This is a genomic window from Mycobacterium asiaticum, assembly GCF_001673635.1.
GTDB classification, from domain to species: Bacteria; Actinomycetota; Actinomycetes; order Mycobacteriales; family Mycobacteriaceae; genus Mycobacterium; species Mycobacterium asiaticum_C.
Genome location: NZ_LZMH01000044.1, coordinates 115343 through 173013, shown reverse-complemented (window position 1 = coordinate 173013; position 57671 = coordinate 115343). Strand labels below are relative to the sequence as shown.

At 66.2% G+C, this 57671-nt stretch carries 48 protein-coding genes, 2 tRNA genes and 1 pseudogene (2 of these 51 running past the window's edge); 24 read left to right on the top strand and 27 right to left on the bottom strand.

Annotation, left to right across the window (positions count from 1 at the left end):
* The 7 genes from A5645_RS13620 to A5645_RS13590 form a co-directional block, all read left to right on the top strand.
* Nucleotides 1-1058, top strand: the 3' end of a protein-coding gene (locus A5645_RS13620) for a CaiB/BaiF CoA-transferase family protein (protein ID WP_081288337.1). The gene continues 1321 nt to the left of window position 1, outside the view; the window shows 1058 of its 2379 coding nt (coding positions 1322-2379); the start codon falls outside the window, past its left edge; the stop codon is at nt 1056-1058.
* Nucleotides 1059-1073: 15 nt separating this feature from the next.
* The gene (locus A5645_RS13615) at nt 1074-1265 is read left to right on the top strand and encodes a ferredoxin (protein WP_036358226.1); all 192 of its coding nucleotides are present in this window, start codon (nt 1074-1076) and stop codon (nt 1263-1265) included.
* 178 nt (nt 1266-1443) lie between these two features.
* Nucleotides 1444-2559, top strand: a complete 1116-nt coding sequence (locus A5645_RS13610; RefSeq protein WP_172830532.1) for an aromatic ring-hydroxylating oxygenase subunit alpha — start codon at nt 1444-1446, stop codon at nt 2557-2559.
* Complete coding sequence (locus A5645_RS13605) at nt 2559-4136, top strand: AMP-binding protein (protein WP_065129867.1); 1578 nt, start codon at nt 2559-2561, stop codon at nt 4134-4136. The genes A5645_RS13610 and A5645_RS13605 overlap by 1 nt, the downstream gene beginning before the upstream one ends.
* A 20-nt stretch (nt 4137-4156) precedes the next feature.
* The gene (locus A5645_RS13600) at nt 4157-4579 is read left to right on the top strand and encodes a nuclear transport factor 2 family protein (RefSeq protein ID WP_065129866.1); all 423 of its coding nucleotides are present in this window, start codon (nt 4157-4159) and stop codon (nt 4577-4579) included.
* Nucleotides 4580-4638: 59 nt separating this feature from the next.
* A complete protein-coding gene (locus A5645_RS13595; RefSeq protein ID WP_155767999.1) occupies nt 4639-5112 on the top strand; it encodes a MaoC family dehydratase in 474 nt (157 codons plus the stop codon).
* Nucleotides 5109-5549, top strand: a complete 441-nt coding sequence (locus A5645_RS13590; RefSeq protein ID WP_065129865.1) for a MaoC/PaaZ C-terminal domain-containing protein — start codon at nt 5109-5111, stop codon at nt 5547-5549. Before A5645_RS13595 ends, A5645_RS13590 begins: the two co-directional genes overlap by 4 nt.
* On the opposite strand, the gene A5645_RS13585 is transcribed toward A5645_RS13590, so the two are convergent.
* Nucleotides 5521-7005 carry an aldehyde dehydrogenase gene (locus A5645_RS13585; protein ID WP_065129891.1) on the bottom strand — a complete coding sequence of 495 codons (1485 nt, stop codon included), beginning with the start codon at nt 7003-7005 and terminating at the stop codon, nt 5521-5523. The two genes, A5645_RS13590 and A5645_RS13585, sit on opposite strands and share 29 nt — an antisense overlap.
* 111 nt (nt 7006-7116) lie before the next feature.
* Here A5645_RS13585 and A5645_RS13580 point away from each other — a divergent pair, with 111 nt between their 5' ends.
* Nucleotides 7117-8451: a lipocalin-like domain-containing protein gene (locus A5645_RS13580; protein WP_065129864.1), complete on the top strand. Its 1335-nt coding sequence runs from the start codon at nt 7117-7119 to the stop codon at nt 8449-8451.
* Here A5645_RS13580 and A5645_RS13575 read toward each other — a convergent pair.
* Nucleotides 8440-9582, bottom strand: a complete 1143-nt coding sequence (locus A5645_RS13575) for an aromatic ring-hydroxylating oxygenase subunit alpha (RefSeq protein ID WP_065129863.1) — start codon at nt 9580-9582, stop codon at nt 8440-8442. The two genes, A5645_RS13580 and A5645_RS13575, sit on opposite strands and share 12 nt — an antisense overlap.
* 167 nt (nt 9583-9749) lie before the next feature.
* Here A5645_RS13575 and A5645_RS13570 point away from each other — a divergent pair, with 167 nt between their 5' ends.
* From A5645_RS13570 to acpS, 3 genes are all read left to right on the top strand, one after another.
* Nucleotides 9750-10463: a DUF1906 domain-containing protein gene (locus A5645_RS13570; RefSeq protein ID WP_065129862.1), complete on the top strand. Its 714-nt coding sequence runs from the start codon at nt 9750-9752 to the stop codon at nt 10461-10463.
* A gap of 527 nt (nt 10464-10990) precedes the next feature.
* The gene (locus A5645_RS13565) at nt 10991-20221 is read left to right on the top strand and encodes a type I polyketide synthase (RefSeq protein ID WP_065129861.1); all 9231 of its coding nucleotides are present in this window, start codon (nt 10991-10993) and stop codon (nt 20219-20221) included.
* A gap of 28 nt (nt 20222-20249) precedes the next feature.
* Nucleotides 20250-20642: a holo-ACP synthase AcpS gene (gene acpS, locus A5645_RS13560; RefSeq protein ID WP_065035497.1), complete on the top strand. Its 393-nt coding sequence runs from the start codon at nt 20250-20252 to the stop codon at nt 20640-20642.
* A gap of 119 nt (nt 20643-20761) precedes the next feature.
* Here the strand turns inward: acpS and A5645_RS13555 are convergent, their stop codons facing one another.
* The 3 genes from A5645_RS13555 to macS are packed head-to-tail and all read right to left on the bottom strand — an operon-like array spanning nt 20762 to nt 24523.
* A complete protein-coding gene (locus tag A5645_RS13555; protein WP_065129860.1) occupies nt 20762-22642 on the bottom strand; it encodes a DUF2339 domain-containing protein in 1881 nt (626 codons plus the stop codon).
* Nucleotides 22643-22701: 59 nt separating this feature from the next.
* Nucleotides 22702-23358 (bottom strand): response regulator, encoded by a 657-nt coding sequence (locus A5645_RS13550; RefSeq protein ID WP_065129859.1) that lies wholly within the window; start codon nt 23356-23358, stop codon nt 22702-22704.
* Nucleotides 23351-24523 (bottom strand): MacS family sensor histidine kinase, encoded by a 1173-nt coding sequence (gene macS, locus A5645_RS13545; protein ID WP_065129858.1) that lies wholly within the window; start codon nt 24521-24523, stop codon nt 23351-23353. The genes A5645_RS13550 and macS overlap by 8 nt, the downstream gene beginning before the upstream one ends.
* Here macS and A5645_RS13540 point away from each other — a divergent pair.
* On the top strand, nt 24510-25880 hold the full coding sequence (locus tag A5645_RS13540) for a dipeptidase (protein WP_436405497.1): 1371 nt from the start codon (nt 24510-24512) through the stop codon (nt 25878-25880). The two genes, macS and A5645_RS13540, sit on opposite strands and share 14 nt — an antisense overlap.
* Here A5645_RS13540 and A5645_RS13535 read toward each other — a convergent pair.
* Both A5645_RS13535 and bcp read right to left on the bottom strand, forming a co-directional pair.
* Nucleotides 25861-26232 (bottom strand): nuclear transport factor 2 family protein, encoded by a 372-nt coding sequence (locus A5645_RS13535; RefSeq protein ID WP_065035501.1) that lies wholly within the window; start codon nt 26230-26232, stop codon nt 25861-25863. The two genes, A5645_RS13540 and A5645_RS13535, sit on opposite strands and share 20 nt — an antisense overlap.
* Nucleotides 26233-26284: 52 nt before the next feature.
* Nucleotides 26285-26770 (bottom strand): thioredoxin-dependent thiol peroxidase, encoded by a 486-nt coding sequence (gene bcp / locus A5645_RS13530; protein ID WP_065129856.1) that lies wholly within the window; start codon nt 26768-26770, stop codon nt 26285-26287.
* 97 nt (nt 26771-26867) lie between these two features.
* On the opposite strand from bcp, the gene A5645_RS13525 reads away from it, so the two are divergent.
* Nucleotides 26868-27095 (top strand): DUF3618 domain-containing protein, encoded by a 228-nt coding sequence (locus tag A5645_RS13525; RefSeq protein WP_036358274.1) that lies wholly within the window; start codon nt 26868-26870, stop codon nt 27093-27095.
* A gap of 52 nt (nt 27096-27147) precedes the next feature.
* Here A5645_RS13525 and A5645_RS13520 read toward each other — a convergent pair whose 3' ends face one another.
* Nucleotides 27148-27936 carry an SDR family NAD(P)-dependent oxidoreductase gene (locus tag A5645_RS13520; RefSeq protein ID WP_065129855.1) on the bottom strand — a complete coding sequence of 263 codons (789 nt, stop codon included), beginning with the start codon at nt 27934-27936 and terminating at the stop codon, nt 27148-27150.
* A complete protein-coding gene (locus A5645_RS13515; protein ID WP_065129854.1) occupies nt 27933-29696 on the bottom strand; it encodes a DUF3556 domain-containing protein in 1764 nt (587 codons plus the stop codon). The genes A5645_RS13520 and A5645_RS13515 overlap by 4 nt, the downstream gene beginning before the upstream one ends.
* 403 nt (nt 29697-30099) lie before the next feature.
* Here A5645_RS13515 and A5645_RS13510 point away from each other — a divergent pair, with 403 nt between their 5' ends.
* Genes A5645_RS13510 through A5645_RS13500 form a run of 3 tightly spaced genes read left to right on the top strand, consistent with a single transcriptional unit; the run spans nt 30100 to nt 32785 of the window.
* Nucleotides 30100-30810 carry an ABC transporter ATP-binding protein gene (locus A5645_RS13510; RefSeq protein ID WP_065129853.1) on the top strand — a complete coding sequence of 237 codons (711 nt, stop codon included), beginning with the start codon at nt 30100-30102 and terminating at the stop codon, nt 30808-30810.
* Nucleotides 30807-31979, top strand: a complete 1173-nt coding sequence (locus A5645_RS13505) for an ABC transporter substrate-binding protein (RefSeq protein ID WP_065129852.1) — start codon at nt 30807-30809, stop codon at nt 31977-31979. Before A5645_RS13510 ends, A5645_RS13505 begins: the two co-directional genes overlap by 4 nt.
* Entirely contained in the window at nt 31976-32785 is an 810-nt protein-coding gene (locus A5645_RS13500; RefSeq protein WP_065129851.1) for an ABC transporter permease, read from the top strand. Before A5645_RS13505 ends, A5645_RS13500 begins: the two co-directional genes overlap by 4 nt.
* 176 nt (nt 32786-32961) lie before the next feature.
* On the opposite strand, the gene A5645_RS13495 is transcribed toward A5645_RS13500, so the two are convergent.
* Nucleotides 32962-33855 carry a lysophospholipid acyltransferase family protein gene (locus A5645_RS13495; RefSeq protein WP_065129890.1) on the bottom strand — a complete coding sequence of 298 codons (894 nt, stop codon included), beginning with the start codon at nt 33853-33855 and terminating at the stop codon, nt 32962-32964.
* Nucleotides 33856-33903: 48 nt separating this feature from the next.
* On the opposite strand from A5645_RS13495, the gene A5645_RS13490 reads away from it, so the two are divergent.
* A complete protein-coding gene (locus tag A5645_RS13490; protein WP_065035508.1) occupies nt 33904-34485 on the top strand; it encodes a TetR/AcrR family transcriptional regulator in 582 nt (193 codons plus the stop codon).
* A 25-nt stretch (nt 34486-34510) separates the two neighbouring features.
* On the opposite strand, the gene A5645_RS13485 is transcribed toward A5645_RS13490, so the two are convergent.
* Nucleotides 34511-34583 (bottom strand) — tRNA-Lys (locus A5645_RS13485).
* Between the two features lie 208 nt (nt 34584-34791).
* On the opposite strand from A5645_RS13485, the gene A5645_RS13480 reads away from it, so the two are divergent.
* Nucleotides 34792-35994 carry a L,D-transpeptidase gene (locus A5645_RS13480; protein ID WP_065038412.1) on the top strand — a complete coding sequence of 401 codons (1203 nt, stop codon included), beginning with the start codon at nt 34792-34794 and terminating at the stop codon, nt 35992-35994.
* Here the strand turns inward: A5645_RS13480 and A5645_RS13475 are convergent.
* The 10 genes and pseudogenes from A5645_RS13475 to A5645_RS13430 form a co-directional block, all read right to left on the bottom strand.
* On the bottom strand, nt 35991-36767 hold the full coding sequence (locus tag A5645_RS13475; protein WP_065129850.1) for a mannan-binding family protein: 777 nt from the start codon (nt 36765-36767) through the stop codon (nt 35991-35993). The genes A5645_RS13480 and A5645_RS13475 overlap by 4 nt on opposite strands.
* A gap of 10 nt (nt 36768-36777) precedes the next feature.
* Nucleotides 36778-37479: an Rv1363c family protein gene (locus tag A5645_RS13470; protein WP_065129849.1), complete on the bottom strand. Its 702-nt coding sequence runs from the start codon at nt 37477-37479 to the stop codon at nt 36778-36780.
* Between the two features lie 18 nt (nt 37480-37497).
* The gene (locus A5645_RS13465) at nt 37498-38748 is read right to left on the bottom strand and encodes an MlaD family protein (protein ID WP_065129848.1); all 1251 of its coding nucleotides are present in this window, start codon (nt 38746-38748) and stop codon (nt 37498-37500) included.
* Nucleotides 38745-39944 (bottom strand): MCE family protein, encoded by a 1200-nt coding sequence (locus tag A5645_RS13460; protein ID WP_065129847.1) that lies wholly within the window; start codon nt 39942-39944, stop codon nt 38745-38747. Before A5645_RS13460 ends, A5645_RS13465 begins: the two co-directional genes overlap by 4 nt.
* Nucleotides 39945-39955: 11 nt before the next feature.
* Entirely contained in the window at nt 39956-41062 is a 1107-nt protein-coding gene (locus tag A5645_RS13455; protein WP_065129846.1) for an MCE family protein, read from the bottom strand.
* On the bottom strand, nt 41059-42105 hold the full coding sequence (locus A5645_RS13450; RefSeq protein ID WP_065038418.1) for an MlaD family protein: 1047 nt from the start codon (nt 42103-42105) through the stop codon (nt 41059-41061). The genes A5645_RS13455 and A5645_RS13450 overlap by 4 nt, the downstream gene beginning before the upstream one ends.
* Before the next feature lie 4 nt (nt 42106-42109).
* Nucleotides 42110-43165 carry an MCE family protein gene (locus A5645_RS13445; RefSeq protein WP_065129845.1) on the bottom strand — a complete coding sequence of 352 codons (1056 nt, stop codon included), beginning with the start codon at nt 43163-43165 and terminating at the stop codon, nt 42110-42112.
* Nucleotides 43162-44500, bottom strand: a pseudogene (locus A5645_RS13440) (MlaD family protein). Before A5645_RS13440 ends, A5645_RS13445 begins: the two are co-directional and overlap by 4 nt.
* A gap of 112 nt (nt 44501-44612) precedes the next feature.
* Nucleotides 44613-45476, bottom strand: coding sequence for an MlaE family ABC transporter permease (locus tag A5645_RS13435; RefSeq protein ID WP_065037042.1), 864 nt, complete (start codon nt 45474-45476; stop codon nt 44613-44615).
* 1 nt (nt 45477) lies between these two features.
* Nucleotides 45478-46323, bottom strand: a complete 846-nt coding sequence (locus A5645_RS13430) for an MlaE family ABC transporter permease (RefSeq protein ID WP_436405495.1) — start codon at nt 46321-46323, stop codon at nt 45478-45480.
* A 327-nt stretch (nt 46324-46650) separates the two neighbouring features.
* Here A5645_RS13430 and A5645_RS13425 point away from each other — a divergent pair, with 327 nt between their 5' ends.
* Entirely contained in the window at nt 46651-47253 is a 603-nt protein-coding gene (locus A5645_RS13425) for a TetR/AcrR family transcriptional regulator (RefSeq protein WP_065037040.1), read from the top strand.
* Nucleotides 47254-47274: 21 nt separating this feature from the next.
* On the opposite strand, the gene A5645_RS13420 is transcribed toward A5645_RS13425, so the two are convergent.
* From A5645_RS13420 to orn, 3 genes are all read right to left on the bottom strand, one after another.
* On the bottom strand, nt 47275-48039 hold the full coding sequence (locus A5645_RS13420; RefSeq protein WP_065129889.1) for an alpha/beta fold hydrolase: 765 nt from the start codon (nt 48037-48039) through the stop codon (nt 47275-47277).
* A gap of 136 nt (nt 48040-48175) precedes the next feature.
* Nucleotides 48176-48251, bottom strand: a tRNA-His gene (locus tag A5645_RS13415).
* 53 nt (nt 48252-48304) lie between these two features.
* A complete protein-coding gene (gene orn, locus A5645_RS13410) occupies nt 48305-48952 on the bottom strand; it encodes an oligoribonuclease (RefSeq protein WP_065129843.1) in 648 nt (215 codons plus the stop codon).
* 86 nt (nt 48953-49038) lie between these two features.
* Here orn and A5645_RS13405 point away from each other — a divergent pair, with 86 nt between their 5' ends.
* Nucleotides 49039-50580, top strand: a complete 1542-nt coding sequence (locus A5645_RS13405; protein WP_065129842.1) for a helicase HerA-like domain-containing protein — start codon at nt 49039-49041, stop codon at nt 50578-50580.
* A gap of 3 nt (nt 50581-50583) precedes the next feature.
* Here the strand turns inward: A5645_RS13405 and cmrA are convergent, their stop codons facing one another.
* Nucleotides 50584-51390, bottom strand: a complete 807-nt coding sequence (cmrA, locus tag A5645_RS13400) for a mycolate reductase (protein ID WP_065129841.1) — start codon at nt 51388-51390, stop codon at nt 50584-50586.
* A gap of 75 nt (nt 51391-51465) precedes the next feature.
* Here cmrA and A5645_RS13395 point away from each other — a divergent pair, with 75 nt between their 5' ends.
* Nucleotides 51466-52899 carry an MFS transporter gene (locus tag A5645_RS13395; protein WP_081288335.1) on the top strand — a complete coding sequence of 478 codons (1434 nt, stop codon included), beginning with the start codon at nt 51466-51468 and terminating at the stop codon, nt 52897-52899.
* On the opposite strand, the gene A5645_RS13390 is transcribed toward A5645_RS13395, so the two are convergent.
* The gene (locus tag A5645_RS13390; RefSeq protein WP_065129840.1) at nt 52873-53664 is read right to left on the bottom strand and encodes an MmpS family transport accessory protein; all 792 of its coding nucleotides are present in this window, start codon (nt 53662-53664) and stop codon (nt 52873-52875) included. The two genes, A5645_RS13395 and A5645_RS13390, sit on opposite strands and share 27 nt — an antisense overlap.
* A gap of 66 nt (nt 53665-53730) precedes the next feature.
* Nucleotides 53731-54372, bottom strand: coding sequence for an SACE_7040 family transcriptional regulator (locus tag A5645_RS13385; protein WP_065129839.1), 642 nt, complete (start codon nt 54370-54372; stop codon nt 53731-53733).
* A 42-nt stretch (nt 54373-54414) separates the two neighbouring features.
* On the opposite strand from A5645_RS13385, the gene A5645_RS13380 reads away from it, so the two are divergent.
* The 3 genes from A5645_RS13380 to A5645_RS13370 all read left to right on the top strand — a co-directional run.
* Nucleotides 54415-56055 carry an AMP-binding protein gene (locus tag A5645_RS13380; RefSeq protein ID WP_065129838.1) on the top strand — a complete coding sequence of 547 codons (1641 nt, stop codon included), beginning with the start codon at nt 54415-54417 and terminating at the stop codon, nt 56053-56055.
* Nucleotides 56056-56156: 101 nt separating this feature from the next.
* Nucleotides 56157-56903 carry a CoA transferase subunit A gene (locus A5645_RS13375; protein WP_065037026.1) on the top strand — a complete coding sequence of 249 codons (747 nt, stop codon included), beginning with the start codon at nt 56157-56159 and terminating at the stop codon, nt 56901-56903.
* A 212-nt stretch (nt 56904-57115) separates the two neighbouring features.
* Nucleotides 57116-57671, top strand: the 5' portion of a protein-coding gene (locus A5645_RS13370; protein ID WP_065037052.1) for a CoA transferase subunit B. The gene runs 92 nt beyond the window's last position; only the first 556 of its 648 coding nucleotides appear in the window; its start codon is at nt 57116-57118; its stop codon lies off the right edge, out of view.

Here is a 57671-nt window from a genome sequence, read left to right as displayed (position 1 = left end):
GGTGGGAATACGGCTGGGTTTTTCACGCGATGAACACCAACAAGCGTTCCGTCACACTGGATTTGGGGTCCGAGCAGGGACGCGGACTGTTCCGGACCCTGGTGGCCGGTGCCGATGTGGTGATCGAGAACTTCTCACCGCGGGTGATGGATCACTTCGGGCTCACCGCCGATGTGCTGTTGCGGATCAACCCGCATTTGGTCGTCGTCCGGATGCCGGCATTCGGTTTGGACGGGCCGTGGCGTGAACGGGTCGGGTTCGCGCCCACCATGGAACAGATCGGCGGCTTGACGTGGGTGACGGGCTTGCCCGAAGCGCCGCCGGTCACTCCGCGCGGTGCCTGTGATCCGCTGGCGGGTGTGCACGCCGCCTTCGCGGTACTGGCGGCCCTGAATTCTGCGGAGCGCACCGGCACCGGCCAGCAAGTCGAACTGCCGATGCTCGAAACGGTACTGAACACCACCGCAATCCAGCCCATCGAAGCCGAGGTGTACGGCAAAACGCTGGACCGGCGCGGTAACCGGGGCCACGGCGGAGCCCTGCAGAACATCTACCGCTGCGCGGGCGCCGACGACTGGATCGCGGTCAGCATCTGCGATGACGGGCAGTGGTCGGCATTGGTTGAACTGGTCGGTCTGGCCCCGTTTGCGGATGCCGAACTCACTACGACCGCCGGGCGGCGGCGACGCGCCGACGAGATCGACCGCCGGCTACAGGACTGGTTCGCCGGCCAACCGCTCGATGCCACGGTGGAGCGGCTGGCGCAGGCCGGTGTGCCCGCCGCTCCCGTCGTATCACCGTCGCTGGTCACAGAGAATGCGCAACTGCGGGCGCGCGGCTTCCTCGAGTCGCTGGACCATCCACGGACCGGCACCGGCCTGTATCCGACCCCACCGTTCGCGCGGCTCGAGGGCCAGCGGGAATGGCTGCGGCGGCCCCCGCCGACGTTGGGGGAGCACAATGAAGACGTACTGCGCGATCAGTGCGGACTGACCGAGGAAGAACTCGCGCGCCTCGCCGCCGACGGGGTGATCGGGACCCGGCCAGTGGGTCTCTAGGGAAAGGGGCAGCCGATGCGGGTGATTGTTGACGCGGATATGTGTGAGGCCAACGGGTTCTGCGAATCCATCGCGCCAGACATCTTCGAGTTGGGTGATGAGGACGTCGTCCAGATCGCCGACGGGCCGGTGCCGCCGGACCGGGAGATCGACGTCCGCGCCGCCGTGGACCAATGTCCGCGGGCCGCGCTGCGCATTGTCGAGTAACACCACGAGAAGTCAGATGGCGCAATGCCATTGGTCTCGGAGCGTCACAGGGCGTGGCATAGCCGGAGCGCCCACATTGACGTTCAATGTCTAAAATAGTAAAAATAGACACAGTCGTCGAACCGCGGGTGCGCGGGCGGCCTCGTCGCCGCGCGGCCGCGTGGGAAACGGAGAACTCGTGACGGAAATTGCACCAGACGCGACAGCGGACCCGTCCGAACGAGAGTTCGGGTCCTCGGGCATCGCCCTGTCCACCTACCGCTTCCCGACGGGCTGGTTCATCGTCGGCTTCGCCTCCGACCTGGCCGCCGGCCAGGTCAAGCGCGTGCACTACTTCGGCGAGGAGTTGGTGCTGTTCCGCACCGCAACCGGCAAGGTGCACGTCCTGGACGCCTACTGCCAGCACCTTGGCGCCAACATGGGCGTGGGCGGCACCGTCGAGGGCGAACACATCGTCTGTCCCTGGCACGGCTGGCAGTGGCGCGGCGACGGCACCAATGCGCTGATTCCGTACAGCAAGATCGGCTGCAAGAACAACGTCCGCATCCGCACCTATCCCGTCACCGAGTGGTACGGCTTCATCCTGGTGTGGCACGAGCGGCACGGCCGCGCGCCCTACTGGCAGCCGCCGGTGCTGCCCGAACTGGAAACCAACGAGTACTACCCGTTGCACCCACACACCCGGATGGTCAACCGGGTCAAGGTGCACGCGCAGATGATCATCGAAAACGCCGCCGACCCCTACCACGTCCAGTATGTGCACAAGGCCGCCAACCCGGCCAACACGGCATCGTTCGAGGTCTCGGGATATCACCTGCATGCCACGGTCAACGCGCATTTCGGGGGCGGCCGCGCCAAGACCTGGCTGACGCCGAACGGCCCGGTCGACGCCAAGATCATCTACGACAACTATTCGTTGGGGCTGGGCATCGTGCGCTTTCCCAGCGACCTGGTCGCCACCGTCCAGGTCACCGGCCAGACCCCGGTCGATGAAGACTACACCGACTACTTCTACACACAGGCCTCCATTCGCGAGGCCGGCGACGACGGCGACGCCCCCACCGGCCGGGCCGCGAAATTCCTGGCGCTGCAACAGGAAGTCATCAAACAGGACTTCTTCACCTGGGAGAACATGAAGTATTTGGAAAAGCCCAACCTGGCGCCGGAAGAGGCGCACGACTATGCGGCGCTGCGCCGCTGGGCGCACCGCTTCTACCCGGGTACCCAACCGTCGCCCAACGACTTCGGTTACACCGCCGACGGCGAACCGGACCCGGCGGCCGCGCCGGCCTGATGAGACCTCCGGCGCCCGCCGACTTCGGTGTCGACCGGTTCAGCGTGCCAGCCGTGCTCGATCGCCGCGCCGAGCAATTTCCCGGTCGGGTCATGTTGTCCGTGGCAGGTCGCGACATTACCTTCGCGCAGCTGCGGCAACGATCCCGCGCCGCGGCAAAACTATTGACGGACCATGGAATTGGCCCTGGCGACGGTGTGGCTCTGTTCACCGCGACATGTCCGGAATGGGTCTACTTCTGGCTCGGTGCGGCGCGCGTCGGTGCGGTGAGCGCCGCGGTCAACGCCGCCAACAAAGGCGACTTCCTGCTGCACAACCTGCGGTTGTCACGAGCCAAACTGATTCTCACCGACTCGGATCGGCGACAGCGGGTGGACGAGATCGCCGGACACCTCGACCGCGACACCCAGGTTGTCGTAATCGGTGAGGCACTCGCCGTTGCGCTGGATGACGATGCCACAGTAGGCGACACCCCCGCGGCGCCGGACGATCCCGGCGCGCTGTTCTTCACCTCGGGCACCACGGGACCATCGAAAGCTGTTGCCACATCCTGGAATTACCTCTTCACGGTGGCCGCTACCGCCGCCCAGGCGTGGCAGTTCAGCCCGGGGGAGGTGCTGTGGACCGCGATGCCGCTTTTCCATTTGAGCGCGGCACCCAGCGTGCTTGTACCGCTGCTGGTCGGCGGAACCACCGTGTTGGCAGCCGGCTTTCATCCCCGTGAGGTGTGGGACGAGGTGCGCGCCCGCGGTGCGGTGGGCTTCGTCGGCGCGGGCGCGATGGTCACCATGCTGCAGAGCCTGCCGCCGGATCCGCGTGACGCGCAGTTGCCCTTGCGATTCATCTCCGCGGCGCCGATCGACGCCAACTCCTACCGGGCGATCGAGCAGCGCTACGGCTGTCGCATCGTCACCATGTACGGCATGACTGAAGCCTTTCCGCTTGCGGTCAAACATGTTACCGACGAAGGGATTCCCGGAACGTCTGGCCGGCTCAACCCGAACTTCGAGGTGCGTATCGTCGACGGCGCCGGCGTGGAGGTGCCCGCCGGAACGGTGGGTGAGATCACCTGCCGACCTAGGTTTCCCGGCGTGATGAGCCAGGGTTATGTGCATCCCGACTGGCATCCAGCACTTCAAGTGGATCCGCATCCGGAGTGGTTCCGCACCGGCGACCTGGGCAAGCTCGATGCGGGGCACAACCTGACCTACGTGGACCGGGTCAAGGACTCGGTGCGCAGGCGCGGCGAAAACGTGTCATCTGTGGAAGTCGAAACCGTGGTGATGAGTCACCCGGCGATTCAGGAAGCCGCCGCGGTCGCGGTACCCAGTGATCTCGGCGAGGACGACATCCTGGTCGCCGTCACGCTGCGCCCCGGTGCCGCACTCGATTACGCGGACCTGCTGGACTTCTGCGCCGCCCGCATGCCGTACTTCTGCGTCCCCCGATTCGTCGATACCGTCGATGAACTTCCCAAGAACGTCATCGGCCGGATACGTAAGGACGTGTTGCGGGCCCGCGGCGTGAGCGCGAGCGCATGGGATCGCGAAACCCACGGATACATTGTGAGCCGGTGAAAGGCAGGTTGGAGACAACGATGACGATGACCTATCAGGAACAGCAGATGCTGCACGCCGCGACCGGCCGTGCGGGCATTCTGAATCTGACCGCCCGGCACAATCGGGCCTACTCCGAGGGCAACCGGGACGCCTGGATCGCCACGTTCCGTCATTCGGGCGCCAGCTACGTCCGCGACGGTGAGCCCTTCACCGATCTGCGTGAGGCGTTCGACGGCGGCAGAGGGCAACGCCTGGTCACCGTGGACAACGAGATCCATATCGACGGAGTCAACGCGACCCAGCATTGCGTGGCAATACTTTTCGCCGCGGCGGACGGGGACGCCAGCGCGCCGGCCACCGGCATCTTCCGGGATCAGCTCATCTACGAGCGTGGTGGGTGGTACTTCACCTCGCGCGAACTCGTGTGGGACTCTGTGCCGAGCCGCCATCTCGTCATGTGATCGTGGACCCGAATCTGAGTTACCAGCTGGCAGTCGGCACCTATGAGGACGCGCTGCGGATGGTCGGCGCGACGACCGAACCGCGGACCGCGGCGATGCCGATCAGCGGCGCACGCATCCAGCTGTTCGCGTCGATGGTTCGGGACGGCAACCGCGCGTATTGGGACGCCGACTTCGCCCGCGAGCACTGGGGCGGACTGCTGGCGCCCCCGGCGTTGCTGATGGGCTGGCTGATTCCGCCCCCTTGGCTACCGGGCGGACGCCCGCCCGCCGCCGCTCTGGCGCTGCGCGTTCCGTTGCCGGGCACCACCTTCATCAACGCCGCCAACGATGTCGAGTTTCTGCAACCGATCGTCGAGGGCGACCGGCTCACCGCGGTCGAGGAACTGGTGTCGGTGTCGCCGGAGAAGCGCACCCGGTTGGGCGTCGGTCACTTCGTCGAAACCCTGGAGACCTACCGTCGTCAAGACGGCGCGGTCGTGGCCCGATCCCGAAACACGTTGTTTCGCTTCACTCCCGGCGCGGCGTCGTGACCGAACCGGATTGGCACGCGCTGAGCGTCCCCGCCGATCTGCCCGAGGTCGTCGATGAGATCACCTACCAACGGGTGATCGAGAACGCCGGGGCGACCTGGGACTACTTTCCCGGCCATTTCGACCCGGATTACGCGCAGAGTCAAGGGAATCCAACGATCTACGTCAACACCATGCATCTGGCCGGATTCGCTGATCGCATCGCCACCGACTGGGCGGGTCCGCGCAGCCGCGTGGTGCGGCGGTCGATGCGGTTGACCGGGTCGATTTATGCCGGAGACACCATGATCGGCCGGGGCCGGGTAGTGGCCAAGAGCTGTGACACGTCGGTGGACCCGCCCCGATATCTGGTGGACCTGCGGATCGAAGTGCGTAATCAGCACGACGCGCTGTGCTGTCCACTGGACATCACTTTGCAGCTGCCGTCGCCTCGTTGAGCGGAGGTAGTTTCCCGTTGCACGCCACGGATTGCAGTTCGACGTACTCGTCAAGACCCTCGGGCCCGAACTCACGCCCAATCCCGGAGTGCTTGAACCCGCCGAACGGGGTGCTGATGTCGAGCATGTACATGTTGATCCCGTAGGTGCCGGTGCGCACCCGCGCCGCGATCTCGAGGCCGTGCGCGGTATCGGCGGTCCACACCGAACCGGCCAGACCGTACTCGCTGTCATTCGCGATACGGATCGCGTCGTCTTCGTCGGTGTAGGTGAGCACGGTCAACACGGGACCGAAGATCTCCTCGCGGGCGATACGCATGCCGTTGTCGGCATCGGTGAACAGGGTGGGGCGCACGTACCAACCATGCGACGCGGGGCTGTCGGCGCCACCGACGACGATCCGTGCGCCCTGTTGCTGGCCGGAGCGTATGTAGTCCTGCACCCGTTGCTGTTGCCGTTGGGCGACAAGGGGTCCGATGTCGGTCTTTTCGTCGGTGGGGTCACCGACGGTCAAGGTCGACATCATGCCGGCCAGCGCGTCGACGAGTTCGTCGTGTCGTCGCCGGCTGACCAGAATGCGCGTCTGGGCGACGCAGGCTTGCCCGTTGTTCATCAAGCCGGCCGTCTTCAATCCGGTTACCGTCTTGGTGATGTCGGCATCGTCGAGGACGATCGCCGCGGACTTGCCCCCAAGTTCCAGGCTTACCCGTTTCAGTTGTTCGCCGCACAGGGCGGCGATGCGACGGCCGGTGGCACTGGAACCGGTGAAGGCGATCTTGTCCACGCCGGGATGGCGCACCAGCGCCTCGCCCACCTCGGGGCCGCCGGTGATCACCGACACCACCCCGTCCGGCAGCTCGGCCTGCTCAATCATCTCGGCCAACCACAAAGCGTCCAAGGGTGTTTCGGGCGCGGGCTTGAGGATCACCGGGCAGCCGGCGAGCAGGGCCGGGATCAGCTTGGGCATGATCAGGCACTGCGGCACGTTCCACGGCACAATCGCTCCGACCACGCCCACCGGTGCGCGGCGCAGATGCGCTTCACCCAGCACACCCCGGCGGCGCTCCACCCAAGGGAAGTCGCGCGCGGTGGCCAGCGCCAGATGAATCATCGAGGCGGCACCGGCTGCCTGACCGAGCCGGCTGAAACTGCGGGGTGAGCCCATCTGGGCGGTGATCAGATCGGCCATCTCGTCGATGTGACGCCCGTAGACCGCTGCCAACGCTTCTATTTTGCGTATCCGCTCCTGCGGGGCAAGCCGGGGCCAGGGCCCGTTGTCGAACGCGTGCCTGGCCGCTGTGACCGCAGCGTCGACATCTTCCGGGCCCGCAGACGGCACGTGCGCGATGGCCTGCTCGGAGTGTGGCGAGATGACCGCGATCCGTTCGGGTGTGGAGGGTTGACGCCACCGCCCACCGATGAAAAGTTGGTCGTAGGAGCGGGGATTCGCCGTCATCACGGACACCACCTCAGGGCAGGAGACGGTAATTTCGCTATTGATGCTAACATAGCAAAAAAGCGGATTTTCGCTGTGGCCGGACGACATTCCCCTGAGGCGAGGCGTGACATGACCAGCGACTGGCGCAGCTATCCGTTCCAACTGGTTCCCGGCGACCCTCAGCTGGATTTCCCTGCCGCCGAAGGCCAGCATTCCGGCCAGGAGTCCGACACCTGGTTCCTCGCGGGCGAACTCGCGGCAGGCGCGGACCGCTCGTTCGCGTTCCTGACCATCTTCAACCGGAACCGCCCGGGCGGATCGATCGTGGCGGATTTCTACACCTTGGCGTTGTTCGACCTCGACACCGGTGACTACGGCACCTATACGGACTACGACATGCCGCCGGACAGCATGGAACGGGGTGGCGGGCCCAAACTGTCCACGGCAGCGGGCCATTTGGATCTTGCGTATCGATCCGATGTGGGGGTTGCCAGCTGGATCACCCGTCGCGACGGCGCCGGCGAGTTGCTGCCCTACACCTACGAGTTGAGCCTGGTCGGGACCGACCAGGACGGGCGACCGATGCGCCTGGACCTGACCGTCACGCCGACGCGGGCGCCAACGCCCCTGGGCGCCTCAACCTACAACGGCAAAATCGCCTGCTTCGGTCAGGACGACACGTATTCCTACTTCCAGACCGGGATGCGGATGACCGGAACGTTGCGCTGGGGCGATCGTGAAGAGCAGGTCAGTGGGACGGCCGGACACGTCGACCGGCAGTGGTTCCCCAAGTATGCGGGCGGTGGCAGCGGGGAACCGCCGCGGACCAGGTCGCACGAATGGCGCACGATCAACTTCGACAACGGCGTCGACATGAGTATTTGGCGACAGTTCCTGCGCACCGATCACAATGCGCTGCAACCGTTTACCGGCATCACCACCAGCCATCCCGATTCCCGGCCGGCGGAGTGCTGCGAGGATTTCGAAGTGACGATCTCCAGCTACGTCCGATGGCCCGATTCGATCAAGCCGCTGATCCGCCCACCGGTCAAGGCCCGGTACCTGTCGGATCGCCATCGAATCACCTGTGCCGCTTTACAATTGGACATCACCGGAGAGCCGCTGGTGGCCGCGCCGGCGCACTGCCTGCCGATCGAGTACATGGAGGGGCCGTATCGGTACCGCGGCACGCTGGCGGGTGAGCCGGTGACGGCCTTCGCGTTCAACGAGCGGTCGTTGGCCCTGTACCGGGATTGGGAGCTGATTCAGGTGCTCGCGACCACCGTGGTCAATGGGGAATCCGCCGACCCGGACCTGCAAAGCGCGGTTGACGAACTTACGAAATTGGTCGAATCCGGCCATCGCGAAAGCGCACTGAAACTGGTGGCCAAACTGCGTCCTGATCAGCAGGACCCAGTGGCCGGTATTCTCGACGATCTGAGCGCTGCGCTGTCAGCGGAGTGAATCGACGGCGCGCTGCCACTCGATATGGCGGTGTTGCAGGCCAGGTTCATTGCGGCCGAATAGAAGTTGTTCCCGCGCACCGGATTCCAGGTTTCTCTGCAAGTCTGCCACCAAACGGTAGTCCTCGTCGCGGACGGTCGCGTGCGCGTACTCGAAAACGGCTTGCGCACCCGCGGCGACCGACTCGTCGGAGATGTCGAGCGGTGTCGAGTTCTGGTGAACGGTAATCGAGCGGCCGGGCTGGTCTCCGGGATAGACCCGGAAGAGTTCACCGTTGGCCATCGTCACCGAAATTACGATGTTGGGGAACAGCGCGTAAATGACGACCAAATTGTTGAACGGAATCCACTGATCCTCGGGAACATTGTCCAAGTCCAGGATGGTGTTGAGCGGAAAGATCAGCCGGTGATGCGGCCCGTACGCGTCGAACACCGTGCAGTTGCTGCGCGCGATGGTCGCAAAAGTTTTCTCGTGCACGGTGGCGAAGTGGTAGTTCTCGGCGAAGGTGTCGATCGCCAACTTCCAGTTGATCGGGGAGTCGAGCACTTTCTCGCCCAGTGGCGACCAGCGTCCGATGCCCCATGAGTCGAGCTCCTGGGCTAACGGTCCCAAATGTGCCGCGACGTTCAGGGTCGCCCCGGGTTCCAGTGCGACCCAGAGGAACCCGGCGAACTCAGCCGCCGGCAGCTCGGTCAAGCCGTCGGCCTTCAACGTCGTCTCGGGAAAGCCCTCGCGGCCCGGCACCGCTACCAACCGGCCCGCATTGTCGTAGGTCCAGGCGTGGTAGGGGCAGGCGAACCGCTTGGCCACGCCGCAGCCCGAGGCCACCTGCGCTTGGCGATGCAGGCAGACATTGTCGAAAGCCTTGACCGAGCCATCGGCTGTCCTGGTCAGCAGGATGGACCTGCCCATCACCGTCTTGGTGCAATACGCGCCCGGCCGCGGCAACTCCGAGACATAGCCGACCAGTTGCGGGCTCGCCAGCACCATGGCCCTGTCACGCTCATGGCGATCGAGGGAGGTGTATTCACGGGCATCGACCCGGTGCGGTGCCGGCGCGAGGTCGGTTGCCTTGTCGCGGGCCAACTTCAGGGCGCGCCGGGTGAGGTCGATGAGTTGGTCGTGATCCATCGGAACTCCCGTCGGCAGTGGTTGCCGGTAACTTTATTAACTTTATAGTGACAGCGTTCCGGGCGCTGCCTCGACCCCGGTCAGGCGTAGAACCGTTGCAAATGTGATGCCGTGGTGATGGGTGTGGTCAATGTGACCGATGATGAACTTGTCGTACCCTGTGGCGCATGTCCGTTTCCCGACGCGACGTGCTCAAATTCGCCGCGGCAGCTCCGGGCCTGGTAGGCCTGGGCGTCGCGGCACTGAATGCCGCCCCGGCATCGGCGGCGCTCGGTACTTTGCTGGACTACGCGGCCGGCATCATCCCAGCCAGCCAGATCAAGGCAGCGGGCGCGGTCGGCGCGATCCGTTACGTCTCTGACCGACGGCCCGGCGGCGCCTGGATGCTGGGCAAGCCGATCCAGCTCGCCGAGGCGCAGGACCTGCACGCGAGCGGGCTCAAGATCGTGTCCTGCTACCAGTTCGGCAAGGGCAGCACATCCGACTGGTTGGGTGGGGCCGGCGCGGGCGTGCAGCATGCCAAACGCGGCGCCGAGTTGCACGCCGCCGCCGGTGGTCCGGCCAGTGCCCCGATCTATGCCTCGATCGACGACAATCCGTCAATGGAGCAGTACAAGAACCAGATCATGCCCTACCTGCGGTCGTGGGAGTCGGTCATCGGGCATCAACGAACTGGTGTGTACGCGAACTCCAAGACCATCGAGTGGGCGGCGAACGACGGCCTTGGTGCCTATTTCTGGCAGCACAACTGGGGCTCACCGAAGGGATATACCCACCCGGCCGCGCACCTGCATCAGGTCGAGATCGACAAGCGAACCGTCGGTGGCGTCGGGGTCGATATCAACGAGATCCTCAAACCGCAGTTTGGACAGTGGTCCTGACCCACCGGATTTTTAAGACTCCGGGTATACCTTCCAGCAAACACTCGTTCGCTCAGTTTTCGCCGTCGGCTACACCGGTGAATTTTTTGGGCCTGGGCCGGCTGGGCGACACGTGCCCGTCGCACTCGAAAATTTTGAGATAACGATTTGGTAACAATACTGCTTTGAACAGCGAAGTTATAGCTACTCAACCGTAACCACCTGCATGCAGCACGTTTGTCGGCGGGGCCCGCGCCGGCGGTTTGAACCGGTGTTACCCACAACACGGTTACCCGCGCGTAGAACTCGCCAGTAACCAAGCGACGCCAAGAATCCGTATAGATCCTTATGACACTCTTATTGGGACTTGGTGCATGTATGGCGCCGCTCGACGACGTGCCGGCCGCCCGTTCAACGCACCGGTCAGATGACCATCGGCCGTGATTCGACGCGGAATCGCCCGAAGTCAACAGGCCCGCGCGGGGGAAGGGGTCCACAACCGCTGAACGGGCCCGCGACGCAAAAGACGCATATAGGGAGAGAACGAAGTGACGATCCACGAGCACGACCGGGTGTCCGCAGACCATGATGACAGTGGCTCGTCCAACGCTCGTGCCCTGGTGGATCGCCTGACGGCAGGCGAACCGTATGCCGTCGCCTTCGGCGGCCAAGGCGGCGCCTGGCTGGAAACCCTCGAAGAGCTGGTATCGGGGGCGGGGATCGAATCGGAGCTGGCTACGCTCGTCGGCGAGGTCGAGCTGCTGCTGGAGCCGGTCGCCAACGAACTCGTCGTGGTTCGTCCGATTGGTTTCGAACCGCTCCAATGGGTACGTGCGCTCGCCGCCGAGGACGCCGTTCCCTCCGACAAGCACCTGACGTCGTCAGCCGTCTCGATACCGGGCGTGCTGCTCACCCAACTGGCGGCCATCCGTGCGCTGGCCCGACAGGGCATGGACCTGATCCAGACGCCGCCGGTGGCCCTGGCGGGACACTCGGCGGGCGTGCTGGCTGTCGAGGCGCTGCAGGCGTCCGGAACGCGCGACGTCGAGCTGCTGGCGATGGCCCAGCTCATCGGCGCCGCCGGCACGCTGGTGGCCCGTCGGCGCGGTATCTCGGTGCTCGGTGACCGCCCGCCGATGGTGTCGGTGACCAACGCGGACCCGGAGCGCATCGGCCAACTGCTCGACGAGTTCGCACAGGATGTGCGGACGGTGCTGCCGCCGGTGCTGTCCATCCGCAACGGCCGCCGATCGGTGGTCATCACCGGGACGCCCGAACAGTTGTCCCGCTTCGAGCTCTACTGCAACCAGATCTCGGAGAAGGAAGAAGCCGACCGCAAGAACAAGGTCCGTGGCGGCGACGTGTTCGCGCCCATCTTCGATCCGGTGAAGGTCGAGGTCGGCTTCCACACCCCCCGACTGGCCGACGGCATCGACATCGTCGGTGGCTGGGCGGAGAAGGTTGGCCTCGATGTCGCGCTGGCGCGGGAGCTGGCCAACGCGATCCTGGTCGAGAAGGTCGATTGGGTCAACGAGATCACCCGGGTGAACGACGCTGGAGCCCGGTGGATCCTCGACCTCGGTCCCGGCGACATCCTGACCCGACTCACCGCGCCGGTCATCCGCGGTCTGGGGATTGGCATCGTGCCCGCGGCCACCCGTGGCGGTCAGCGCAATTTGTTCACCGTCGGAGCCACCCCGGAGGTGGCCCGCGCCTGGTCGAGCTACGCCCCGACGGTGGTCTGCCTTCCCGACGGCAGGGTCAAGCTGTCGACCAAATTCACCCGGCTCACCGGCCGGTCACCGATCCTGCTGGCCGGGATGACGCCGACCACGGTGGACGCGAAGATCGTCGCCGCGGCCGCCAACGCGGGGCACTGGGCCGAGCTGGCCGGTGGCGGTCAGGTCACCGAAGAGATCTTCGCCAACCGCATCGAGGAACTGTCCGGACTGCTCGAGCCCGGTCGCACCTACCAGTTCAACGCGCTGTTCCTCGACCCCTATTTGTGGAAGCTGCAACTGGGCGGCAAGCGCCTGGTGCAGAAGGCCCGCCAGTCCGGCGCGGCGATCGACGGCGTCGTCGTCAGTGCCGGCATCCCGGACCTGGAGGAAGCCGTCGAGCTGATCGAAGAGCTCAACGACATCGGCATCAGCCACGTCGTGTTCAAACCCGGAACCATCGAGCAGATCCGATCGGTGATCCGCATCGCCACCGAGGTGCCCACCAAGCCGGTGATCATGCACGTCGAAGGCGGCCGGGCCGGCGGACACCACTCGTGGGAAGACCTCGACGACCTGTTGCTGGCGACCTACTCCGAGCTGCGGTCGCGCTCGAACATCACCGTCTGCGTCGGCGGCGGCATCGGCACCCCGGAGCGGGCCGCCGAGTACCTGTCCGGTCGCTGGGCGCAGGAATACGGTTTCCCGCTGATGCCGATCGACGGCATTCTGGTCGGCACCGCGGCGATGGCGACGCTGGAGGCGACCACCTCACCGTCGGTCAAGCGGATGCTGGTCGAAACCCAGGGCACCGACCAATGGATCAGTGCCGGAAAAGCCCAGGGCGGCATGGCTTCCAGCCGCAGCCAGCTCGGCGCCGACATCCACGAGATCGACAACAGCGCCTCGCGGTGCGGGCAGCTGCTCGACGAGGTCGCCGGTGACGCGGATGCCGTCGCCGCGCGACGCGACGAGATCATCGCCGCGATGGCCAAGACCGCCAAGCCCTACTTCGGCGACGTCGCGGAGATGACCTACCTGCAATGGCTGCGTCGCTACGTCGAGTTGGCCATCGGCGACGGCGATTCCACCGCCGACACCGCGGCCCCGGGCAGCCCGTGGCTGGCCGACACCTGGCGCGACCGGTTCGAGGAGATGCTCAAGCGCACCGAAGCGCGTTTGCACCCAAAGGATTTCGGCCCTATCGAAACCCTCTTCGCCGACCCCGCGCAGTTGGAGAATCCCGAACAGGCCATCGCCACTCTGCTCGAGCGTTACCCGGACGCCGAAACCGTTCAGCTGCATCCCGCGGATGTGCCGTTCTTCGTCACCCTCTGCAAGACGCTGGGCAAGCCGGTCAATTTCGTGCCGGTGATCGACAAGGACGTCCGCCGCTGGTGGCGCAGCGACTCGCTGTGGCAGGCGCACGACGCCCGCTACGACGCCGACCAGGTATGCATCATCCCCGGCCCGGCGGCGGTGGCCGGTATCACCCGGCTGGACGAACCGGTCGGTGAACTGCTGGACCGGTTCGAGCAGGCCGCTATCGACGAGTTGGTCGGGGTGCCTGGCGCCGAACCCCAGGAGGTGACGTCGCGCCGACTGGGCCGCCCGGACGTCCGGGGCCCGCTCGCCGTCGTCCTCGACGCGCCCGACGTGTTGTGGGCGGGACGTACCACCACCAACCCGGTGCACCGGATCGCCGAGCCGGGCGACTGGCAGGTTCACGAAAACCGAACCGCCACACACACTTCCACCGGATCCCGGCTACAGGTCAATCCGGAGGGGTCCAGCGTCGTGCTCAGCGTGCCGATCTCGGGCACCTGGATCGACATCGTGTTGCGGTTGCCCGCCAACACCGTCGACGGCGGCATTCCGGTGGTGTCCACCGAGGACGCCACCGCCGCAATGCGTTCGGTGCTGGCGATAGCCGCTGGTGCCGACGGGCCCGAGTCGCTGCCCGAGGTCCGCGACGGCGCCGCCACGGTGACGGTCGACTGGGACCCCGAACGGGTCGCCGACCACACCGGGGTCACGGCCACGTTCGGTGAGCCCCTGGCGCCCAGCCTCACCACCGTGCCCGACGCGCTGGTGGGTTTGTGCTGGCCCGCCGTGTTCGCCGCGATCGGTGCCGCGACGACCGACACCGGCGTGCCCGTGGTGGAGGGACTGCTCAGCCTGGTGCATCTGGACCACGCGGTCCGGCTGGCCGACCGGCTGCCCACCGTCCCCGCCCAATTGACAATCACCGCAACGGCTTCGGCGGCCACCGACACCGACATGGGCCGGGTGGTGCCGGTGCTGGTCACGGTCACCGGAAGCGACGGCGCGACCATCGCGACCATGCAGGAGCGGTTTGCGATCCTGGGCCGCACGGGCCCGGCCGAACTCGCCGACCCGGCCCGGGCCGGGGGAGCGGTCTCGGAAAACGCCACCGACACCCCGCGGCGGCGCCGCCGCGACGTCACGATCGGTGCACCGGTCGACATGCGCCCGTTCGCCGTCGTGTCGGGCGACCACAACCCGATCCACACCGACAAGGCCGCAGCGCTGCTCGCCGGCCTGGAATCGCCCATCGTGCACGGCATGTGGCTCTCGGCCGCCGCGCAACACGCGGTCACCGCCACCGACGGACAGGCCCGGCCCCCGGCCCGGCTGGTCGGGTGGACCGCGCGATTCCTGGGCATGGTTCGTCCCGGCGACGAGGTGGACTTCCGTGTGGAGCGGGTCGGAATCGACCAGGGCGCAGAGGTATTGGAGGTCAGCGCCCGGATCGGTTCGGACCTGGTCATGTCGGCGAGCGCACGGCTGGCCGCCCCGAAGACCGTCTACGCCTTCCCGGGGCAGGGCATCCAGCACAAGGGCATGGGCATGGACGTGCGCGCCCGGTCCAAGGCTGCCCGCAAGGTCTGGGACGAGGCGGACCGATTCACCCGTGACACGCTGGGCTTCTCAGTGCTGCACGTGGTCCGGGACAACCCGACCAGCATCATCGCCAGCGGTGTGCACTACCACCATCCCGACGGCGTGCTATTCCTCACGCAGTTCACCCAGGTGGCGATGGCCACGGTGGCGGCCGCGCAGGTCGCCGAGATGCGCGAGCAGGGCGCGTTCGTCGAAGGCGCGATCACCTGCGGTCACTCGGTCGGTGAATACACCGCCCTGGCTTGTGTCAGCGGTGTTTTCGAGCTCGACGCGCTGCTGGAGGCGGTGTTCCACCGCGGTTCGAAGATGCACGACATCGTTCCGCGCGACGAGCTGGGACGCTCCAACTACCGGTTGGCCGCTATCCGGCCCTCGCAGATCGATCTGCCGGACGAGGAGGTCACCGACTTCGTCGCGGGCATCGCGGCGAGTACCGGTGAGTTCCTCGAGATCGTGAACTTCAACCTGCGCGGCTCGCAGTACGCGATCGCCGGCACCGTGCGCGGACTCGAAGCGCTGGAGGCCGAGGTCGAGCGGCGCCGCGAACTCAGCGGCGGCAAGCGGTCTTTCATTCTGGTGCCGGGCATCGACGTGCCGTTCCACTCCCGGGTGCTCCGGGTCGGGGTGAACGAGTTCCGCCGCTCGCTGGAGCGGCTGATGCCGCGCGACAAGGACCCCGAAGTGATCCTCGGGCGTTACATCCCCAACCTGGTGCCGAGGCCGTTCACACTCGACCGCGACTTCATCCAGGAGATCCGGGACCTGGTGCCCGCCGAGCCGCTCGACGAGATCCTCGCCGACTACGACACCTGGCTCAACGAGCGGCCGCGTGACCTGGCCCGCAAGGTGCTGATCGAGTTGCTGGCCTGGCAGTTCGCCAGCCCGGTCCGCTGGATCGAGACGCAGGATCTGCTGTTCACCGAGGAAGCCGCCGGCGGCCTGGGTGTGGAGCGGTTCGTCGAGATCGGTGTGAAGACCTCGCCGACCGTCGCGGGTCTGGCCACCAACACCCTCAAACTGCCCGAGTACGCCCACAGCACAATCGAAGTACTCAACGCCGAGCGCGACGCCGCGGTGCTGTTCGCCACCGACACCGACCCGGAGCCCGAAGACGAGCCCGCCGAAGAAGTAGCGGAATCCGCTGCGGCGCCCGAGGTTGGGGCAACGCCGGAGGCCGCGCCGGCGCCGGCCGCGCCGTCCGGTGCTCCCCGCCCCGAGGACATCGGCTTCGACGCTGCCGACGCAACATTGGCCTTGATCGCGATTTCGGCCAAGATGCGCATCGACCAGATCGAGGAGCTGGACTCCATCGAGTCCATCACCGACGGCGCGTCGTCGCGACGCAACCAGTTGCTCGTCGACCTGGGCTCCGAACTGAACCTCGGCGCCATCGACGGGGCCGCCGAGGCCGACCTGGCCGGACTGCGGGCGCAGGTGACCAAGCTCGCCCGCACCTACAAGCCTTTCGGCCCAGTGCTTTCCGATGCGATCAACGACCAGTTGCGCACGGTCCTCGGGCCGTCGGGTAAGCGTCCCGGCGCCATCGCCGAGCGGGTCACCAAGACCTGGGAACTGGGCGAGGGGTGGGCCAAGCACGTCACCGTCGAGGTCGCGCTGGGCACCCGGGAAGGGACCAGCGTGCGCGGCGGAGCCATGGGCCACCTGCACGAGGGCGCACTGGCCGACGCCGCATCGGTGGACAAGGTCATCGACGCCGCGGTGACCGCGGTGGCCGCCCGTCGCGGTATCGCCGTGTCGCTGCCGTCGGCCGGCGGTGGTGGCGGCGCCACGGTCGACGCGGCCGCACTGAGCGAATTCACCGACCAGATCACCGGGCGCGACGGCGTGCTGGCTTCGGCGGCCCGGCTGGTGCTGGGCCAGCTCGGGCTCGACGAGCCCGTCAGTGCGTCGCCTGGAGCCACCGACGCCGAGCTGATCGACCTCGTCACGGCCGAATTGGGTGCGGACTGGCCACGTCTGGTGGCGTCGACGTTCGATGCCAAGAAGGCCGTCGTCTTCGACGACCGCTGGGCCAGCGCCCGCGAGGACCTGGTCAAGCTGTGGTTGACCGACGAGGGTGACATCGACGCCGACTGGGTGCGGTTGTCCGAGCGCTTCGAGGGCGCCGGCCACATGGTCGCCAATCAGGCCACCTGGTGGCAGGGCAAGTCATTGGCCGCGGGCCGGCAGATCCACGCCTCGCTGTACGGCCGGATCGCCGCCGGTGCCGAAAACCCGAATCCCGGCCCGTACCGCAACGAGGTAGCAGTGGTGACCGGCGCCTCCAAGGGTTCGATCGCCGCTTCGGTGGCCGCCAAACTGCTCGACGGCGGCGCCACCGTCATCGCCACCACCTCGAAGCTGGACGAAGAGCGACTTGCCTTCTACCGCAACCTGTATCGCGACCACGCCCGGTTCGGCGCGGCGCTGTGGGTGGTCGCGGCCAACATGGCGTCCTACTCCGACATCGACGGTCTGGTCGAATGGATCGGCACCGAGCAGATCGAAAGCCTTGGGCCGCAGTCGATTCACATCAAGGATGCGCAGACCCCCACACTGCTGTTCCCGTTCGCGGCACCGCGGGTGGTGGGCGATCTGTCCGAGGTGGGCGCTCGCGCCGAGATGGAGATGAAGGTTCTGCTGTGGGCCGTGCAGCGGCTGATCAGCGGGCTGTCCAAGATCGGCGCCGAACGCGACATCGCGTCCCGGCTGCACGTGGTGCTGCCCGGCTCGCCCAACCGCGGCATGTTCGGTGGGGACGGGGCTTACGGCGAGGCGAAGTCGGCGCTGGACGCCGTGGTCAGCCGTTGGCACGCCGAATCCTCGTGGGCCGAACGGGTCAGTTTGGCGCACGCGCTGATCGGTTGGACGCGCGGCACCGGGCTGATGGGCCACAACGACGCCATCGTCACGGCCGTCGAAGAGGCCGGCGTCACCACCTACTCGACCGACGAGATGGCGTCGATGCTGCTCAACCTGTGCGACGTGGAATCCAAGGTCGCCGCGGCCAGTTCGCCGATCAAGGCAGACCTCACCGGCGGTCTGGCCGAGGCGCAGCTCGACATGGCCGAGCTGGCCGCCAAGGCCCGCGAAGAGATGTCGGCCGAGGCCGGCAGCGGGGACGACGAGGCGGCCGACGGCACCATCGCCGCGTTGCCGTCGCCGCCGCGCGGCTACACCCCGGCACCGCCGCCGGAATGGGACGACCTCGACGTCGACCCTGCCGACCTGGTGGTAATCGTCGGCGGCGCCGAGATCGGCCCTTACGGCTCGTCGCGCACTCGCTTCGAGATGGAGGTCGAGAACGAACTCTCGGCCGCCGGTGTGCTCGAGCTGGCCTGGACCACCGGCCTGATCCGCTGGGAGGATGACCCGCAACCTGGTTGGTATGACACGTCTTCCGGTGATCTGGTCGATGAGGCGGAACTGGTGGAGCGCTACCACGACGCGGTCCTGGAACGCACCGGCATCCGCGAGTTCGTCGACGACGGCGCGATCGATCCCGACCACGCGTCCCCGTTGCTGGTGTCGGTGTTCTTGGACAAGGACTTCAGCTTCGTGGTGTCGTCGGAGGCCGACGCCCGCGCGTTCGTCGAATTCGACCCGGAGCACACCGTCGTGCGGCCGGTACCGGACTCGAGCGACTGGCAGGTGACCCGCAAAGCCGGCACCGAAATCCGGGTTCCGCGCAAGACCAAGCTGTCCCGCGTTGTGGGCGCACAGATCCCGACCGGGTTCGACCCGACGGTGTGGGGCATCAGTCCCGACATGGCGACCTCGATCGACCGGGTCGCGCTGTGGAACATTGTCGCGACCGTCGACGCGTTCCTGTCCGCGGGCTTCAGCCCGGCCGAGGTGATGCGGTACGTACACCCGAGCTTGGTGGCCAGCACACAGGGCACCGGGATGGGCGGCATGACCTCGATGCAGACCATGTACCACGGCAACCTGCTGGGCCGGAACAAGCCGAACGACATCCTGCAGGAAGTTCTGCCGAATGTGGTTGCCGCACACGTGATTCAGTCCTATGTGGGTAGCTACGGCTCGATGATCCATCCGGTGGCGGCATGCGCGACCGCCGCGGTCTCGGTCGAGGAGGGCGTCGACAAGATCCGGTTGGGCAAGGCCGAGCTGGTGGTAGCCGGCGGGCTGGACGACCTGACGCTGGAGGCCATCATCGGCTTCGGCGACATGGCGGCCACCGCCGACACCGGCATGATGCGCGGCCGCGGCATCCATGATTCGAAGTTCTCCCGCCCCAACGACCGGCGGCGGCTGGGCTTCGTGGAAGCCCAGGGCGGCGGCACGATCCTGTTGGCCCGTGGCGATCTTGCGCTGAGGATGGGTCTGCCGGTGCTGGCAGTGGTGGCCTACGCCCAGTCCTTCGGTGACGGCGTACACACCTCGATCCCGGCGCCCGGTCTGGGTGCGCTGGGCGCGGGCCGCGGCGGTAAGGACTCCGCGCTGGTGCGTGCGCTGGCCAAGCTGGGTGTGAGCGCCGACGACGTGGCCGTGGTCTCCAAGCACGACACGTCGACGCTGGCCAACGACCCGAACGAGACGGAGCTGCACGAGCGGCTCGCCGACTCGATGGGCCGGTCGGTGGGCGCTCCGCTGTTCGTGGTGTCGCAGAAGAGCCTGACCGGTCACGCCAAGGGCGGCGCGGCGGTCTTCCAGATGATGGGGCTGTGCCAGATGCTGCGCGACGGGGTGATCCCGCCCAACCGCAGCCTGGACTGTGTCGACGACGAACTGGCCGGTGCCGCGCACTTCGTCTGGGTGCGTGACACGTTGCGCCTGGGCGGGAAATTCCCGCTCAAGGCCGGCATGCTGACCAGCCTCGGGTTCGGCCACGTGTCGGGTCTGGTCGCGTTGGTGCACCCGCAGGCGTTCATCGCCTCGCTGGAGCCTGGGCAGCGTGCCGACTACCAGCGGCGTGCCAATGCTCGACTGCTGGCCGGGCAGCGTCGCCTGGCCTCGGCCATCGCCGGGGGCGAGCCGATGTACCAGCGGCCGCCGGACCGTCGCTTCGACCACGACCTCCCGGAAAAGCCGCAGGAGGCCTCGATGCTGCTGGATCCGGCCGCCCGGCTCGGCGACGGCTCGATCTATGGCGCGAGCCAGGTGTCCGAATGATTCGGCCCATCCGTTAACCTGGCCAGCCATGGGCATCGTCGGGATCGGGATTGACCTTGTCTCCATTCCGCACTTCGCCGAGCAGGTAGACCAGCCCGGGACGGTGTTCGCCGAGACGTTCACCCCCGGCGAGCGCCGCGACGCATCCGACAAGAGTTCGTCGGCGGCGCGTCACCTGGCGGCCCGCTGGGCGGCGAAGGAAGCGGTGATCAAGGCGTGGTCGGGTTCCCGGTTCGCGCAGCGGCCGGTGCTGCCGGAAGACATCCACCGCGACATCGAAGTGGTCACCGACATGTGGGGCAGACCGCGGGTGCGGTTGAGCGGTGAGATCGCCAAGCACCTGGCCGATGTGACGATCCACGTCTCGCTGACCCACGAAGCCGATACGGCGGCGGCGGTGGCGATCCTGGAAACCAGCTAGGTCCCGCTGGGTCCCGCTGGGTCCCGCTGGGTCCCGCTGGTCCCGCTGGGTCCCGCGAGCAGACGCAAAAGCCCCCGCACGCTCCGCGTGTCAGGGGCTTTTGCGTCTGCTCGCGCCCTCTACATCCGCGCGAGGCTGCGCGCGTAGCCGGCTCCCATGCCCAGCAGCACCAGTCCGACGATGATGAACGCCGCCACCCGGAAGATGCCGTCCAGCGTGGCCAGGTCGAACAGGAACAGCTTGGCCGTGGCCGCACCGGTAAGCGCCAGACCCGCGGTGATCGGCTCGGTCCGGCGGTCGGAGTCGTGCAGGCGCAGTGCGTAGACGAAAAGCGCGGCCGCTCCGCCGATCCAGCAGATGGTGGCCGCCATGTGACCGGCCAGGAATCCGCCATCGGTGCCGCCGACAAGCACCCCGGCGGTCACGGTAAATGCGGTGACGGCGTAGACAACCACGGCGGAGACCGCCGCGATCAGCAGACCGTTGATATCCGAATCCCGCTTGGTGGCAATGCAAGCCCGTGTCATGACGACGGCGAAGGTAATCACGAGCAGACTCGCCGCCAAGGTGGCCACCGCGATGGGCGTGGGGATCGCCGTGGGGCGCACCAGCACCCGCAGCGGCACGTAACTATAGAACAGGCCGGTGCCGATGACGCCGAAACCCGCAGCGCTCCAACGTGCTACCGCGTCGCGACGACCGGCAACGGCGATGACGACGGCCAGCGCCAGCAGCACCGGGGCCTCGATGTAACCGGCGAAGGCGACCGTGACGGCGATCAGCGCGGAGATGGCAGACCAGACCGACCACGTCTGGACGACGATGCGAGGGTGGTTGCCGATCAATGCGACGGCAAGCATCGCGATCGCCAGGGCGGCGGCCACGACCGCCGCCAGCGCGCGGTCGACGGCGATCGCGCTGGCCAGCACGGGCAAGGTGCCTGCGGTGGTGATCAGCGCCAGCGCCGCCGGGTTCGAGCTGGACGGCAGCAGGACCAAGCCGCTCGCGACGGCCAGCAGTGCGGCCACCGCGCAGGCGCCGCCGATCAGCGACGCGCTGTCGTGGCGGCTGATGGCCATCAGCGCGAGCAGCAGCGGCAGCGTGGGCGCCGCAACCCGGGCGGCATGCATCCACATCCAGTCCTTGCCCAGTTGGACCGGCAGTGCGGCCGCCGAGAGGGCCAGCATGAAACTGACCAGCAGCAAGTCCACGCCGCGGGTGAGCGCCGGGGCCAGCCCGATCAGCGGTATCAGCACCAGCAGCGCCAGCTGTTCGGAGTCCCAACGCCGCGCCAGCGCCAGGCCCGCGCCGCCGACGACCGCGGCCAACACCAGACCGGCCGGTGCCGGCACCCACTTGTAAATGGTGACGACGGCGATGACATCCAGGTAGGCCGTCGCGATACCGGTGGCAGCCAGCGCGATCGCACCGATGCGGCCGCCGGGCCGTGTCCGCAACCGGGCGGACACCGCGACCAGCGCGATCGCCAGCGCGCCACCACCGGCTACTCGAATCTCCGGTCGCAGCAGGCCGGCCTGGGCGGCCAACACAAGCAACAGCACCACGCCGATCAGCGTCACCGCCACGCCGGCGACCGCAAGCAACTTGCCGATCCAGCCGGATTCGGCTTGCCCTGAGGGTGTTTCGGGGGCCACCGGCGCTGGGGTCGGCGCCGGTGCTGGGGCCTTCTCCGGGGCCGGCGCCGGAGCGTGCTGACGTGGCGGTCGGGGCGGGCGCGGCGCTGCGGCCGCGGGAGTCCAGTACTGCCAGTAATTCTGCCAATAGGGTGCGGGCTGCTGTTGCTGGGGAGGCGCGTAGGCCGGCGCCGCAGTGGGTGTCGGTGGGGGTGTGGGCTGCGCGGCTGGTGGGGCGGAGCTGGCGATCAGCCGGTCCAATTGGCTGAGCTCCCCGGACACCCGGGACATCTGCCGGGCCAGGGCGTCGAATTCCTGTGTGAGCCGGCTGAGCACAGCACGGTCAGCCTGATGCGATTCGGTCATGGTCACCCACCCTGCCGCGGAATGCCGCGAATCGGATGAGTAGGACTACCCAACTCCGGCTATTGGTCGAGCCCGTGCTCGATGGCGTATCGGGTCAACTCCACCCGGTTGGCGACCTGTAGCTTGCGGAAGGTCGCCTGCACGTGGTTTTCCACCGTCCGGTGGCTCAGCGACAGTCTCTCGGCAATCTGCTTGGCGGACATGCCTTTTGCGACGAAACGCAAGACCTCGGTCTCCCGCTCGGTGAGGCTGGGGGCGACCTTGTCCGCGCTCGGGCTCTGCGCGATGCGCCGGTACTCGCCCAGCACCAACCCCGCCAGGCTGGGGGTGAAGACGGCTCGTCCGGCCGCGGTGGCCCTTACCGCCTCAGCCAGTTCGGCCTTGGATGCACTCTTGACCAGATATCCGGTCGCGCCCGCCTTGACCGCCTCGAGCACGTCGTCGCGTTCGTCGGACGCTGACAGCACCAGCACCCGGGTCGACGGTGACACCTCGAGCACCTCTCTGGTTGCCTGCACCCCGTCCCCGTCACTCAGGCGCATGTCCATCACCACCACATCCGGTTTCACCACAGCGGCGCGACGCCGCGCCGCCGCCACGCCCTCGGCGGTAGCCACCACGTTGAACCCGTCGTCGGCAAGATCACGGGCTACCGCGTCGCGCCAAATAGGATGGTCATCAACGACCATTACCGAGGGACCGGCTTGCTCAGTCATGGTTAGCGCTCCGGCGCGGCACGATCAACTCCCATTCGGTTCCCTCTCCCACGTCGGTGTGCAGTTCCGCGCTGCCCCCCAACGACTTCAACCGTCCCACAATTGACTTCGAGATGCCGACGTGTCCCTGACTGACCGCTTCCTCGAGCCGGCCGGGGCCGATTCCCACGCCGTCGTCGCGGATGCTGACCGCAACCGACGAGCCCAGGTCTTCCAGCAGCACAAACGCCCGGGCGTCCGGACCCGCGTGCGCGCGCACGTTATCCAGGGCATTACCCACCGCGGCGTCCAACTCGCCGGCCAGATCATTGTCCATCGGCACCGGGGTGCCCGGCAGGCTCATCGAGACACCGTCGGCCTCCCTGCGGCGCAACAGCGCGCGCAGGTCGACGGTTGTGTCCGCCGCGGTGTCGCTCTCCATCTCGGTCGAGGTGACCCAGCTGCGCAGGGCCCGCTCCTGTTCGCCGGCGAGCTTGGCGAGTTCTGCTGCGGCACCGCCGATTTCGTGTCCCCGTTTAGAGACCAGCGCCAGCACCTGAATGACGCCGTCGTGCACCTGGCGGGACAATCGCTCGCGTTCTTCCACCGCGGCCGTCAGCCGGGCGGCTCGCTGTAGCTCGTCGTGGGCGCGCCGCGCGGTACGGGCCGCCAGTCCCACCGCCAACCCCACCGCCAGCTCGACGATGATGGTCGCGTTGCGTCCGAGGTTGACGTTGAAGTAGCCCTTGACGGCTTCGCTGGTGGCCGTCACGGCCAGACCCGTCAGCATGCCGCCGGTCGGGCCGAACTGCAGGGCCGCCGAGATGGTCGCGTTGCTGGCCCACAACGTCGTCGGCCAGGTCTGGTTGTTGTGCGCCCACTGTCCCGATGCCACCACCTCGGTGGACAGCATCAACAACACCACCACCACCAGTTCGGCGACCACCCACGCCGGACGTCTGCCGAAACCGCGCAGGTAGGCGATCGCGCAGAGCACGCTCCAGGCGATCAGCACCGCGAACAACAGCCAGGCCAGCAGGGGGTGATGCAGGTCGGAGTTGATCGCGATCTGGAAGCCCAGCGCGTACAGGCAGCTCAGCAGCCGGAACAGTTGCGCCGCCCGCCAGAGCGGCGCAGTCGGATCGGGAGTGGGGTCAGGGCCGTCGGTCGCCATTACGGGCAGCATAGCTAGCCTTTCAGGCGTGACTGATCTGGTTGAGCGGGTGCGCGAGGTGCTGCCCTCGGTGCGGCGCGACCTCGAGGACCTGGTTCGCATCGAGTCGGTATGGGCCGATCCGGCGTGGCGCGACGAGGTGCACCGCAGCGCGCAAGCGGTGGTGGACCTGTTGTCCCAGGCGGGGTTTGACGACGTCCGCGTCGTCAGTGAGGGTGGTGCTCCGGCGGTCATCGCGCGGTATCCGGCGCCGCCGGGAGCGCCCACCGTGCTGTTATATGCCCACCACGACGTGCAGCCCGAAGGCGACCGCGCTCACTGGACGTCGCCGCCTTTCGAGCCGACCGAGCGTGACGGACGCCTGTACGGTCGCGGCAGCGCCGATGACAAGGCAGGCATCGCAACACATCTGGCCGCATTTCGGGCACACGGCGGAAGGCCACCGGTAGGTGTGACGGTCTTCGTCGAGGGCGAGGAGGAATCCGGTTCGCCGTCGCTGGGCCGGCTGCTGGCCGCTCACCGGGACGCCCTGAGCGCCGACGTGATCGTGATCGCCGACTCCGACAACTGGAGCACCGAGATACCGGCTCTGACGGTGTCGTTGCGGGGGATGGCCGACTGCGTGGTGGAGGTCGCCACTCTCGATCACGGATTGCACTCCGGCCTGTGGGGCGGCGTGGTGCCCGATGCGCTGAGCGTGCTGGTGCGGCTGCTGGCCAGTTTGCACGACGACGACGGCAACGTGGCGGTCGAGGGTCTGCACGAAAGCACCGCCGCCGCGGTGGAATACCCGCCCGGGCGGGTTCGCGCGGACTCGGGTCTGCTGGACGGCGTGCGTGAGATCGGTTCCGGCTCGGTGCCGCAGCGGTTGTGGGCGAAACCGGCGATTACGGTGATCGGTATCGACACCACTTCGGTTGCGGCTGCGTCGAATACGTTGATCCCGCGGGCCCGCGCGAAGATCAGCATTCGGGTGGCCCCGGGTGGTGACGCGGTGGCGCATCTGGCCGCGGTCGAGGCGCATCTCCGGCAACACGCGCCCTGGGGTGCCCGGGTCGAAGTCATCCGCGGCGAGATCGGTCAGCCCTACGCCATCGACGCCAGCGGCCCAATCTATGACGCGGCCCGCGCGGCGTTCCGGCAGGCCTGGGGCGTCGACGCCATCGACATGGGCATGGGCGGGTCGATCCCGTTCATCGCCGAGTTCGCCGAAGCCTTTCCGCAAGCCAAGATTCTGGTGACCGGGGTCGAGGACCCAAACACCCAGGCGCACAGCATCAACGAGAGTCTGCACCTGGGGGTGCTGGAACGCGCCGCGATCACCGAGGCGCTGTTGCTGGCGAATCTGGCTACGACAGCGTCGGATTGAGGTAGACGTACAGGACCGCGATCTTGTCATCGCGGACGACGATGACGTCGAGGCCGGTGTAGGCCGGCGGCTCACCTTCGGGGCCCGAACCCCAGGCGAAGATCCCGCCGTTGTGCAGCGCCTGGGGTTCTCCGCGATGGGTGTAGACGAAGTCCGGGTGGCTGGCCCGCAATGCCCCGGCGAACCCGTCCACGGCGTCGTGGCCGACCAGGACGTCGTCCGGGACGTAGAGCACGGCGTCGTCGGTGTAGAGCTCTTCGACGGCGGCGCGTCGGCGGGCCGGGTCCGCTTCGCCGAAGACGTCCCGGACATTGCGCCGTAGGAGTTCGATCACGCGCTCAGAGGTAGCCATGCCTCCCTTAACGGACTGTAGTCCACTTTTTCTTCCCGGCCGGGCCCATGGGCTAGGCGGCGCCCACCTGCTTGATGATCTTTTCGATACTCGAGGCGGTACTTGCGGCTTTGACGTTGTAGTTCGCCGCCGCGACCTTGCCCTTGTCGTCGACCACGAACGTCGACCGGATAACCCCGGTGACCTTCTTGCCGTACATCAGCTTCTCGCCGTAGGCGCCGTAGGCGGTGAGGACCTTGCGCTCGGGATCGGACAGCAGGGGGAACGTCAGCCCCTCGGCGTCGCGGAACTTGGCAAGCTTCTCCGGTTTGTCGGGCGAAATGCCGACGACGTCGATCCCGGCGTCGTTGAGTTCGCTCAGGTTGTCCCGGAACGCGCAGGCCTGCTTGGTGCAGCCCGGTGTCGAGGCCGCGGGATAGAAGTAGACGACGACATGACGTCCCTTGTAGCCGGCGAGCGACACCTTGTTGCCGTCGGCGTCAGGCAGGGTGAATGCGGGGGCCTTGTCTCCGGGGGCCAGGCGGGTGGTCTCGCTCAACGTGGAGGGTCCTTTCTGTTCACCGGAGCGTTGGGACCCGCACCGGCTGATCTAGGGTAGTTCGTCAGTGCACCAGCCTGACTTGGAGGACAGACACGTGGCGGACCGCGATCCCGACACCATCAAGCAGGAGATCGACCAAGCCCGCGAGCAGCTGGCGGCGACCGTCGACTCGCTTGCTGAGCGGGCCAATCCTCGCCGCCTGGCCGATGACGTCAAGGCCAAGGTGATCGAGTTCCTGAACAAACCGATCGTCACGGTGTCGTTGACCGGCGTTGGTGTGGCAACTGTCGTCGTGATCGTCTACCGGATCAGGAAGCGCTGACCCTGCCTCTCTCTTCGCGACCGTGAAGCCAGGTTCACGCTCGGCGGTTGACTTAGTGGCGCGCCACGAAATAGCCCGAGACCAGCGCTTTGAGCCGCCGCGAGGGTGACAGCGGCGCCGCCGCCCGCATCACCTTGTTGCCCAGCCCGGGCATCACCATGACCCGGCCCGCCCGCATCGCGGCGTAGCCCGCGGCCGCCACCGGCGCAGCATCCATGATGAAGCGGTCGAGCCGCGACCAGTCCCCGACACCGGCGGTCTGCGCGAACTCGGTGCGGGTGGGACCCGCGGCGAGGTGGGTACAGGTGACTCCTGTTCCGTGTAAGTCGGAGGCCACCGCCTCGGAGAAACTGCGGACGTAGGCCTTACTGGCCGAATAGCCCGCCTCCAGCCCGTGCGGGATGACGTAGGCGGCGATCGAGCTGATGTTGAGGATCGCTCCGCGGCCGGCCTCGACCATCCGCGCGGCATACAGCGTCGTCAGGTCGGTCAGGGTCACCACATTCAGTTGCACCATCTTGGAGACGGCAACCGGGTCGGACTCCTGGATCTTCAGGCCCAGGATCCCGACGCCGGCATTGTTGACCAGGTATTCGACGTCGACGCCGAGTTCGTCGACCCGAGCGACGAGTTCGGCGCCCGCGCCCGGCTGCGCCAGGTCCATCGTGATCGGGTGGGCGCGCACACTGTGGCGGGTCCGCAATTCCTCGGCCACGGCGGCAAGCTGGGCGGCGCTGCGCTCGCTGGACACGACGACGACGTCGATACCGTCGGCCGCGAACAGGTCGGCCAGTTCGCGACCCAGGCCGGTCGAGGCGCCCGTGATCAGCGCGGTCGTCATGCGGGCTGCCCTTTCCGCCCCGGCGAGCCGCTGGTAGTACCGCTAATGATGTGCACCGGGAGATCGTCACTCCACGGTTGGGTCCTGACCATGTCGTCGACCTCGACGTAGCCCCGCTCGAATTCGCCGGTCGCCGCGTCGACCAACCGGTACTCCTGCCGCTGGACATGGATGGGTTGCGCGTCGAGGATCACCACCCGCACCTCGCCGGGCTCGAACCCACACCGCTGCTGCAGCGCCTCGATGAGGCATTCGTTGTGCATATGCCCGTCGCCGAAGTTCCACCCGACCGCCATCGCGCACAGCATCTCGCCTTCGCAGAGGTTGTAATCGTCCTCGTCATAGCCGGCCATCGCCCGATGCGCCAGGGTGAACAGCGCGCGCCCATGGGTGTTCATCCCGCGGAAGGCGTACGCGAGATGAATCGGGACCAACGTGTCCTCTTTGCTCTTGTACAACCGCTCGAGCTGCAGGTGTTGCATGGGACCCAGGGCGCGGGCGCCGACGCGGATCTTCTCGTCGGCCGACGGCTTCACGCACCACAGCGTGGTGTCCCAGTTGCCGGCGTAGTACCGCATTCCCGGCAGGAAAGAAATCTGGTGTGGGAACAGGTTTCCCAAGACGACGGTGGTGGCCAGGACCGCGAACAGTACGGCCACCGGCACCGGGTTGGTCACGCTGGAAAGCCCCAACGGCGCGTGCGCCACGAACAGCCACAGCACGCTGAAGATCATGAACACGTTCCATTCCAGGGGCACCCCCATCGGGAAAGCCAGCAGGATGTTCAGGTGGAACACGATCATCACCAGCGCGGCGATGGTTGTCGGCCAGCCGCCGTGCGAGAAGAGCAGCGCCAGCGGCACCAGCCCTTCGATTGCGGTGGAAAAGTGCGCGATGAAGCCCGACCATGCACCGGGCCGCAGGTCGTCCGGGTATCGCTTGAACAATGACGTCTTGAGAAATCCCGACGGGAGGAACGGGTTGTTCGCCAGCATGGTCGAGATCACGAATGGAAAGTGCCGGGTGAGCTTGGAGGTCGCGGCGCCCAGCCAGATCGCCATGCACACCAGTTTCGCCGCCACGACGATGTCGGCTCCCGCGAACAGGAACGCCAGCGCCAGCGGCGCATAGACCTCGCCGCGAGCCGCCAGGAAGATCACCTTGTCGCGCAGGCTCAACACCGCCAGCACCCCGAGGATCGCGACGGTCTGCCATCGCGGCAGCACGCCGATCGCGGTGTCCAGAACCGGGATTGGGCCGGAGCCGTCGGACACCAGCGCGACAGCGAGCAACACCACCAGTGCGCCATAGAGCAGCGCGTCGACGGGGGAGCGGTCGGTGCCCCTGGTCAGGGGTATCCGACCCGGCCAGGGCGGCAGCCGGATGGTGCCGGGCCGCAGCCAGTACAGGATCGACCCCATCGGTGGGAAGTACCGGCCCGCGAGAGGCCCGAAGCAGCATCCGAGCCCGACGACCTCGAACAGCATGGTGAACAGCACGGCCTTCTGGTACACGATCGGTTCGGTCCACCACGCCCCGACATTGGTGAAACCCTCGATGCCCGAGGTGGACCACGCGAACAGCCAGATGCCCAGGATGTAGAGCACGATCTTGACGCCGTACATCACATGCATCACCAGCGGTGTGCCGAAGCCGTTCTGGGCGATGTGGCGCATCATCGGCACCACGCGCTGGGCGCGCGGCAGTTTGCTCCACTCCGGAACGTCGACGACGGGCAGGTTGGGCTGGATGAACCCCATTGCGGCTCCTTCGACAACGGTGTGCCTTCTGCAAATTACCTGGGGGCATGACTCTGCGATAGGTCTGTGTCGCTCAGTGGGAATGATCGATCCGCTGTTGCGATCAACGCGATCTCATTTGCTCGATCGGCAGCTCGATGGTGGTCCGATAGGGGCGGCGTCACCGTCGCGGCGATGCCGATGCGTCGCCCGAAGCTGTTGCCCGGCATGCTGTTTGCGGTCAGTTGATAGGTGACCGAGCCGGATCGCCGGATCCCGTCGGGCACCCCTTCGCGCCTATCGCTGTTGTCTGCGCCGGCGCGTCGGTGAACGTCGGCATGCTGATCGAATTGGTGGGAGCCTGTTTTTGTGCCGTGTCCTGGGAATGGGCGGCATTCGATCCCCCTCGGAGAGGAACACGAACGTGGGAGCTGCCACAGTACGAATCGTTGGCGGCCACAAGCGCTTTGATGCCGACAGCCACGCGCTGGCAGACATCGACCTGACCATCGAGGACGACGATTTCCTGGCGATTCTGGGGCGCAGCGGCAGCGGCAAGTCCACCCTGCTGCGGGTGATCGCGGGCCTGGAGGAACTGACGTCGGGAACCGTCGAATGGTCCAGCGCCAACGGGGTGGCACGGCCGCACACCGGCGTGGTCTTCCAGCAGCCGCTACTGTTCCCCTGGCTCACCGCCGGGGAGAACGTGACCATCGCCGGTCGATTCGCCGCCCACAAAGGATCATTCCAGCGCGAATACGCCGAAGAACTGCTGCGGCGATTCGACCTGGAACGGGTGGCCGACCGTTATCCCGATCAACTGTCCGGGGGCCAGGCACAGCGTGTCGCGATCATCCGTGCGGTCGCCACCCGGCCGCGACTGCTGCTGCTCGACGAGCCCTTCAGTGCGCTGGACCCGGCCATCCGAGGCGACCTGCAGAGGTGGCTGGCCAACCTCGCCGCCGAGCTCGGTGTCACGGTGGTGCTGGTCACCCATGATGTCAACGAGGCGTTGTTGCTGGCCGGCCGCGTGGTGCTGCTGGGTCCCGACGGCAGGATCCGCCGGGAATGGCGACCGGGCGACGAACAGCTCAAGCAGGAGATCCTGGACCATTACCGCCTGGTGGGGCAGTGACGGGCGCCCCGGTTTCGCGGCGGACCTTACTCAGCGGAGCTACCGCGCTGGCCGCGGCGGGCGGGCTGGCGGGTCTGGCTGACCTGGCCCACGCGGCAAGCATCGACCGGACCAACACCAGTGGGCAACTCCGCATCGGATATCTGCCCATCACCGATGCGGCGCCCCTGCTGATCGCGCACGCGGCCGGTCTCTATGAGCACGGCGTGGTGAGTTCGGCCAAGCCGGTGCTGTTCCGCAGTTGGGCATCGCTGGCCGAAGCCTTCGTCACGCGGCAGGTGGACGCGGTGCACATGCTGATGCCGACCGCGATCCAGTTACGTTTCCTGCTGCGCAGTCCCGTTCGGGTGCTCAGCTGGAACCACACCAACGGGTCAGCGCTGACCGTCGCGCCGGACATCACCGATCTCGGCCAGCTGGCCGGAACCCAGGTGGCGATCCCGTTCTGGTGGTCGATCCACAACATCATCCTGCAGGACCTGCTGCGCGCCCATGGCTTGGTGCCGGTCGTGCGCCGCAGCGCATCACGCAGCGCCCGGACGGTCGAGTTGATCGTGATGAGTCCCTCGGACATGGTGCCGGCGTTGGCCAACCGCTCGATCAGCGGCTACGTGGTGGCCGACCCGTTCAACGCCATGGCACAGGTGCGCAAGATCGGCAGGATCCACACCTTCCTCGGCGACGTGTGGCGAGACCATGCCTGCTGTGTGGTGCTCGCCCACGAAGACCTCATCGAGCACCGGCCGCAGGCGGCCGCCTCGCTGGTGAACTCCATTGTCGGCGCGCAGCAACGCATCAACTCCGACCGCGTGGCGGCCGCGACGGTGTTGTCGAAGGGCGCCTACCTTCCGCAACCGCAACCCGCCATCAAGACCGCGCTGACCTACCGTGCGCAGGACTACCGCTTCCTGCACCCCGACTGGCAACCGCAGCGGTTGGGCTACCAGCCGTTCCCGTTCCCCAGCTTCACCCGCCGGCTGGTGGAGGCCATGCACGACACTGTGGTCGACGGCGACCGCAAGTTCCTGGAACGGCTGGATCCGGCGACCGTACATGCCGAGCTGGTCAACGACGCCTTCGTGCGGGCCGCGTTGGCGGCGTACGGCGGTCCCGAAACCTTCGGCATCCCATCCGATTTGACCCGAACCGAACAGGTGCAACCGCGATGACTCTCGAGCAGGCCGTCCCCGACACCTCGACACCACCGGCGCCGGCAGCGCGATGGTCGCTGCTGCAGCGCGGGTGGCCACCCGCCGTGGCGATCGCAGCGGCGATCGCGGCGTGGTGGCTGGCCACCGCGGTCCTTGCGCCCTCGCAGTCCCTGTTGCGCGAGACGACGCCGGTGAAAGTCGCCAAAGCCCTTGTCGATCTGTACAACCGCGGTGTGCTGTTGCCCGATGCCGGTGTCAGCCTGTGGCGACTGCTGGTCGGATTGCTGGTCGGCGCCGTCATCGGGATTCCCGCCGGGCTGCTGATCGGGTTGAACGACACCGCCGATCGTGCGACCCGGCCGGTGGTGCAGTTTTTGCGGATGATCTCACCGCTGTCCTGGGCGCCGATCTCGGTGGCGCTGTTCGGGATCGGGAACCAACCGGTCATCTTCCTGATCGCCGCGGCGTCGGTCTGGCCGATCCTGATCAACACGGCCGCCGGCGTGCACGCCATCGATCCGGGCTATCTGCAGGTGGCGAAATCGTTCGGGGCAACGCGCATCGAACGACTCACCGTGGTCGTGCTGCCGGCAATCCGCGGGCATCTGCAGACCGGTCTGCGGGTAGCCCTGGGTATCGCGTGGGTGGTGTTGGTGCCGGCTGAAATGCTGGGCGTGCGTTCGGGTTTGGGCTATCAAATCCTCAACGCCCGCGACCAGTTGGCCTACGGCCAGGTGGTTGCGGTGATCGTGGTGATCGGCGTCATCGGCTACGTGCTTGACCTTGCGGCGCGACGGGCGCTGTCGGGATCGCGCGCGGCGTAGCGCGTCCCGCTGTGCCCGCTATGGCCCGCTGTGCCGCTGTGCCGCTGTGCCGCGGTGCCGCTGTGCCCGCGAGCGCCGCTGTGCCCGCGAGCCGAACGTCACTGCGAAAAACCGCACTATAAATCGCAGCCAGGTTCGGCTCGGCGAAGCCCGCCGCTGCTCGGGGAGCCCGGACTTCAGGCCGCCGCGCTGGCCCACGCCAACGGATTGAGCTTGCGGAACGGGTCCTCGGCGCGCACGGCAAGCAGGTGAGCCAGGATGGCCTCGAGTGACTGCTTCGTGCTATCCCTGACCGACGCCACCCAATCCTCCGTCGACACATCGTTGGGCTTCGTGGTAACGATCGGCGCACCGAACTCGAGATACATCCGCTGGGGTCGCGGAATGAATGTGGGTCCGACACCCCGCAGCAGCGGCATCGCCATGTCGGCCTCGCCGCCAAGCCTGGCGCTGATCGTCCGGCTGAGCCGGCCCAGGGTGCTGTCGCGGGTGACCAGGCTCTTGTACACGTCGTCGCCGCCGACCAGGCCGACCGGGACGATCGGGTAGTCGTTCTCCACAGCGATGCGGGCGAAGCCGGAGCGGCCACGCCAATTCAGGTGGTATTCCTCGCCCTTGTACTTCGCGATCTCGCGGCCTCCACCGGGGAACACCAGGATTGTTTCGTTGTGCCGCATCAATTCTCGAGCGGTCTTCGGATCGCCGACCACGCCGCCGTAAGCCGTCATCAGGTCGCTTCCGAAACCGGGCTGCTGGGCGAACCTGCGATCCGCCAACGGCCGGACCCGGGTGCCGATGGCGCGACGCACGAAATGCGGAACCAGTAACACTTCGCCGCCGACGAACTGAGTGTGGTTGCCCACCAACAGAAATCGACCATCCGCCGGCAGCGTGTCCAAACCGCGCAGGTAGGGCCGATAGATGTCGATCAACGGGGCGATGCCGTCGTGAACCCGCTCCAGCGCGCCGCGGAGCCGCTGCACACGGCGCGGATGGTTCATCACGGCGTCGATGTCGATGGGCAGGTTTCCGAAATTTTTCTTGCGGGGTGGCGGGAAAGGCGGGGCCATGCGGACCAGCATATCAAACGAACTAGTTCGTATGGGTATGATTTCCTGATGCGATCCACAACGGAACTTCGCGACACGATCCTGAGTGCCGCGCGCTCCGAGTTCGCGCAGTACGGGCTGGCCGGCGCTCGGATCGACCGCATCGCTCGCACCGCGAGCGCCAGCAAAGAACGGCTCTACGCGCATTTCGGGGACAAGGAGACGTTGTTTCGGAGCGTGGTTGCCGCCGACGGCGAGGAATTTTTCGCCGCCGTGACGCTGCGGCCCGATGCGGTAGCCGAATTCGTCGGCGAGATCTACGATCTGGCGCGGCAACGGCCCGAGCATCTGCGGATGATCACCTGGGCCAACCTGGAGGGGCTGGCCCTTGACCCGCCCCCGGCCGACGAATGGGACTCCATGCCCGCCCGGCACATTCGTGCTGTCGAAGCGGCTCAAGCCGCCGGTTACGTCGACAAGTCCTGGCGGCCGATGGACCTGCTGGTGCTGTTGGTGGGCGTCGGGCTGGCCTGGGCGCAGTCACCCCACCCGGACGCGCGCACGTCCGATCCGGAGGTGGTCGCGGCCAGGCGGGCCGATGTCGTCGAAGCCGCTCGTCGCATTGTGTCCCCGGCGGGACCGCGAGCCTGATTTCCGGCTCCCTGAGGAAAGAAAGTGCGCCGTCAGGGTTTCGAACCCCGGACCCGCTGATTAAGAGTCAGCTGCTCTACCAACTGAGCTAACGGCGCGTGCTCGGCCAGAGACCGGCTATCGACAATAACAGGCGTTGCGTCGCGGAGGGAAATCCCTACCCGTGACCTGCGCCACCCTCTGTGGACATAACCGATATCATTCATCCGCATTGCCACGGGCGGTAGTGCTCAGGCACTACAATGCAGGAAACAATTTGGGTCAGCGGTGACCGAGCAAAGAGAACAGAATGTGGAAGGTCACTTGATGGCGCCTTTGCGCAGACGTCGATCATGGCTGGCTGTGGCCATGGTCCTGGTTGCTGTGTGCGGAGTCGCCTGTAGCAGCGGCGGCGGCACGCCGGTTGCTGCCAAGGTGATCGAAAACAAGGGCACGCCGTTTGCCGACCTGCTCGTCCCCAAGCTCAGCGCGTCGGTCAGCGACGGCGCGGTCGGGGTCACCGTGGACGCTCCGGTGACGGTGACGGTCGCCGACGGCGTGCTGGCCTCGGTCACCATGGTCAACGACAACGGTCGCCAGATCGCCGGGCAGCTCAGCCCGGACGGCTTGCACTGGCAGACCACCGAACAGCTCGGCTACAACCGGCGCTACACGCTGAGCGCCAAGGCGACGGGGTTGGGCGGCGCGGCGACCCGGCAGATGACCTTTCAGACCAGCTCACCGGCGCACCTGACGATGCCCTACGTCGTGCCCAGCGACGGCGAGGTGGTCGGCGTCGGGCAACCGGTCGCGATCCGCTTCGACGAGAACATCGCCGACCGCGTCGCCGCCGAGAAGGCCATCAAGATCACCACCAACCCGCCCGTCGAAGGCGCCTTCTACTGGCTGAACAGGCGCGAAGTGCGCTGGCGCCCAGAGCATTACTGGAAACCGGGAACCACCGTCGACGTGGCGGTGAACACCTACGGGGTCGACCTCGGTGAAGGGATGTTCGGCGAGGACAACGTCAACCTGCACTTCACCATCGGTGACGAGATGATCGCGACCGTGGACGACAACACCAAGATCATCACGGTGCGAATCAACGGTGAGGTCGTCAAGACCATGCCGACGTCGATGGGCAAGGACAGCACGCCGACGAACAACGGCGTCTATATCGTCGGCGGGCGGTTCAAGCACATCATCATGGACTCCTCGACCTATGGCGTACCGGTCAACTCGCCGAACGGCTATCGCACCGATGTCGACTGGGCCACGCAGATTTCCTACAGCGGCATCTTTGTGCACTCTGCACCCTGGTCGGTGGGCGCTCAGGGCCACTCCAACACCAGCCACGGCTGCCTGAACGTGAGCCCGAGCAACGCCGTGTGGTTCTACGACCACAGCAAGCGCGGTGACGTTGTCGAGATCGTCAACACGGTGGGAAGCATCCTGCCCGGGACGGACGGCCTCGGCGACTGGAACATCCCCTGGGATCAGTGGCGCGCGGGTAACGCCAACTCGTCCTAAACCCGCAGCACGGAACCCAGTGCCGACAGCGGGATGTGCGCCTCGACCGTGCCGCCGTCCATGAACCACTGCGGCAGGCCCGGTGAGAAGTTGACCGGTTCGTCATGTCCGACCGGGTAGTCGGGCATGTAGAGAATCAGCTCATCAGGGGTCAGCGCCCAGGCGCGGTAGGCCCCGGAATACACCTTGTCGGGCGTCCAGCGGTCCACGACGAACGGGTATGTCCCCGGGTCGTGCGGGGGAGCTGCCTGGTTCAGTGCGGCTTCGATGAAGGGCTGCGCCGGCGGGGGGATGGCAGTCAGCGGGTTGCCGTTGGTCAGGTCGGCCAATTGGACCCGCCGGCCCCCGGCCATGTCGAACGTGAAGGTGCGGTAGGCGTTATTCGGCTTGGGCCCATCGGCATGGTAGTCCTCGTGAAAGACTGCGCTCAGTAGGTTGCCGTGCTGGAAGATCTGGTAGTTCTCCTCGCCGTAGCTGTCAGCGGCCATGAGCGCGTTGGCGTTTCGCCAATTGCCCACCAGGGTGCGCAGGTAATCGCGGATCACCGGACCCGCGGTCGGGTTGTCGACGAGATCGACGGGCACGGCGACTTTGATGTCGCGCACCGCATTGCGTTGAGAGGTCACCGCGGTGTGGCAGTACTGACCGTCCCAGCCGCCACCGAGTTCCCCGCAGAACGACTCGGCCGAGGCGTGGGCGATGCCCACACCTGCCGCTGCGTTGATTGTGCTTGCGGCAGCCAGCAATCCGGTTGCCAGAAGTCTGCTGATCATGGCCTGCCCCTCACAGCAGCTGGACTTTGCTGGCCCGCCAGCGTCCGTCCACTTTCTCCATCGTCATCTTGATCCTGCTGCGATCGATGCGCGGATCCGGCACGGCCATGTTGGTCACCGTCTGGTCGATGAAGACCAGCACCACAACCTTGTTCGTGGTCTCGGAGGCGATGGCGGAATCGACTATCACGCCGTGTGCGGTGGCCTTGTTGTCGATCAGCAGCTGCCGCAGCTGCACGCTGGACTGGGTGTACATGTCCTTGAACTCCCCGGTGGCGCCGTCAAGCACTTGCCGGAAGTTTTCGTCGACGTTGTTTGAGTCGATGCTGGTCAGGATCTGCGCGTATTTGACCGCCGCTTGCTGTGCCTGCTCGCCGGCCACCTGTATCTGATGCTGTTGCCACAACTTCCAGCCGAGGAAGCCTGAAAGCGCAAGCGAGGCGACGAGTAACAGCGGCAGCACGCTGCGACGCAGGTACCGGCCCCAGGGTCGTCCGGGTCGCTTGGCTTTCGCTTTGTCGCGCTTACCGAGCAGCGGCCCGTCGTCCTCGTCGTCTTCGTCCGCCACAGCCTCGGTGACTTCGGCGGCCTCGGTGTCGTCGGCCGCCTCCGTGGCTTCGATGTCCAGGTCGTCGGCGCTGACGGCGTCTTCGACTGTGGCACCGTCCTCTTCGGTGTCGAGGTCTTGCTCGGTGGTAGCGACCACAATCATCTCCTTGAGCGAATTGGATTAGTGCGGTGGTTCGATGGGCAGCTGCGGGCCGCCGTATGGCGTGGGAACCGTGAAGCGGCCCTGCGGTGTCGGGTCGGTGCGCCGTCCGAGGTCGGCTCCGGGTGGTGGGCCGGCGGTGTCGTCGCCGGCGGGTCGCGGCGCGTTCTTGGCCGAGCGGATTCCCACCCCGGGGTCGTCGTCGCGGCAGTAGGTGTACATGAACGGTTCGTAATAGTCGGCGGCCGAGGGTGGGTGCGTGGGTGTTCCGTAGTCACATGCGTAGCGTGGATAAAGTTCGGCTGTGGCCCACACCCCGTGGTCGTGGAAGGCGCTGGCGACGGCGTCCAGGGTTGATCCGCGGTAATTGGGGAAGAGCGCGTTGAGAGCCGGCACCCGCAGGTAGAGCAGCTGCGAGGCGGTGGCCAGGCTGCCCAGCAGCTGCACCATGGTCTCGGAATTGTCGGCGAACAGGTTGTCGATGGCCGAAAGCGATTGCGGCGTCTGGGCCGTCAGCCGGCGGTAACCGGCCTGCATCCGGGCCACCCCGGCCAGGGTGCGGTTGAGGTCGGTGGTGGTGGCGGCCAGCCCGGCGTTCTTGTCGGCCGCCAGCGTCAGCACGACGCGGCTGGTCCGCAGGATGCTGGTGGTTTCGGGCAGCACCGAATCGAGCGTCGAGAGCAACATGGTTCCGCCATCCACGATGGCGGCCAACTTGTTCGGCCCTTCCTTGCTCAGGCTCAGCTCTTTCTTGATCAGCTCGATCTTGTGCGGATCGACCTGTGCCAGCAGCCCGTCGGCATCACCGAGCAGTTGGGCCAGGCTGACCGGAACGCCGGTGTGGTCGAGCCCGATGAAGCTGCCGTCGTGCAGGTAAGGTCCGGCGTCGGATTGCGCCTCAAAGTTGATGTACTGCTCACCGGCCGGCGACAGCGCCGATACGCGCGCCACGCTGTTCGTCGGGATCCGTACCCTTGACGAGATACTCGCTATGGCGTTCACGCCTCGATCGGTGATCTGCAGCGACTCGACGCGTCCGATCCGCACTCCACGCAGGGCGACGTCCTGATTCGGGAGCAGGCCACCGGATTCGATCAGTTGCACCGTCACTCGGTAGGACGTCGCGAACGGCGCCACCCGCAGCGCACCGATCAGCAGGTAGGTGGTGGCCACGACCAAGGTGAGCACGAGCCCAGCCACCGACAGCCATACCTGGCGTCGATGCGCGGCCCGCACCGTGCGGACAACATGTGCTGCAAGCGAATTGATCACGGCGGTGGTCCCGGTGACGTCGGCCCGGGGGCGATGAGGATGCCGCCCGGGACATTCGGGTCCGGAATCACCGGGACCTGAGGCGAGTTGGGGCCGCGGCCGACGATGCGTTCCTGCAGGCGCCACAACGTGTACTTGAGCGAGCCGATCATCTCGTTCCAGGTGAATCTGGTCGGTCCGTGCAGGCCTCGGTCACCGGGAAATCCGATGTCCGGGATTGAGCCCAGCACCAGTTGGTCGACGCCCACGTGCACGGAAATGGCGGCGCCGGAGGTCGATTTGATCAGTGCGGGCATCATCCGGTTGAGCGGAAGCCAACTGGTTTCCGGGCTTATCGCCACGTCGTTGGCGGCGCCGGCGAGGGTATTCAGGTCACGGATGACACTTCTCCCACTGGTGTCGGTTCCATTGAGCGACGGGAACCGGGAAAGCACCCGGCTGGTGTCACCGACCTGGATGAGCAGGTTCGATAGCTCGTTGGTGTTGTCGGACAGCGCGGCCATCGCCGGGTTGGCGGCCGCCATCAGGTCGCTCAAGGTCTGATTCTTGGCGTCGAGTTCCCCACTGAGGCGCGATAATTCGGTCAGCGCGTTGGAGATCTGTGCCGACCGGGCATCCATGGTGCCGAGCAGCTGATTGGATTTGCGGATCAAATCACCGAAGGCGTGACCCTGGTCGCCGGTGGCTTTGCCGAATCCGTTGATGATGTTGGTGAAGTTGCGGACCGCCCCGCCGTTGACCAGGATCGCCGCCGAGCTCAGCACCGACTCCACGGTGGCGGCCGCGGCCGTCGAGTCCAGATCGATGGTGTCGCCGTTTTTCAGTAGTGGTGTGCTCGGGGAGGTCTCCGCCGGTGGCCGCAACGACACGAACACGTCGCCGAGCGGTGTTGCGGTGCGTAGTTCGGCGGTACTTCCTCGGGGCAATAGGACGCCGTCGCGGATGCGCAGGGTGGTGATGGCGGTGTAGTTGCGCGCGACCATCGACTCCACCTGGCCGACGTCGGCCCCGGCCAGTTTCACCTTGGCGTTCATCGGCAGGTTGAGGGCGTTGGAGAAAACCGCGGTCAGCATGTAGCCGCCCGAGCCCAGGCCGGGTGCCGGAAGGGGCAGGCTGGCAAGGCCGTTGGTGGCGCAGGCCGAGCTGAGCACCGCCGCGGCCGCGACCGCGGCTACGGCCTTGCCGCGGACTCGCATTCGCTTGGCCCTCATTTCTGTCCCATCGCTGCCAAGCCGTCCAGCACGTAGGTCAATCCGAAGTCCGGCCCGAAATCCTGCACCGTTCCGGTGCTGCACCCCAGCTGTCGCAGCCCCATCAGGTTGCAGACCTCTTTGGTGAGCTGGCTGTCGAAAATCATGCGGTCGGTGAGGAAGTGGGCGCGGACCGCGCCGTTTTCGCGGTCCACCATGTTGTAGGCGTTGTCGGCCAGCAGGGGCGCAAGATCGAGGGTTTCGGCCAAGTCGCGGCGGTGGTCGACCAGAGTCTTGGCCACCGTGTTGCCGTTCAGCAGGGCTTGCCGGATGACGTCGCGGTTGGCGTCGAGGAGGTCGCCGGCGCGCTGGACCAACTGGTCGAGTTTCCGGCCGGTGCTGCCGCCGCCGATGTCCTCGTCGGCCAGGATCTGACTGACCTGATGGATGGTGGAGGCGAATTCGCGTAGCTTGCCGTCGTTGTCGGCGGCGGCCGCGAACAGCGAGCTCATGTTCTTGATGATCGTGGTGATCTGGCCGCGGGTCTGGGCACCGCCGTCGCTGCTCAACCGCAGCGCTCGGGACAGCTCGTCGAGCGCGCCCTTGATCTTGGCGCCGTTGCCGTTGACCACCTCGGTGCCACCGTTGAGCACGTCGGCGATCGGTCCGGCACCATGCCCGTCGCCCTCGAGTGACTTCGTCACCCGATCCAAAACCGCCAGGACACGGCTGAATTCGACCGGAGTCTTGGTCCGGGTCAGGCCGATGGTGTCGTGATTCGCCAATGTCGGGCCGCCCCGGTAGGGCGGTGTGAGTTCGATCTGGCGGTCGGTGAGGATCGACGTCGACACGGTGACCGCTTGGACATCCGCTGGGACCTTGACATCGCGGTCGACGGTGAACTGGACCTCGACGTAGCCGCCCTTGGGGCTGATATGGATGACCTTGCCGACGGGCATGCCCAGGATCGCCACCACGTTGCCCTCGTAAAGGCCCGAGGCGCTGTCGAATTGCGCTGTAATGGTGATCGGGTCTTTTCGGCCGGCGAGATACCACCAGCCGACCCCGACCGCGGTGACCACCGAGGCCACGATCGCAACGACGGCGATGATCCGGGCTCTCATTTGCAGTCCTTGTAATAGGGGATCATGCCGAACTGCTGAGCCCGGCCGCTGATCGCACACATCCACGAGTCGATGAGCAGGGAGCTCGGCAGGTTGAAGCTGACCGCGTTCGCGTCGCCGGTGAGGTTGGTCGCCTCCCGCGCGAAGATCGGAGTGGCCTGCAACACGTTGCCCACCAAATCGTCGTGTTTGGCCACCATGTCGGTGAATTCGCGCATGTCTTTGAGAAGCGCATCGACGCCGGCGCGGTCGTTGACCACGATCTGATTCATGTTGTCCACCAGGCTGGTCAAGGACTGCATCATCGCGTGGAAAACAGCGCGGCGCGCGGCGAATTCACCAAGCAGCTGCTGAGCCTGATTGACCACACTGCCGATGTTGGCCTGCTGGCGGCGCAACGTATTGGTGACCTGCTCGGTGCTCTTGAGCAGCTGGCCGAGTTGGTCACGGCGTTGGGCGATGATCGACGACAGTGAGTCGATGTTCGCCATCGCCTGCGGCACGACCGGGGGCAGTTTCTCGAGCTGCTTTCCCAGCACGGCCAGTGATTGGGCGAACCTGTCGGAGTCGACCTGCTCGAAAGTGGTTGTGGCGTCGTGCAAAGCGGCCTGCAGGTCATAGGGGACCTCGGTGTGGGCCAGGTCGAAGGTGTTGTTAGCCAGGGAGCCCGAACCGTTCGGCTCCAAAGCGAGGTAGCGCGAGCCCAGGATGGTGGTGACCTTGATCGAAGCCTTGGAATCCCTACCCAGCACCACGTCGTTGCGGATCTTCAGGCCGGCCTCGACATGGTCGCCGTCCAACTTCATGCTCGTCACTTCGCCGACCGGTATGCCCGCCACGGTGATCGGGTTCCCCGGCCGCAGCGAGGCCGCCTGCAGGAACTCCGCGGTGTAATGCCGGTACCCGGCACCGAGCGCGTGGACCAAGAGCATGGCCCCGATCAGCACCGCGACCACCGCGCAGGCACTGAACCCCAGCCATGTCTTGTTGTAGCTCTCGAGCGGCCGTTTCCTCAGCCGCTGCCGTCGGGACGTATCGGCCATGGGATCAGTTACCTCCCACGTTCCTGCATCGGGGAGTATGCATCGCTTTGTTGCCCGGCGTCGCGGCGTTGACGATGATCGGCACCACGTCGTTGAGGCCGGGGAAGAATCCGAATATGTTCACATCGCATGCGTAGGCGTTGCCGTACGCGCCCTGATTGCCAACGCGGATCAAGCCTTTGAGGACCAGCGGAACGTTGTCGCCGAAGAACGCCACCTGCGGTTCGACGTCGAGCAGGTGCCGGGTGACACCGGGCCGACGATCGATGAACTCGCGAATCGCCGGGTAGTCCTCGCGTGCGGCGTTGGCCAGGTGGGTCATCATCCGGGACATCGCGCCGACCGAGGACACCAGCTCCGGGCGCCGCTGGTTGAGGGCGGCGACCACATCGCGGGTCTGGGTGAGGACGCCGTCGAGATCGTCGTTCTGCGCGGCGAGATTGACTACCACCTTGTTCAGGTTGGTGATCACATCGCCCAGCGCCTGATCCCGTCCCGCGAAAGTCTCGGTGAGCGTGGATGTCTGGCTGACCAGGGTGGCCAGTGACGAGGTGTCACCCTGCAGCGATTCGAGTACGCCTTTGGTGAGGTTGTCGGCGTCGCGGGGATTGAGCAAGCTGAACAGCGGTTCGTAACCGTTGAGCAGGGCGGTGACGTCGAAGGAGGGCTCGGTGCGTTCCAGGGGAATGGTGCTGCCGGGCGGGAGTTGGGCGTTGCTGCCCTCATGCCCCAGCGACAGACCAAGGTATCGCTGGCCGACGATGTTCTGGTAGGTCACCGACGCGACGGTGTTGCCGAATACCCGCTGTTCCTGTTGCAGAACGAACGTCACTTTCGCGAATCGTCCGTCCAGCTCGACCTTTTCGACGCGACCGACCCGTACCCCGGCGACTCGGACGTCGTCACCCTCCCGAAGCCCGTAGACGTCGGTGAACATCGCCGTATAGGGCGAAGTCTTCCCCCCCACGTCCCGCCGCAGGCTCACATACACCAGCCACGTCAACGTCACGGCCACGATCATGAAGAGGGTCAGGCCGATCAGAGGTCCGCGAAACTTCATCGGGGTCCCCCGTTCGAGGGGGTCAGCGACACCGTGGTTCCCCGGGCCACCGGACCCAGCAGCAGTTCGGTGGCTACCGTGGCGGGCCGGCCGCTGATGACGCCCAACAGGTCTCGTTCATATTGGCTGCCGACGGGTCCGACGTTGCCGCCGAATGATGAAGGGGTGACGACCGATCCCGCTGCCGGGGGACCCAGCAGCGGGGGTGGCGGTACTGGCCCGTGGGCGGGTGGTGAGGGGTCCGGGTCGTCGGGCGTCGGGCCCGACCACCGTCCCCGGTGGTGGCGCCAGATCCTTGGGCGGCTGGTAGTTCTGCGGCAGCAGCACGTCGGGCAGGTCGGGCTTGTTGGGGACCAGCGGTGCGGTGTAACAGCTCGGCCCCTTCAATTCGCCGTAGCGTGGGCAGTCGGCGCGGCTGTAGGCGAATGTCTGCGTGAAGGACAATCGTGCGCGCATGTGGCCGACCCCCAGTTCGGGCATCCACACTTCCTCCATGAACTTCTTCGCCAGGTTGTCCAGCTTGGCCACCGCAGGAACGAAGTTGTTCGACCTGAGGGCAAGCACCCCGACGACCGGAGTGAGTTCGGTGGAGATCCGGACCAACTGGTCGATGTGATTGCTGAACGACTGGTGCGTGGTGTCAACCGTGTAGTCGGCACCGGAAAGCAGCGAAGCCAGTTGTCCCCGCGTCTCAGCGAAGGTCTGCATCGGCTCGACGGCCTCGTGCAACGCATCGAGCAGCTCGGGTGCGGTGGCCTGTAACCCTCGTGTGGCCTCCACCAGCGCAGCCACCGTCGACGGGCCGGTGTCGGTGCTGACGATCGAATTCAGTTGATCGATAAGGCGATTCAGTTGAGCCGCGCTGCCGAGCAGTTTGGTGCGCCGGTTGTCGGTTGCAGCGTTGAGCGCAGCCAGAATGCCAACGGATCGGTCCTCGCGGCCGCGCCCGGTGGCGGCGAGCAGGTCCCGCAGCTTGCTGATAGTGGTCTGGAACAGGACCGTCGGTAGTTGGGTGTCTTCGTGAATGTGCGCACCCGACCGGATGGCCGCTCCGGGCCCGTTGCCGACCAGCTGCACGGAGGAGACCGCGAACACATTGCTGGGCACCACGCGTGCGGTCACCGCGGCCGGAATGGACTTGGCGTATTCGGGTTTGAGGTCGATGTGCACATAGTTGGGGTTGCCATGAGCGGCCGGTACCACGTCGTTGACCATGCCGACCAGCACGCCGTGATACTTGACATCGGATTTTTGTGGCAGGCCGTCACCCACGTTGACCAGATCGGCGATCACCCGGACGTATTCATTGAGCCGGCCAGTGGACTTGTACAACAGACCCACGGTGACCAGGGCCGCCACCATCGCCACCGCGACACCACAACCGAAAAGTTGCCGGTCGGATGGGCCGCGCCCGTCGACGTCGAAGGAATTGGGTTGCGGCCTCAACCTAACCACCGAACCTTGCGCCGGCGTCGACCCCCCACAGCGCCATGGTCAGCAGCATGTTGACCATGATCATGACCGTGATGCTGGCCCGCATCCCGTGCCCCGCAGCCACTCCCACCCCTTCGGGACCGCCGCTGGCGTAAAAGCCGTAGTAGCACTGGATGGTAGAGGCGATCCACACGAAGATGATGGCTTTGAACAACGAATAGACGATGTCCTTACCGGCCAGCATCAACGAGAAGTAATGCAGGTACGACCCGGATGAGCCACCGCTGCTGATCTGCACCACCACCTGAGTGGTCAGATATCCGATCGCGAGGCAGGCGGCGTAGAGCGGAATCATGGCCATCACCGAAGCGATCAGCCGGGTGGTGACCAAATAGGGAATCGGCCTGATCGCAATGGATTCCATGGCATCGATCTCTTCGGCGATGCGCATCGAGCCGAGTTGTGCGGTGAAGCGGCAACCGCCCTGCATCGCGAACGCCATGGCGGCCATCAGCGGAGCCAACTCGCGGGTGTTGACCAACGACGATACGAACCCGGTCGCCGGTCCCAGGCCCAGCAGGTCCAGAAAGTTGTATCCCTCGATGCCGACCAGGGCGCCGACCGTCATGCCGAGCACCACCGCGACGCCGGCGGTGCCGCCGCCCACCACGATCGAGCCGTTGCCCCAGGTGATGTTGGACAGCAGGCGCAGGAACTCGCCGTTGTACTGGCGCAGCGTGAGCGGTATCGCCACCAGCGCCCGCACGAAGAAGACCAGCATGTGGCCGAGGCGACTGATCGGTTTGGTGCCGCGCCGGTACATGCGCATCAAGCGCGTGGTCAGCGGCGCCAGCGGTAGGTAGGGGGAGGCCGTCACGTCACAAACCGGTCCTCGGAGACAGCATGATGTAGAGCTGGCTGATGGCGACGTTGACGATCATCAGCAGCAGAATCGATTCCACTACTGCGGCATTCACCGAGTTGGCCACGCCGGTGGGACCGCCCTTGGTGGACAGTCCCTTCTGGCTGGACACGATCGCGACGATCGCGCCGAAGATGATGGCCTTCAGCAGTGCCAGGATCATGTCGCCGGTGGTGGCGAACGACGCGAACGTGGACACGAAGCTGCCCGGCGCCCCGTCTTGGAAGTAGACGTTGAACATGTAGCTGGCGAAGAACCCGACAAAGCACACCACGCCGGTGAGTGCGACGCCGATCATGATCGCCGCGGCAAAGCGTGGCACCACGAGGCGGCGAATCACCGAGACGCCCATCACCTCCATGGCGTCGGTTTCCTCGCGCATCGTTCGGGAACCCAGGTCGGCGGTGATGGCGGAGCCGACGGCGGCCGCCATCAGAACCGCGGCAACCAGCGACGCGCCCTGCCGGATGACCGCGAGTCCGCTGGCCGCGCCGGCCAGCGAGGTGGCCCCAACCTGCCCGGCGAGCAGCGCGAACTGGATTGACAGGGTGACGCTGATCGGGAGCGAAACCAGGATCGTCGGCAGAACGGCCGTCCCCGCCATGAATGCGCCCTGGCGGACGAATTCCTGCCACTGGAACCGGCCGGTGAAGAGATCGATGAAGAAGTACTGGATTGTGCGGATGCCCAGGACGAATTGTTCGCCGACCGTCCGCAGCGACGCCAGCGGGTGGCGGTCGACGTAGCCGACACCCCAATCCTTGATCGCGTTGACGCCGTCGTCCGAGCGTTCGTCGCGCACGACAGGTTCTTGGTGCAAGGTCATATCAAACGGAACCGAGGAACGGTTGAGCAAACGATCTGGAGTTCATCGCGTACCGGAAACCGATCTCATCGGGCGCTCTCCCCACCGGTTGCTTCGTGAGCGCCGAGCGGATTTTGCCGAGTGTCATCGAGCGACTTTCGCCACGTCCAAACGCCACGATTCCGCAACCCTGCAGCTCAATCAGTTTTGCGGTATCACGCTAGCCTACTTGATAGGCACTTTCAATAGTGTAGAGTCACTCACTTACGACCATCTTTGGATCGCGCAACCTGCTCGGCCTGTCGGACTCGCGAAGGTGATCGCATGCCCTCAGCAAACATTGAGTCGCTTCGGGACCGGCGTCGCGCTGAATTGCTCTCACTAATCCAGCACACCGCTTACGAGCTTTTCGCCGAGCGCGGATTCGATGCCGTGACGACCGAAGACATCGCCGCCGCGGCCGGCATCTCGATCAGCACCTACTTCCGGCACGCACCCACCAAAGAGGGTCTGCTGGTCGATCCGGTCCGCGAGACCATCAGCGAGATGCTCGATGCCTTCAGCGCCAGACCGGCCGGCGAATCGGCGGTCGAAGTGCTCATACAACTGTTCGTCGCCCACGCCAGGGAAGCCGGCGAGGTCAATCACCTCGACACCTGGCAGCGAGCGGTCGCGACGGCCCCGCATCTGCTGAGCAAGTCGACCCTGATCCGTGAAGCCGATCAACGCAAGTTCGTCGAGCACGTGGCGTCCCGGATGGGCGTTGACCCAGGCGTCGACGTCCGTCCTGCGCTACTCGTGCATACGAGCTTGGCCACCGTGAAATTCGTCATCGACCGCTGGCTGACCGCAGAAGCAGAACCGGAAGAACCCATGCACGTCTATATGGAACAGGCGTTGCGAATCACGCTGGCCGGATTCGAATAACCGGCGTCGCAACAGGATTGGTCACAACTGTGCCAGGAACTCGCGCACGGCGGCGTTGAACGCTTCGGGCTGGTCGAGATTCGCGGCATGCCCCGCGTCGGCGAGGACTACCTTGCGGGAGTTGGCGATGTGGCGAGCCATGTAGTCGGCGCCGGCCAGGAAGTCGGTGTCGTCACCACCGACGACCACCAAGGTGGGCACCGCGACGCTGTCGAGCGATGCGATGACGCGGGCGTCTTTCTGCGCCATGACGCCGCGCGCGGCGCGGGGGAGACCCTCCGGGTGTTCATGCACTGCCTGCGCTACTTCCGCCGAGCGACTCGCTGAACCCTCGCCGCGCTCGAATCGCTGGGCGGTTCGTTCGACCCAGGCGTTCCATTTGTCTCGCGCTTCGTCGTTGCGGTAGCCGGGCCCGGTGTCGACCAGCACCAGCCCCGCGACCCGCTGCGGGTGCACGAGGTGGAAGGCCAGTGATAGGTAGCCGCCCAACGACATTCCTCCGATGACTGCCCGCTCGGCGCCCGCGGCATCGAGTATCGCCGCCATGTCGGCGACGCTGATCTGTTCGCTGTAGCGGTCCATCTCCTCGGGGGCGTCGCTGCTGCCGTGGCCGCGCTGGTCCCAGACGATGACCGGCCGGTCGACGCTCAACGCATCGATATTGCGGTGCCACATGCCCGCGGTCGCGCCGAAACCGTGCGTCAGCAAAATCGGGATTCCCTGGCCCTGCGGGTTGTGCACCTGATAGGCGAGCGTGACGCCGCCTTCGCGCTGCAGTCTGTTCACCCCGCCACCTTGCCATCCCGACTTGTCCGTCGAGACTGCGGCGTTGCCCAAGGCGCGCACTCGGTAGGCGCTGCGGGTTGCGAAGCTGTCGACGCCGCCGCCCTACTCGCATCGCAGATGGAGCGATGCCCATACCTGGGGTGGCTGACGGGGCTCGAACCCGCGACATCCAGGATCACAACCTGGTGCTCTACCAACTGAACTACAGCCACCATGGCCGCCAGACAGCCTCAGAAGAGCGGGCTAACGAACGGCGACGTCGATACTAACCGCTTGGGCGCTCGTCGGCCGAATCGATAACCTCCGCGGCTTCGGTTTCACCCTGAAGATCGGTGACCACGGCGGCGATTTCACTGGTAGAGGGCCCGGGCGGGGGCACGAACGCCGTTCGCCGGTAGTACTGCAGCTCCCGGATCGACTCGTGGATATCGGCCAGCGCGCGGTGCGCCAGGCCTTTGGGCGGCTGCCCGAAGTAGATGCGCGGGTACCAGCGCCGGCACAGTTCTTTGATGGAACTGACATCGATCATCCGGTAGTGCAGAAACGAGTCCAGGGCCGGCATGTCACGGGCGATGAAGGACCGATCGGTGGCGATCGAATTGCCCGCCAACGGCGCGGTCTTGGGCTGTTTGACGTGCTTGCTGATGTATTCGAGGACCATCGCCTCGGCGGTTTCGAGGTCGACGGTCGACGCCCTGACCTCGTTCGTCAGCCCCGAACGCGCGTGCATCTGCGCGACGACGTCGATCATCGAGGTCAAGTCGGCTTCCTCGGCGTGGATCACGACATCGATTCCGTCGCCCAAGATGTTCAGATCGGCATCGGTGACCAGGGCGGCAATCTCGATCAGCTTGTCCGACCCCAGATCCAGCCCGGTCATCTCGCAGTCGATCCACACCAATTCGTCCCGCACAGCGCCCAAGCGTAAGCCCACGTCAGGCCCCGCTGGTGCACCCCCTGGCAAGTAGGGTGATGTTTGCCATACAGCAAGGGGAACTGATGAGCACCAAATCAGACGCCGCCAAAGGCATCGCGGCGGGTTATGCCGTCCAAGGTCAGGCGCTGGAACTGGGCACGGTCGTCGTCGACGGGGACGTCGACCCGACCGCGCAGATCCGCATCCCGCTGGCCACCATCAACCGTCACGGTCTGGTGGCCGGAGCCACCGGGACCGGGAAGACCAAGACGTTGCAGCTGATCGCCGAGCAACTCAGCGCTGCGGGCGTCCCGGTCTTCATGGCCGACGTCAAGGGTGACCTGTCGGGCCTGGCGCGGCCAGGGGAGGGCAACGACAAAACCGCCGCCCGCGCTAAGGACACCGGCGACAACTGGGAGCCCACCGGCTTCCCGGTCGAGTTCCTCTCGCTCGGCACCGGCGGGGTCGGGGTGCCGGTACGCGCCACCGTCGAAAGCTTCGGCCCGGTCCTTCTGTCAAAAGTATTGGGACTCAACGCTACTCAAGAGTCGACGCTCGGTCTGATCTTCCATTGGGCGAAACAGAACGGCCGCCCGCTGGTGACTTTGCAGAATCTGCGGACTGTGATCGGCCACCTCACCAGCGACGAGGGCAAAGCCGATCTGAAATCCCTGGGCGGAGTGTCTTCCACCACCGCCGGGGTCATCTTGCGCGCGCTGGTGAATCTTGCCGGCGAGGGCGGTGACACATTTTTCGGCGAGCCCAAGCTCGACCCGAACGATCTGCTCTACACCGACGACCAGGGCCACGGGGTCATCTCGCTGCTCGAGTTCAGCGGTCAGTCGCTGCGTCCGGTCATCTTCTCGACCTTCCTGATGTGGTTGCTGGCCGACCTTTTCGCACAGCTGCCCGAGGTCGGTGACATCGACAAACCCAAGCTGGTGTTCTTCTTCGACGAAGCGCACCTGCTGTTCACCGATGCGTCGAAGGCCTTCCTCGAGCAGGTCGAGCAGACCGTCAAACTCATCCGCTCCAAGGGTGTGGGCGTGTTCTTCTGCACGCAGCTGCCCACCGACCTGCCCAATGACGTGCTGTCGCAGCTGGGTGCGCGGATTCAGCACGCGTTGCGGGCATTCACCCCGGACGACCAGAAGGCGCTGAGCAAGACGGTGCGCACCTATCCCAAAACCGATGTGTACGACCTGGAGTCGGCGCTCACCTCGCTGGGCATCGGCGAGGCCGTCGTGACCGTGCTGTCCGAGAAGGGGGCGCCGACGCCGGTCGCCTGGACGCGCATGCGGGTGCCTCGTTCGTTGATGGCCGCGATCGGCGCCGACGCGGTGACCGCAGCCGCCAAATCCAGTCGGCTGCAGAAGACATACGGCCGGACGTCTCCGTCGCCCGACGAGGTTCCCGCAACGCAACCGCCGTCGGCGCCGAGCTCCGACTACCCGCCCGTGCCGACATACGACGAGGTACCGCCCATGCCGGCGCCCGCCGAGCCGAAGGGGCCCCCGGTGTGGGAGGAAGTGCTGAAGAATCCCACCGTGAAAAGCGGCATCAACACAGCAATACGCGAAGCGGTGCGCGGCATCTTCGGCACCGGTCGGCGCCGCCGAAAGTAGCTGCTACCCGCCGCCGAGCTTCTTGTAGAACGCACCCACGATCGGCGCCACGATGGCCCGGGGTGCATACCCGCTCGCCACCGACATCGCCTTGGAGGTCACCCCGGGAACGACGCGCATCTTGTTGCGTTCCAACGCATCCAGGGAAACCTGGGCGGTGTGCTCGGTCGAGATCCACAGGAAATCGGGCACCAACTTCTCCACCAGCGACCTCTCGTCGCCTTCGGGCAGGTCGGTGCGCACCGGGCCGGGTGCCAGCAGCGTGACGTGTACCCCGGATTTCCGGACCTCGCCGCGCAGCGATTCGCTGAAGGTGTTCGCAAACGCCTTCGTCGCCGCGTAAGTCGCGTTGTAGGGAATCGGTGAATTGCCCGCCGCCGAACCGGAAATCAGGATGCCGCCGGCCTTGCGCGCGACCATTCCGGGTAGGACCGCCAGCGTAAGGTCGTGCACCGCAATGGCATTCAACTGCACCTGGGCCTTCTCGCCGGCCGGGTCGAGGTCGGCAACGGCACCGAACGTCGCGGTGCCCGCGTTGGCGCACAGGATTGAGATCTCCCGCGCTGTCAGTTCCTCGCACAACTTGCCGCGCTCGGTGGGGTCGGCAAGGTCGGCAGGGCGTACCTCGACAGTTACCCGGTACTTGTCCGACAGCCGGGCGGCGAGGCCATTGAGCAGCTCCTCGCGCCGCGCGGTGATGATCAGACTGTGGCCCCGCGCGGCGAGCTCGGTGGCCAGCGCCTCGCCGATGTTTTGCGACGCTCCGGTGACAACAGCGCGCGCGTCCGGGCTGGGGGCAGGTATCGGCATGACGACGATCGTAGACACCCCTTGCGGGACAGCAGTTCGCAGCGGGTCGCTGGGAAAACACATAGAGTGCCGACCATGAGCGAGCCGGAGTCCCCCGACACAGGCGCCGGCGGTGCGGAATCCCTCGAAACTGAAACCTGGCAGGCAAAGGCCGAGTCCACGGCTGCAGAAATTCAATCTCGGCGAGACGCGGCCGAACACCCGCCGGAAAGCACTTCGCCGTCGCGGATAGTCGCATGGGCGCTGTGGGACTGCGGTTCGACCGGGCTGAACGCGATCGCCGCGACGTTCGTGTTCTCGGTCTACCTGACCAGCAGCGTGGGGGTGGGCACACCGTTGGGTGCCACTCCGGAAAGCTGGCTGGGGCGGGCCGGTGCCATCGCAGGGATCACCATCGCGCTGCTGGCCCCCGTGGTCGGCGTGTGGGTGGAGTCTCCGCATCGTCGACGGCTGGCGCTCGGTCTGCTGACCGGCCTCGCGGTCGCGCTGACCTGTGCGATGTCGCTGATCCGCGACGACTCGCGCTACTTCTTCGCCGGACTGGCGCTGCTGGCCGGCACGGCGGCATGCGGCGACCTGGCCAGCGTCCCCTACAACGCGATGCTGCGGCAGCTATCGACGCCGCAGAACGCCGGCCGCATCTCCGGCTTCGGCTGGGCGGCGGGCTATGTGGGCAGCGTTCTATTGCTGATCCTGGTCTACCTCGGCTTTATGACCGGTGACGGCGACACCCGCGGGTTGCTGCACCTGCCGACCGCCGACGGTGTGAACGTCCGCGCCGCGATGCTGTTGGCCGCGGCCTGGCTGGCGATTCTGGGATTGCCCGTGTTGTTGGTCGCCCACCGGCTGCCGGGCGCGCGCACGGTCACCCGCCGCAGCGGTCAGGGTGCTTACCGAAAGCTATGGGCCGACGTCACCTCCGAGTGGCGTCGTGACCGAAACCTCGTCTACTTCCTGGTCGCCAGCGCCATCTTCCGGGACGGCTTGGCCGCGATATTCGCCTTCGGCGCCGTGCTGGGGGTGGAGGTGTACGGACTCAACCGGGCCGATGTACTGATCTTCGGGGTGGCCGCGAGCGTGGTGGCGGCCATCGGAGCAATCATCGGCGGGTTCGCCGATCACCGGGTCGGTTCCAAGCCGGTCATCGTCTTTTCCTTGTCGGCGATCCTCGCCGCCGGGGTCGCCATGATGGTGCTGTCGGGCCCACTCGCCTTCTGGGCCTGCGGACTGCTGCTGTGCCTGTTCATCGGACCGTCGCAGTCCTCGGCGCGCGCACTGCTGCTGCGCATGGCCCAGCACGGCAAGGAGGGCGTGGCCTTCGGCCTCTACACGATGACGGGTCGGGCGGTCGCGTTCCTGGCGCCGTGGCTGTTCTCGGTCTTTGTCGACGTGTTCAACGCTGTCCGGGCCGGTCTGGGCGGAATCTGCGTCGTGCTGCTGCTCGGGTTGCTGGCGATGCTGGTGGTGCGGGTGCCGCCCGAATCAAAGCGGGGCGTCGCAAATGGTTAACCCCTGCCCGGTGCGCTGCCGCACCTGAACGCCGGCCACCGTCACCGAGCAGGTGACATTGTGGCCGATGTTGACGATCGTGACGCTCGCCGGATGCGGGGTCGACGTCGACAGGCTGACCTGCTTGCTCCAGGGCAGTGCCACGTTGAACTCGGTCTGGATCAGGTCGCCGGTGTCCAAGTACATGACGCTGATGGCCCGACCCTCCCCAGTGACCGTGTAGACCACGGTCTGCATGGTTCCCGGCGAGGTGGGGGACCCGGGCGGGGCCGTTGTGCTCGGTTCGGTCGTCGTGGTCCGCGGCGGCCTGCGGGTAGTCGAGGGCGGTGATGTCCTGGTCGTCGGGGGTACATAGGTCGTCGTGGGCCCGGGCATCGGGGGCAGTGGCTCGATCGCGGTCTGCTGTTTTCTCGACACGTTCACGATGACCAACGCGATCACCAAACCGATCACCAGCAGCACCGAGGCGCCGGCCACGAACCACAGCCAGCGCGGAGAGCGTGGTGGCGGTGGGGGCTCGCCGGACAGGTCATCCGCGCGCTGCTGGTCCTGCTGCCAGTACTCAGGCGGTAATTGCTGGGTGGGGTTTGGTTGATATGCGCCGGGCGCCCAGGGGGAACCGCCGCCGCCGTAGCTGGCGTACGGCATCTGATCGGCATAAGCCGGGTAGTCGATGGGGGGTGAATCGGAATAGTCGTGCGACCACGCCGAATCAGACCCCGGTTGAGGGGGGCCGAATTGCTGGGGTCGCTGTGGATCGTTCATGTCCACTTCGCAGGGTACAAGGCATCGGTCCGGGACCCGTTTGGCGAGTGCTCAGCTTGCCTGTACTCAGAGTTCGCCGGCGCTGAGCGCGGCGATGGTCATGGCCCGCATCACAGCGCGGGAGCGCACCGCCCGCGCCGGCTTGGCGTCGGCCGCTTTCATGCTGTGCGGGGTCGAGTTCAGCAAGCCGAATACCGCGTGCGCCATCAGGCGGGCATCGGCTTCGGCGAGTTGGGGGTTCAGCTTGCGCAACACACTCACCCAGATCTCGACGTACTGCCGCTGCGCCTTGCGCACCTGACGCTCGGCGGACGCGGGTAGGTGCGCAAGATCGCGGTCCTGAATCCGGATGAGATCGGGTTCGCCCAACGCGAAGTCGAGATGAAAGTCGATAAGTCCGTCCAGTGTCGCGGCGGCATCAGCACCGCGGTCCGCGACCGCACGCGCCCCGGCGAGCAGGTTGGCGCTGATCCCCACCAGCAACTCGACCAGCAGCGACTCCTTGTTGGGGAAGTGCCGGTAGATCGCCGGACCGCTGACGCCGGCGGCGGCGCCGATGTCCTCCAATCGCACCGCAAGGAAACCGCGCTCGGCGAACAGGCGCTCGGCGGCCGCCAGCAGTTGCAGACGCCGGTCGGACTTCAACTGGCTGCGGCGATTTGGCGGCTCGGGCCGGCCGTGATCGCGGTCCTGTGCGGACGCTGCCATGACGGCCTCCTGGACATCTCGGTTAATCGTCACTAACGTAGCATCGACGCACCGGCCGGAGGAACCGTGACGCTTTCTTACGAACACGGCCCGAGCGCGCCCCCGTTGCTCGAATCGACCATCGGCGCCAACCTGGCAGGCACCGCAACGTCTTTCGGGCACCGCGATGCGCTCGTGGATGTCGCTGCGGGGCGGCGCTGGACTTACGCAGACCTGCTCACCGATGTGCGCCGCCTCGCAACGGGGCTGTTGCGCGCCGGCATCCGCAAGGGCGATCGGGTCGGCATCTGGTCGCCCAATCGCTGGGAATGGGTGCTCGTGCAATACGCGACCGCGGAGATCGGTGCCATCCTGGTCACCATCAATCCGGCCTACCAGTTGCGTGAATTGACATATGCCTTAGCGCAATCGGGTGTGGTGATGGTGGTCGCGGCGCCGGGGTTCAGGGACGCGAATTATTCCGAGATGCTGACGCAGGCGGCCCCGGAATGTCCCGACCTGCGCGCCGTCGTGCTGATGGGGACCGACGGATGGGACGAGCTGGCCGCCGCCGAGCAGGACGCGGTCGCGCTGGGCTCGACCGCTCGGCAGCTGGCGTCAAGCGATCCGGTCAACATCCAATACACCTCGGGCACAACGGGATCCCCGAAGGGCGTGACACTGACTCACCGCAACATCCTCAACAACGGATACCTGGTGGGCGGAACCCTCGGGTACAACGAACACGACCGCATCTGTATCCCGGTGCCCTTTTATCACTGCTTCGGCATGGTGTTGGGCAATCTGGCGGCCACCAGCCACGGCTCCTGCATGGTGATCCCGGCATCCAGCTTCGACCCCGCCGCCACGCTGCGGGCGGTGCAGGCCGAGCGGTGCACGAGCCTGTACGGCGTACCGACCATGTTCATCGCCGAACTCGGTCTGCCGGATTTCGCCGACTATCAGCTGGACACCCTGCGCACCGGGATCATGGCGGGCGCCGTCTGCCCGGTGGAGGTGATGCGCAAGGTGATCGAGCGGATGCACATGCCCGGGGTCTCAATCTGCTACGGCATGACCGAGACGGCACCCGTCAGTACCCAGACACGCCCCGACGATTCGTTGGAACGGCGCGTGGGAACCGTCGGCCGGGTGGCTCCGCACCTGGAGATCAAGGTGATAGATCCCGGCACCGGCGCCACCGTTCCGCGCGGTGTGGCCGGCGAGTTCTGCACGCGCGGCTATTCGGTCATGTCGGGGTACTGGAACGACGAGGTGAAGACCGCGGAGGTCATCGACACCGACGGATGGATGCACACCGGCGATCTGGCGTCGATGGACGAGCACGGATACGTGCAGATCACCGGGCGGCTCAAAGACATCGTGGTGCGCGGTGGCGAGAACATCGCGCCCCGCGAGATCGAGGCGTTTCTCCTCACCCACCCCGACATCGTGGACGGTCACGTGATCGGCGTGCCCGACGAACGCTACGGCGAGGAACTGATGGCGGTGATCAAGCTGCGCGATGGCGCCCCGGAGCTGACCACCGCAGCCCTGCGGGATTTCTGCGCGGGCCGCATCGCGAAATTCAAGATCCCGCGCTATCTGAGGATCGTCGAGGAATTCCCCATGACCGTCACGGGCAAAGTCCGCAAAGCCGAGATGCGCGAGCAGGCGCTCGAATTCCTGGCCGGCCGGGCATAACCGCTGCTGGGACCGGCCCCTGCCTGGACGCACCAGTGGCGGCAATGGTATTCTCACTATCCAGTTAATGATTATTAACTGAAATCGGAGGCCCTGCGCCAATGGACAAAGTTGTGGCTACCGCTGCGGAGGCGGTCGCAGACATAACCGACGGGTCGTCCCTGGCCGTCGGGGGATTCGGCCTGTGCGGGATTCCGGAAGCGCTCATCGCGGCGTTGGCCGACCGCGGTGTGACCGACTTGGAGACGGTGTCCAACAACTGCGGCGTTGACGGTATCGGTTTGGGAGTGTTGCTGCAGCACAGGCGAATTCGGCGCACCATATCCTCCTACGTGGGAGAGAACAAGGAGTTCGCGCGCCAGTTCCTGTCCGGTGAGCTCGAAGTCGAACTGACCCCGCAGGGCACGCTGGCCGAACGGCTGCGCGCCGGCGGCATGGGAATTCCGGGCTTTTACACGCCGGCCGGGGTGGGCACCCAGATCGCCGACGGGGGACTGCCGTGGCGCTACGACGCCTCGGGACAGGTCGCGGTCGTCTCGCCGCCCAAAGAGACCCGCGAGTTCGACGGCGTCACCTACGTTCTGGAGCGGGGCATCCGCACCGACTTCGCACTGGTGCACGCCTGGAAGGGCGACCGGCACGGCAACCTCGTCTACCGGTACGCGGCCGGAAACTTCAATCCGGAGTGCGCGCCCGCGGGCAGGATCACCATCGCCGAGGTCGAGCATCTTGTCGAGCCCGGTGAGATCGATCCGGCCACCGTGCACACCCCGGGCATCTTCGTGCAGCGCGTCGTGCATGTGCCGAATCCGGAGAAGCGCATCGAGAAAGAGACGGTGCGCTCGTGACGTGTCTTTTGACTCTTCTCGCCGAGCGTCACGCCAGCGTGGCTCTCGGCATCGAGTGTCACGCCGGCGTGACGCCCGGCGGAGGATATAGGAGGAGTGGCGCCAGATGACCGCGCCGACGACGATGCAGAGCGCAGCGATGAGGAGGAGTGGCGCCAGATGACCGCGCCGACGACGATGCAGAGCGCAGCGATGAGGAGGAGTGGCGCCAGATGACTTGGACGAGAGACCAGATGGCCGCCCGGGTGGCCAGCGAGTTCGAGGACGGTCAGTACGTCAACCTCGGCATTGGCATACCCACGCTGATTCCTAACCACATCCCCGAGGGCGTCCACGTCGTCCTGCACTCCGAGAACGGGATTCTTGGAGTCGGACCTTATCCGCGGCGCGAGGACGTCGACGCCGACCTGATCAACGCCGGCAAGGAGACCGTAACGACCCAACCCGGTGCTTCGTTCTTCGGCTCGTCAACCTCATTCGGAGTGATCCGGGGCGGGCACCTCGACGTGGCGGTCCTTGGCGCCATGCAGGTTTCGGCCACCGGGGACCTCGCCAACTGGATGATCCCCGGCAAGATGGTCAAGGGCATGGGCGGCGCGATGGACCTGGTTCATGGCGCCCGTAAGGTGATCGTGGTGATGGAGCACGCAGCCAAAGACGGGAGCCCGAAAATTCTGGAGCGGTGCACGCTGCCGTTGACCGGGGTGGGTTGCGTGAACCGGATCGTCACCGAACTCGCGGTCATCGACGTCCGCGACGACGGACTGC

Coding starts and splice junctions, on each gene's coding strand:
- cmrA (WP_065129841.1), bottom strand. CDS start 51,390: ATGCCGATACCTGCCCCCAGCCCGGACGCGCGCGCTGTTGTCACCGGA.
- A5645_RS13500 (WP_065129851.1), top strand. CDS start 31,976: ATGACTCTCGAGCAGGCCGTCCCCGACACCTCGACACCACCGGCGCCG.
- A5645_RS13595 (WP_155767999.1), top strand. CDS start 4,639: ATGGTCGGCGCGACGACCGAACCGCGGACCGCGGCGATGCCGATCAGC.
- A5645_RS13580 (WP_065129864.1), top strand. CDS start 7,117: ATGACCAGCGACTGGCGCAGCTATCCGTTCCAACTGGTTCCCGGCGAC.
- A5645_RS13495 (WP_065129890.1), bottom strand. CDS start 33,855: ATGGCCCCGCCTTTCCCGCCACCCCGCAAGAAAAATTTCGGAAACCTG.
- A5645_RS13450 (WP_065038418.1), bottom strand. CDS start 42,105: ATGGCCGATACGTCCCGACGGCAGCGGCTGAGGAAACGGCCGCTCGAG.
- A5645_RS13550 (WP_065129859.1), bottom strand. CDS start 23,358: ATGACTGAGCAAGCCGGTCCCTCGGTAATGGTCGTTGATGACCATCCT.
- A5645_RS13600 (WP_065129866.1), top strand. CDS start 4,157: ATGACGATGACCTATCAGGAACAGCAGATGCTGCACGCCGCGACCGGC.
- A5645_RS13480 (WP_065038412.1), top strand. CDS start 34,792: ATGGCGCCTTTGCGCAGACGTCGATCATGGCTGGCTGTGGCCATGGTC.
- A5645_RS13605 (WP_065129867.1), top strand. CDS start 2,559: ATGAGACCTCCGGCGCCCGCCGACTTCGGTGTCGACCGGTTCAGCGTG.
- A5645_RS13515 (WP_065129854.1), bottom strand. CDS start 29,696: ATGGGGTTCATCCAGCCCAACCTGCCCGTCGTCGACGTTCCGGAGTGG.
- A5645_RS13425 (WP_065037040.1), top strand. CDS start 46,651: ATGCCCTCAGCAAACATTGAGTCGCTTCGGGACCGGCGTCGCGCTGAA.
- macS (WP_065129858.1), bottom strand. CDS start 24,523: ATGCTGCCCGTAATGGCGACCGACGGCCCTGACCCCACTCCCGATCCG.
- A5645_RS13445 (WP_065129845.1), bottom strand. CDS start 43,165: ATGAAGTTTCGCGGACCTCTGATCGGCCTGACCCTCTTCATGATCGTG.
- A5645_RS13475 (WP_065129850.1), bottom strand. CDS start 36,767: ATGATCAGCAGACTTCTGGCAACCGGATTGCTGGCTGCCGCAAGCACA.
- A5645_RS13395 (WP_081288335.1), top strand. CDS start 51,466: ATGAGCGAGCCGGAGTCCCCCGACACAGGCGCCGGCGGTGCGGAATCC.
- A5645_RS13490 (WP_065035508.1), top strand. CDS start 33,904: ATGCGATCCACAACGGAACTTCGCGACACGATCCTGAGTGCCGCGCGC.
- A5645_RS13555 (WP_065129860.1), bottom strand. CDS start 22,642: ATGACCGAATCGCATCAGGCTGACCGTGCTGTGCTCAGCCGGCTCACA.
- A5645_RS13575 (WP_065129863.1), bottom strand. CDS start 9,582: ATGGATCACGACCAACTCATCGACCTCACCCGGCGCGCCCTGAAGTTG.
- A5645_RS13570 (WP_065129862.1), top strand. CDS start 9,750: ATGTCCGTTTCCCGACGCGACGTGCTCAAATTCGCCGCGGCAGCTCCG.
- A5645_RS13385 (WP_065129839.1), bottom strand. CDS start 54,372: ATGGCAGCGTCCGCACAGGACCGCGATCACGGCCGGCCCGAGCCGCCA.
- A5645_RS13520 (WP_065129855.1), bottom strand. CDS start 27,936: ATGACGACCGCGCTGATCACGGGCGCCTCGACCGGCCTGGGTCGCGAA.
- A5645_RS13390 (WP_065129840.1), bottom strand. CDS start 53,664: ATGAACGATCCACAGCGACCCCAGCAATTCGGCCCCCCTCAACCGGGG.
- A5645_RS13460 (WP_065129847.1), bottom strand. CDS start 39,944: ATGCGAGTCCGCGGCAAGGCCGTAGCCGCGGTCGCGGCCGCGGCGGTG.
- A5645_RS13585 (WP_065129891.1), bottom strand. CDS start 7,005: ATGACGGCGAATCCCCGCTCCTACGACCAACTTTTCATCGGTGGGCGG.
- A5645_RS13375 (WP_065037026.1), top strand. CDS start 56,157: ATGGACAAAGTTGTGGCTACCGCTGCGGAGGCGGTCGCAGACATAACC.
- A5645_RS13535 (WP_065035501.1), bottom strand. CDS start 26,232: ATGGCTACCTCTGAGCGCGTGATCGAACTCCTACGGCGCAATGTCCGG.
- A5645_RS13615 (WP_036358226.1), top strand. CDS start 1,074: ATGCGGGTGATTGTTGACGCGGATATGTGTGAGGCCAACGGGTTCTGC.
- A5645_RS13405 (WP_065129842.1), top strand. CDS start 49,039: ATGAGCACCAAATCAGACGCCGCCAAAGGCATCGCGGCGGGTTATGCC.
- acpS (WP_065035497.1), top strand. CDS start 20,250: ATGGGCATCGTCGGGATCGGGATTGACCTTGTCTCCATTCCGCACTTC.
- A5645_RS13455 (WP_065129846.1), bottom strand. CDS start 41,062: ATGAGAGCCCGGATCATCGCCGTCGTTGCGATCGTGGCCTCGGTGGTC.
- A5645_RS13470 (WP_065129849.1), bottom strand. CDS start 37,479: ATGATTGTGGTCGCTACCACCGAGCAAGACCTCGACACCGAAGAGGAC.